This window comes from Streptomyces sp. NPDC041135, assembly GCF_055592085.1.
In genome coordinates, this window is the sequence record NZ_JBVIYZ010000024.1 from 1 (window position 1) to 56,688 (window position 56,688).

Annotated in this window: 47 protein-coding genes; 31 read left to right on the forward strand and 16 right to left on the reverse strand. The window is 75.1% G+C overall.

Features of this window, described 5'->3' with window-relative positions:
* The 4 genes from ACZ6CZ_RS31795 to ACZ6CZ_RS31810 all read left to right on the forward strand — a co-directional run.
* Positions 1-2,650 (forward strand): polyketide synthase dehydratase domain-containing protein (locus ACZ6CZ_RS31795; protein WP_469028116.1); only part of this gene is annotated, 2,650 nt, incomplete at its 5' end.
* A 30-nt stretch (positions 2,651-2,680) separates the two neighbouring features.
* A complete protein-coding gene (locus ACZ6CZ_RS31800) occupies positions 2,681-3,712 on the forward strand; it encodes a ketoacyl-ACP synthase III family protein (protein WP_469028118.1) in 1,032 nt (343 codons plus the stop codon).
* A gap of 30 nt (positions 3,713-3,742) precedes the next feature.
* Entirely contained in the window at positions 3,743-4,579 is an 837-nt protein-coding gene (locus ACZ6CZ_RS31805) for an alpha/beta fold hydrolase (protein ID WP_469028120.1), read from the forward strand.
* 460 nt (positions 4,580-5,039) lie between these two features.
* Positions 5,040-5,288, forward strand: a complete 249-nt coding sequence (locus ACZ6CZ_RS31810) for a hypothetical protein (protein WP_469028123.1) — start codon at positions 5,040-5,042, stop codon at positions 5,286-5,288.
* A 351-nt stretch (positions 5,289-5,639) separates the two neighbouring features.
* On the opposite strand, the gene ACZ6CZ_RS31815 is transcribed toward ACZ6CZ_RS31810, so the two are convergent.
* The 3 genes from ACZ6CZ_RS31815 to ACZ6CZ_RS31825 form a co-directional block, all read right to left on the reverse strand.
* A complete protein-coding gene (locus ACZ6CZ_RS31815) occupies positions 5,640-6,542 on the reverse strand; it encodes a hypothetical protein (RefSeq protein ID WP_469028125.1) in 903 nt (300 codons plus the stop codon).
* A 69-nt stretch (positions 6,543-6,611) separates the two neighbouring features.
* Entirely contained in the window at positions 6,612-6,806 is a 195-nt protein-coding gene (locus ACZ6CZ_RS31820) for a hypothetical protein (RefSeq protein WP_469028126.1), read from the reverse strand.
* 144 nt (positions 6,807-6,950) lie between these two features.
* Complete coding sequence (locus tag ACZ6CZ_RS31825; protein WP_469028129.1) at positions 6,951-9,548, reverse strand: AfsR/SARP family transcriptional regulator; 2,598 nt, start codon at positions 9,546-9,548, stop codon at positions 6,951-6,953.
* A gap of 427 nt (positions 9,549-9,975) precedes the next feature.
* On the opposite strand from ACZ6CZ_RS31825, the gene ACZ6CZ_RS31830 reads away from it, so the two are divergent.
* From ACZ6CZ_RS31830 to ACZ6CZ_RS31865, 8 genes are read left to right on the forward strand one after another with little or no spacing between them, the layout of a single operon-like run.
* The gene (locus ACZ6CZ_RS31830) at positions 9,976-12,345 is read left to right on the forward strand and encodes a fatty acyl-AMP ligase (RefSeq protein ID WP_469028131.1); all 2,370 of its coding nucleotides are present in this window, start codon (positions 9,976-9,978) and stop codon (positions 12,343-12,345) included.
* The gene (locus ACZ6CZ_RS31835) at positions 12,339-14,114 is read left to right on the forward strand and encodes an acyl-CoA dehydrogenase (RefSeq protein ID WP_469028133.1); all 1,776 of its coding nucleotides are present in this window, start codon (positions 12,339-12,341) and stop codon (positions 14,112-14,114) included. The genes ACZ6CZ_RS31830 and ACZ6CZ_RS31835 overlap by 7 nt, the downstream gene beginning before the upstream one ends.
* Before the next feature lie 35 nt (positions 14,115-14,149).
* Positions 14,150-14,434: an acyl carrier protein gene (locus tag ACZ6CZ_RS31840; RefSeq protein ID WP_469028136.1), complete on the forward strand. Its 285-nt coding sequence runs from the start codon at positions 14,150-14,152 to the stop codon at positions 14,432-14,434.
* Positions 14,431-17,361, forward strand: a complete 2,931-nt coding sequence (locus ACZ6CZ_RS31845; protein WP_469028138.1) for a type I polyketide synthase — start codon at positions 14,431-14,433, stop codon at positions 17,359-17,361. The genes ACZ6CZ_RS31840 and ACZ6CZ_RS31845 overlap by 4 nt, the downstream gene beginning before the upstream one ends.
* Complete coding sequence (locus ACZ6CZ_RS31850) at positions 17,358-18,416, forward strand: 3-oxoacyl-[acyl-carrier-protein] synthase III C-terminal domain-containing protein (protein ID WP_469028140.1); 1,059 nt, start codon at positions 17,358-17,360, stop codon at positions 18,414-18,416. Before ACZ6CZ_RS31845 ends, ACZ6CZ_RS31850 begins: the two co-directional genes overlap by 4 nt.
* Positions 18,413-20,404: an HAD-IIIC family phosphatase gene (locus ACZ6CZ_RS31855; protein WP_469028143.1), complete on the forward strand. Its 1,992-nt coding sequence runs from the start codon at positions 18,413-18,415 to the stop codon at positions 20,402-20,404. The genes ACZ6CZ_RS31850 and ACZ6CZ_RS31855 overlap by 4 nt, the downstream gene beginning before the upstream one ends.
* Complete coding sequence (locus tag ACZ6CZ_RS31860; RefSeq protein WP_469028145.1) at positions 20,394-20,663, forward strand: phosphopantetheine-binding protein; 270 nt, start codon at positions 20,394-20,396, stop codon at positions 20,661-20,663. Before ACZ6CZ_RS31855 ends, ACZ6CZ_RS31860 begins: the two co-directional genes overlap by 11 nt.
* Complete coding sequence (locus ACZ6CZ_RS31865; protein ID WP_469028148.1) at positions 20,660-21,520, forward strand: 4'-phosphopantetheinyl transferase family protein; 861 nt, start codon at positions 20,660-20,662, stop codon at positions 21,518-21,520. Before ACZ6CZ_RS31860 ends, ACZ6CZ_RS31865 begins: the two co-directional genes overlap by 4 nt.
* Before the next feature lie 51 nt (positions 21,521-21,571).
* On the opposite strand, the gene ACZ6CZ_RS31870 is transcribed toward ACZ6CZ_RS31865, so the two are convergent.
* Entirely contained in the window at positions 21,572-22,564 is a 993-nt protein-coding gene (locus tag ACZ6CZ_RS31870) for an AfsA-related hotdog domain-containing protein (RefSeq protein WP_469028150.1), read from the reverse strand.
* Positions 22,565-22,728: 164 nt separating this feature from the next.
* Positions 22,729-23,757: a hypothetical protein gene (locus tag ACZ6CZ_RS31875; RefSeq protein ID WP_469028152.1), complete on the reverse strand. Its 1,029-nt coding sequence runs from the start codon at positions 23,755-23,757 to the stop codon at positions 22,729-22,731.
* Positions 23,758-23,890: 133 nt separating this feature from the next.
* Between ACZ6CZ_RS31875 and ACZ6CZ_RS31880 the strand changes: the two genes are divergently transcribed.
* Entirely contained in the window at positions 23,891-24,061 is a 171-nt protein-coding gene (locus ACZ6CZ_RS31880; protein ID WP_469028153.1) for a hypothetical protein, read from the forward strand.
* A 159-nt stretch (positions 24,062-24,220) separates the two neighbouring features.
* On the opposite strand, the gene ACZ6CZ_RS31885 is transcribed toward ACZ6CZ_RS31880, so the two are convergent.
* Entirely contained in the window at positions 24,221-26,470 is a 2,250-nt protein-coding gene (locus ACZ6CZ_RS31885; protein WP_469028156.1) for a helix-turn-helix transcriptional regulator, read from the reverse strand.
* A 536-nt stretch (positions 26,471-27,006) separates the two neighbouring features.
* On the opposite strand from ACZ6CZ_RS31885, the gene ACZ6CZ_RS31890 reads away from it, so the two are divergent.
* The 8 genes from ACZ6CZ_RS31890 to gdhA all read left to right on the forward strand — a co-directional run bounded on the left by ACZ6CZ_RS31890 (position 27,007) and on the right by gdhA (position 35,747).
* Positions 27,007-28,395, forward strand: coding sequence for an MFS transporter (locus ACZ6CZ_RS31890; protein WP_469028158.1), 1,389 nt, complete (start codon positions 27,007-27,009; stop codon positions 28,393-28,395).
* Between the two features lie 66 nt (positions 28,396-28,461).
* A complete protein-coding gene (locus ACZ6CZ_RS31895; protein ID WP_469028161.1) occupies positions 28,462-30,159 on the forward strand; it encodes an acyl-CoA carboxylase subunit beta in 1,698 nt (565 codons plus the stop codon).
* Positions 30,156-30,380 (forward strand): acyl-CoA carboxylase subunit epsilon, encoded by a 225-nt coding sequence (locus ACZ6CZ_RS31900; RefSeq protein WP_469028163.1) that lies wholly within the window; start codon positions 30,156-30,158, stop codon positions 30,378-30,380. Before ACZ6CZ_RS31895 ends, ACZ6CZ_RS31900 begins: the two co-directional genes overlap by 4 nt.
* The gene (locus ACZ6CZ_RS31905; protein ID WP_469028165.1) at positions 30,377-30,586 is read left to right on the forward strand and encodes a biotin carboxylase N-terminal domain-containing protein; all 210 of its coding nucleotides are present in this window, start codon (positions 30,377-30,379) and stop codon (positions 30,584-30,586) included. Before ACZ6CZ_RS31900 ends, ACZ6CZ_RS31905 begins: the two co-directional genes overlap by 4 nt.
* 15 nt (positions 30,587-30,601) lie before the next feature.
* Positions 30,602-32,470, forward strand: a complete 1,869-nt coding sequence (locus tag ACZ6CZ_RS31910; RefSeq protein ID WP_469028168.1) for a 2-oxoacid:acceptor oxidoreductase subunit alpha — start codon at positions 30,602-30,604, stop codon at positions 32,468-32,470.
* Positions 32,460-33,512 (forward strand): 2-oxoacid:ferredoxin oxidoreductase subunit beta, encoded by a 1,053-nt coding sequence (locus ACZ6CZ_RS31915; RefSeq protein ID WP_469028170.1) that lies wholly within the window; start codon positions 32,460-32,462, stop codon positions 33,510-33,512. The genes ACZ6CZ_RS31910 and ACZ6CZ_RS31915 overlap by 11 nt, the downstream gene beginning before the upstream one ends.
* A gap of 2 nt (positions 33,513-33,514) precedes the next feature.
* A complete protein-coding gene (locus ACZ6CZ_RS31920) occupies positions 33,515-34,210 on the forward strand; it encodes a 4'-phosphopantetheinyl transferase family protein (RefSeq protein ID WP_469028172.1) in 696 nt (231 codons plus the stop codon).
* A gap of 181 nt (positions 34,211-34,391) precedes the next feature.
* Entirely contained in the window at positions 34,392-35,747 is a 1,356-nt protein-coding gene (gene gdhA / locus ACZ6CZ_RS31925) for an NADP-specific glutamate dehydrogenase (protein WP_469028175.1), read from the forward strand.
* A 119-nt stretch (positions 35,748-35,866) separates the two neighbouring features.
* Here the strand turns inward: gdhA and ACZ6CZ_RS31930 are convergent, their stop codons facing one another.
* Positions 35,867-37,324 (reverse strand): DHA2 family efflux MFS transporter permease subunit, encoded by a 1,458-nt coding sequence (locus ACZ6CZ_RS31930; protein WP_469028177.1) that lies wholly within the window; start codon positions 37,322-37,324, stop codon positions 35,867-35,869.
* Positions 37,325-37,449: 125 nt separating this feature from the next.
* Between ACZ6CZ_RS31930 and ACZ6CZ_RS31935 the strand changes: the two genes are divergently transcribed.
* Together ACZ6CZ_RS31935 and ACZ6CZ_RS31940 are read left to right on the forward strand one after the other, a co-directional pair.
* A complete protein-coding gene (locus ACZ6CZ_RS31935) occupies positions 37,450-37,911 on the forward strand; it encodes a MarR family transcriptional regulator (protein ID WP_469028179.1) in 462 nt (153 codons plus the stop codon).
* A 122-nt stretch (positions 37,912-38,033) separates the two neighbouring features.
* Positions 38,034-38,957 carry an NADP-dependent oxidoreductase gene (locus ACZ6CZ_RS31940; RefSeq protein WP_469028182.1) on the forward strand — a complete coding sequence of 308 codons (924 nt, stop codon included), beginning with the start codon at positions 38,034-38,036 and terminating at the stop codon, positions 38,955-38,957.
* An 86-nt stretch (positions 38,958-39,043) separates the two neighbouring features.
* Here the strand turns inward: ACZ6CZ_RS31940 and ACZ6CZ_RS31945 are convergent, their stop codons facing one another.
* Positions 39,044-39,982: a helix-turn-helix domain-containing protein gene (locus ACZ6CZ_RS31945; RefSeq protein ID WP_469028183.1), complete on the reverse strand. Its 939-nt coding sequence runs from the start codon at positions 39,980-39,982 to the stop codon at positions 39,044-39,046.
* Between the two features lie 225 nt (positions 39,983-40,207).
* On the opposite strand from ACZ6CZ_RS31945, the gene ACZ6CZ_RS31950 reads away from it, so the two are divergent.
* From ACZ6CZ_RS31950 to ACZ6CZ_RS31975, 6 genes are all read left to right on the forward strand, one after another.
* The gene (locus ACZ6CZ_RS31950) at positions 40,208-41,239 is read left to right on the forward strand and encodes an aldo/keto reductase (RefSeq protein WP_469028186.1); all 1,032 of its coding nucleotides are present in this window, start codon (positions 40,208-40,210) and stop codon (positions 41,237-41,239) included.
* 55 nt (positions 41,240-41,294) lie between these two features.
* Positions 41,295-41,828, forward strand: a complete 534-nt coding sequence (locus ACZ6CZ_RS31955) for a hypothetical protein (RefSeq protein WP_469028189.1) — start codon at positions 41,295-41,297, stop codon at positions 41,826-41,828.
* 8 nt (positions 41,829-41,836) lie between these two features.
* A complete protein-coding gene (locus tag ACZ6CZ_RS31960) occupies positions 41,837-42,346 on the forward strand; it encodes a MarR family winged helix-turn-helix transcriptional regulator (RefSeq protein WP_469028191.1) in 510 nt (169 codons plus the stop codon).
* A gap of 169 nt (positions 42,347-42,515) precedes the next feature.
* Entirely contained in the window at positions 42,516-43,715 is a 1,200-nt protein-coding gene (locus tag ACZ6CZ_RS31965) for an NAD(P)-dependent malic enzyme (RefSeq protein ID WP_469028194.1), read from the forward strand.
* 120 nt (positions 43,716-43,835) lie between these two features.
* Positions 43,836-44,885 carry an aldo/keto reductase gene (locus ACZ6CZ_RS31970; RefSeq protein ID WP_469028196.1) on the forward strand — a complete coding sequence of 350 codons (1,050 nt, stop codon included), beginning with the start codon at positions 43,836-43,838 and terminating at the stop codon, positions 44,883-44,885.
* Positions 44,886-44,988: 103 nt separating this feature from the next.
* Positions 44,989-45,294: a putative quinol monooxygenase gene (locus ACZ6CZ_RS31975; RefSeq protein ID WP_469028199.1), complete on the forward strand. Its 306-nt coding sequence runs from the start codon at positions 44,989-44,991 to the stop codon at positions 45,292-45,294.
* A 104-nt stretch (positions 45,295-45,398) separates the two neighbouring features.
* Here ACZ6CZ_RS31975 and ACZ6CZ_RS31980 read toward each other — a convergent pair whose 3' ends face one another.
* Entirely contained in the window at positions 45,399-46,667 is a 1,269-nt protein-coding gene (locus ACZ6CZ_RS31980) for an Nramp family divalent metal transporter (RefSeq protein ID WP_469028201.1), read from the reverse strand.
* A gap of 135 nt (positions 46,668-46,802) precedes the next feature.
* Here ACZ6CZ_RS31980 and ACZ6CZ_RS31985 point away from each other — a divergent pair, with 135 nt between their 5' ends.
* The gene (locus ACZ6CZ_RS31985) at positions 46,803-47,771 is read left to right on the forward strand and encodes a cyclase family protein (protein WP_469028204.1); all 969 of its coding nucleotides are present in this window, start codon (positions 46,803-46,805) and stop codon (positions 47,769-47,771) included.
* A gap of 87 nt (positions 47,772-47,858) precedes the next feature.
* On the opposite strand, the gene ACZ6CZ_RS31990 is transcribed toward ACZ6CZ_RS31985, so the two are convergent.
* The 6 genes from ACZ6CZ_RS31990 to ACZ6CZ_RS32015 all read right to left on the reverse strand — a co-directional run bounded on the left by ACZ6CZ_RS31990 (position 47,859) and on the right by ACZ6CZ_RS32015 (position 53,922).
* The gene (locus ACZ6CZ_RS31990) at positions 47,859-48,077 is read right to left on the reverse strand and encodes a hypothetical protein (protein WP_469028206.1); all 219 of its coding nucleotides are present in this window, start codon (positions 48,075-48,077) and stop codon (positions 47,859-47,861) included.
* Positions 48,074-49,108: a 3-oxoacyl-ACP synthase III family protein gene (locus ACZ6CZ_RS31995; RefSeq protein WP_469028209.1), complete on the reverse strand. Its 1,035-nt coding sequence runs from the start codon at positions 49,106-49,108 to the stop codon at positions 48,074-48,076. Before ACZ6CZ_RS31995 ends, ACZ6CZ_RS31990 begins: the two co-directional genes overlap by 4 nt.
* A 154-nt stretch (positions 49,109-49,262) precedes the next feature.
* Positions 49,263-49,940, reverse strand: a complete 678-nt coding sequence (locus ACZ6CZ_RS32000; protein WP_469028211.1) for an HAD family hydrolase — start codon at positions 49,938-49,940, stop codon at positions 49,263-49,265.
* On the reverse strand, positions 49,937-50,998 hold the full coding sequence (locus ACZ6CZ_RS32005; protein ID WP_469028212.1) for a ScbA/BarX family gamma-butyrolactone biosynthesis protein: 1,062 nt from the start codon (positions 50,996-50,998) through the stop codon (positions 49,937-49,939). The genes ACZ6CZ_RS32000 and ACZ6CZ_RS32005 overlap by 4 nt, the downstream gene beginning before the upstream one ends.
* 131 nt (positions 50,999-51,129) lie before the next feature.
* Positions 51,130-52,197: an aldo/keto reductase gene (locus tag ACZ6CZ_RS32010; RefSeq protein ID WP_469028215.1), complete on the reverse strand. Its 1,068-nt coding sequence runs from the start codon at positions 52,195-52,197 to the stop codon at positions 51,130-51,132.
* A gap of 174 nt (positions 52,198-52,371) precedes the next feature.
* Complete coding sequence (locus tag ACZ6CZ_RS32015) at positions 52,372-53,922, reverse strand: MFS transporter (RefSeq protein WP_469028217.1); 1,551 nt, start codon at positions 53,920-53,922, stop codon at positions 52,372-52,374.
* Positions 53,923-54,055: 133 nt separating this feature from the next.
* Between ACZ6CZ_RS32015 and ACZ6CZ_RS32020 the strand changes: the two genes are divergently transcribed.
* On the forward strand, positions 54,056-55,678 hold the full coding sequence (locus ACZ6CZ_RS32020; RefSeq protein WP_469028219.1) for an FAD-dependent monooxygenase: 1,623 nt from the start codon (positions 54,056-54,058) through the stop codon (positions 55,676-55,678).
* A gap of 103 nt (positions 55,679-55,781) precedes the next feature.
* Here the strand turns inward: ACZ6CZ_RS32020 and ACZ6CZ_RS32025 are convergent, their stop codons facing one another.
* The gene (locus ACZ6CZ_RS32025; RefSeq protein WP_469028221.1) at positions 55,782-56,609 is read right to left on the reverse strand and encodes an MDR/zinc-dependent alcohol dehydrogenase-like family protein; all 828 of its coding nucleotides are present in this window, start codon (positions 56,607-56,609) and stop codon (positions 55,782-55,784) included.
* Positions 56,610-56,688: the final 79 nt, after the last annotated feature.

Sequence of the window (56,688 nt, forward strand, 5' to 3'; positions counted from 1 at the left end):
TCAGGCCTGGGCGCAGGGGGTACCGGTCGACTGGTCCGCCGTCGCCCCGCCCACCGCACACCGCGCCGACCTGCCCACCTACCCCTTCCAGCACCAGCACTACTGGCTGGCCCCGCACGAGCCCGCCACCGGCGGCACCGGAACCGGCACCGGCGGCGCCGGCCCGGACCACCCGCTGCTCGGTACGGCACTGGAACTGCCCGGCACCGACGCCGTCCTTCTCACCGGACGGCTCGCCCTGCGCACCCAGCCGTGGCTCGCCCAGCACACCCTCGCCGAACGGGCCGTCCTGCCCGCCACGGCGTTCGTGGAACTGGCACTGCGCGCGGCCGACGAGGCCGGCTGCGAACGGATCGGCGAACTGACCGTGCTGGAACCGCTGGTGCTGCCCGAGCGCGGCGGCGTCCAGCTGCGCGTCGAGGTCGGCGAACCCGGCACCGAAGGCCGCCGCACCCTCGCGGTGCACTCCCGGCCCGACGGCGAGGCCAAGGGCTCCGCCTGGACCCGCCACGCCACCGGCACCCTGGAGGAGACGGCCCCCGACGACACCGCCGCACCCGACCTGACGGTGTGGCCGCCGACCGCCGCGCAGGCCGTCGACGTGACCGGCCTGTACGACGGGCTGGAGGAGCACGGACACGCCTACGGGCCCGCGTTCCGCGGACTGCGCGCGCTGTGGCGGCGCGGCGCGGAGGTGTTCGCCGAGGTCGCCCTGGACGAGGCGCAGCGCGCCGACGCCGCCGCCTTCGGCATCCACCCCGCCCTCCTCGACGCGGCCCTGCACGCGGTGCGCGCCGCCGCCCCCGGCGACGGCCTCCAGGTGCCCGCCGACTGGCGGGGCGTCACCCTGCGGGCGAGCGGCGCGCAGACCCTGCGGGTCGCCGTCACCCCGGCCCCCGACGGCACCGTCGCCCTGACCCTCGCCGACGCCACCGGAACCCCGGCGGCCACCGTCGACGCGGTCGCCCTGCGCCCGGCCGCCGCCGCGCACATCCGGCACGCCTCGGCCGCCCAGCGCGACGCGCTGTTCCACGTCACCTGGGTGGACGCCCCCGCCGTACGACCGGCCGAGGACGCGCCCCGAACCTGGGCCGTCATCGGCGCGGACCCCCTCCGGGCCCGCTCCGGGCTGATGGCGGCGGGCACCTACGCCGAGGCCTACGCGGACCTCGACGAACTCGCCGCCAGGATCGAGTCGGACGGCACCGCCCGGCCCGACGTGGTCCTGGTCTGCGCCGACGGCGACCGGCAGGCCGCCCGGGTGCTGCCGGCGCTGCGCACCTGGCTGGCCGACAGCAGGTTCGCCGACGCCCGCATGGCCGTCCTCACCCGCGGCGCCACCCCGGCCCACGGCACGCCCGTCCCGGACGCCGCCGAGGTGTGGGGACTGGTGCGCGCCCTGCAGGACGAGGCACCCGGCCGGTTCGTGCTGGCCGACACCGACGGCAGCAAGGCCTCCTGGCGCTCCCTGGTGGCCCAGCTGTCCGGCACCGAGTCCCAGCTGGCCCTGCGCCGCAGCACGGTCCGCGTGCCCCGGCTGGCCCGCGTCCGCCCCGCGGCACCCGCCCCGGCCGCCGACCCGGCCGGCACCGCCCTGCTCGGCGGGGCCGGCGGCCCCCTGGGCCGGCTCGTCGCCCGGCACCTGGTCACCGCGCACGGCGTACGGGACGTGCTGCTCCTGGAGGACCCGGCCCGGCCGGGCGGTGTCCGGGAACTGGCCGCCGACCTGACCGGGCTCGGCGCCCGGGTCGCCGTCGCCGCGCAGGACCCCGCCGACGCGTCCGCGCTGGCCGCCCTGCTCGACGAACTGCCCGCCGCCCGCCCGCTGCGGACCGTGCTGCACGTCAGCGAGCCCGGGCAGCCCGCGGTGGCCGCCGACCTCGCCCCGGACGCGCTCAGCGCGTCGGCGGCGGCCGACGCGGCCGCGGTGGAGGCCCTGCACACGGCCACCGCGGGCCGCGAGGTCAGCGCCTTCCTGCTGCTGGCCCCGGCGCACGGCCTGCTCGGCGGCACCGGGCACGCGGCGGCCGCCGTGGCCGCCGCCCACCAGCAGGCCCTGGCCCACGTCCGCCGGGCCGCCGGGGACACGGCCGTGGCGGTGGCGTACGGGCCCTGGAGCCCGGCCGGCCGGCCGGCCGCCGAGGCCGCGACCGCCCCGGCGTTCGTGCCCGTTCCCGCGTCCGACCTGCTCGACCTGCTCGACGCCGCCTGGGCGCTCGGCGAGCCCACCGCCCTGGTGGCCAGGCCCGCGTTCGAGGAACTCGGCCGCCGGGCCGGCGGCCGGCCGGCCCCGGCACTGCTGCGGACCCTGCTCGGCAGGCCCGCCCGGCGCCGCGCCCGGGACACCGCGGGCGACGAGGGCCCCTCGTTCCGCCAGCAGCTGGCCGCGCTCGACGACGACGCCCGCGAGCGGACCCTGCTCGACCTGGTCCGCTCGCACGCCGCCGCCGTACTCGGCCACGCCACGCCCGAGGCGATCGACCCCGAGCAGAAGTTCCGCGAACTCGGCTTCGACTCGCTGCTCGCGCTCGCCCTGCGCAACGCCCTCAACGCGGTCACCGGCCTGCGGCTGCCGCCCGGCGTGGTCTTCGACCAGCCGACCCCGGCCGAACTCGCCCGCCACCTCCAGCAGCGACTGCTCGCCCCCTGACCGCCACGGACACCTTCGAGGAGACCGGCAATGAGAACTGAAGGCGTCTTCATCGACTCCGTCGGCGTGTTCCTGCCCGACCGGATCAGCGCCGAACAGGGCGTCGCCGACGGCCTGTACGACGAGGAGGTGTACAAGGCGAGCGGGCTGACCGGCACGCACGTCGCCCCGGACATCCCCGCACTCGACATGGCGGTCACCGCCGCCCGCACCGCCCTGGAACGGGCCGGCCTCGACGCCGCCGACATCGAGTCCCACATCCACAGCGGCGTCTACCACCAGGGCCCCGACGGCTCCTACCCGCCCGCCTACGTGCTGCGTGAACTCGGCACCGGCAGCGTGCCCTCCCTGCACATCCGGCAGGGCTGCAACGGCATGCTCGCCGCCCTGGAGATCGCCGTCGGGCAGATCACCGGCGCCGCCGAGGTGGAGACCGCGCTGCTGACCTGCGCCCAGAACTTCTCCACCCCGCTGATCGACCGCTGGCGCGGGTTCGGCGACTCCTACATCCTCGCCGACGGCGCCGCCGCGGCCGTCGTCAGCGCCGCCGGCGGCTTCGCCGAGCTGCGCGCCATCAACTCCGGCACCCTGCCGGAGCTGGAGAAGTGGCACCGCGGCGACGAGTCGCTGCTGCCGCCCCGGGACGGCACCCGTGCCGAGGTCGCCGTCGCCGAACGCGCCGCCCTGTTCAACGAACGGGAGATGCCGCTGGCCGAGACCGTGGAGCGCATCGGCGAGTTCGACCTGTCCGTCGTCCACCGCTCCCTGGTCGACGCCGGGATCAACGCCGCCGACCTGGCCCGGGTCATCCCCATCAACCAGGACGGCCGCATGGTCGAGTTCTCGGTGCTCGCCCCGCTCGGCCTGCCGATGTCCCGCTCGAGCTGGGAGTACGGCCGCTCCGTCGGCCACGTCGGCGCCGCCGACCTGATCATCTCCCTCGACCACCTGATCCGCACCGGCGAACTCGCCCCCGGCGACCACGTCCTGCTGCTCTCCCAGGGCCCCGGCTGGATCAGCTCCTCCGCGGTGCTGACCATCACCGCCGTACCCGCCTGGTAACACCCGCCGCCCACCGCTCCAGGAGCACCCATGACCGAGGTCCGATCCGCCGTCCTGTCCGCCCCGGGCTGCGACATCCACTACGACGTCCGGGGCAGCGGGCCGCTGCTGCTGGTCATCCAGGGCGGCGGCGGGGACGCCTCCCGCACCGACGACCTCGTCGGCCTGCTCACCGACGACTACACGGTCGTCACCTACGACCGCAGGGGCCTGTCCCGCAGCCGGCTGCCGCAACCCGTCGACGCCGTCACCCCCGAGACCAACGCCGAGGACGCCCACCTGCTGCTGGCCGCCCTCACCGACGAACCCGCCCTGGTGCTCGGCTCCAGCATCGGCGCCAACATCGCCCTGCACCTGGCCGTGCGCCACCCCGGACAGGTGCGCTGCGCCATCGCCCACGAGCCCCTCGTCCTCGGCCTGCTCAAGCCGGGGGAGCGGGCCGAGGCCGCCCAGGCGCTGGTGAAGATCGAGGCCCTGTACGCCGCCGAGGGCTGGCCGGCGGCCGTGCGCGAGATGGCCGCCTTCAACCGCATCGACCTGAGCGTCGCCGACGTCGAACCCGGCGTCGTCCTGGAGCCGACCAGCGCCGACCAGACCGACAACATCGAGTTCTTCATCGGCAAGGAGGTCCCGCAGTTCCGCCGCAACCAGTTCGACGACGAGATGCTCGACCGGCTCAAGTCCGGCCCGGCGCGGGTCGTCCCGGCGGCCGGCGCCACCTCCGGCCGCAACTGGTCCTGGCGCTGCGCCGAGTCCCTCGCCGCCCGGCTCGGCACCCCCCTGGAGGCCTTCCCCGGCGGGCACATCGGCCTGAAGACGCATCCGAGGGCCTTCGCGGCGAAGGTGCGCGAGGTGCTGGCCGGCTGACACCGGCCGGCCAGGGACCGGGGCCGTACGGACCGGCAGCAGCTCCGCCAGCCCCTCCAGCAGCTCCCAGCCCGGCCGGGCCAGCAGACCGCGCCGCCCGGCCAGGCTGTGCAGCAGCTCCCGGGCGCAGGCGCCGGCCGAGCGCAGCGCCTCCTCCAGCAGGGCCGCCTGCGCCCCCGAGGTGCGTTCCAGGGCGGCCGCGCGCAACGCGGGCAGCCGGGCGTAGACGAACAGCTCGCGCAGACAGCGGTCCGCGCTCCACCACTCGTTCTGCCAGGAGACGTACACGCTCGCGGTACGGCTGCGCTCGGAGCGGAAGGCGTCCGCGACCCGCCCGGCCTCGTTCAGCCACAGCAGCAGCGCCTCGTGGAACAGCGACTCCTGGAGGCTGTAGACGGACGGCTCGGTGAACATGAAACCGGGCGGCAGCCGGTGCAGCCCCAGGCCGGTCAGGAACACGGTGAAGGGCAGGGCGCCGTACGAGCACGACGACATCGTCTCGCCCAGCGGCGCCAGGTCCGGCCGGGGCTTGAGCAGCACCACCGCGCCGACGAAGTCCCGCACCGCGTGCGCCGCCTCGGGGGACAGCCCGGGCAGCGTGTCGACGGCCTCCGTCAGCCGGGCCGTGGTCCGCGGCCCCGGCAGCACCGTGCGGTACCCGGACAGCCCCAGCTCCCGCAGCACCCGCGGGCTCAGCGCGGTCGCGTAGCGCAGCCGCAGCGCCCCGGTGCCGAACTCCACCAGCGACGCGCCGGCGAGCCCCAGCGCCTCGCCGCCGGGCGGCGGGGCCGGCCAGCGGCCGTGGTTGAGCCGCCCGGCGAGGTACGGCGGCGGGGTGCCCGCCCAGTCGCCGCCGGGCGCCGCGCCGCCGCCCCCGGCGAGCAGGGCGGCGTAGCGGGCGCGCACCGTCTCGAGGCCGGCGGGCCCGGCGGGCCGCCCGTCACCGCGCCGCGCGGCGGGCGGCACCGTCGGCAGGGTGGGCAGGGTGGGGGTGTTCATGGTGTCGTCGTCCTTCCTGGCGTGGACCCGGCGCGGGCCCGGCGGGTGCTGCGGGGCGCCCTCACGGGCCGGCGCGGCCGGTGACGGGCAGCCGGGCCAGCGAGGCCCTGGCGTACACCACCTGGTAGCCGGGGAGGGTGAACAGGGACTCCCGGAACGTGCTGGTCGCGTCCAGGGCGACCGGGGCCGGCGGGGCCGGGGCGCCGTACAGCTCGGCGCGCTCGGCCAGGAAGTAGTGCAGGTTCAGCGCGTCCTGCCGGCGCTGGCACACCCACCACCGGTGGCGCTCCTCGGGGCTGCCGTGGCGGCGCAGGTAGGCGGCGACGACCCGCTCCTCCAGCTGCTGCGCCAGCCGCTCGGAGGCCAGCTGGCCGAGCACGTCGCGCACCGGGCGGGCCCGCTCGTACAGACAGTGGCCCAGTTCGTGGGCGAGGCCCGCCAGCGCCTCCACGGTGGGCGCGTCCAGGCCGTGCACCACCAGCCGGCCGTCGTCGTCGACGCTGCGGAACGGCACCGGCACGTCGAGCCGCGACTCGGCGAGCACCCGCCGCACCTCCTGGGCGCGGCGGCGCAGCGGTTCCAGCCGGGGGAGCAGTTCGGCGGCGGGCGCGTGCGTGGGGTGGCGCAGCACGGTCGTCTCGGCGAGGAACGGCAGCCGCAGCTCCATCAGCGGCAGGAAGTCCGGGACGCGCAGCGGGATCAGCTCCCGGTAGCGGCCGTCGGCCAGCACCGCCGCCACCTGCCGTGCGGTCGCGTCGGACAGCCGTCGCAGCCACACCGCCTCCCGCAGCCGGGCCAGCGCCGCCCGCCGCCCGGCCAGCAGCGCGCCCAGCAGCGGGCCCCGCCCCAGCACCGACTCCTTCTGCACCTGCCGGCGGTGGTCCCGGTAGGCGGCGACCGCGGGCGCGTAACCGCGCAGCAGCGCCGTCCGGGCGCTCACCGCACCCGTCGTCGCACCCGTCATCCCGGCACCTTCCACGTCTCTGGTCCGGGGCGGGGCCGCCGGGCGGCGGCCCCGCCCCGTTCCGGCGGATCAGCCGCCGAGCGCTCCGTCCTCGTCGAGTTCGGCGACCAGCTCCTCGAGGTCGGCGGTCACCGCGCTCTGCAGCCGCGGCGTGCTCCGCCCGGCGTCCTCCTCCGCGGCGGCTGCCGCGGCGGAGACGTCGGCGGGGATGCCGGCAGGGGGGTCGGCGGGGGTGTCGGCGGGAATGCCGGCGGGGCCGGACATGGAACCTCCTCACGCAGCAGGGACCGTACGCGGCCCCGGACCGCACAGCGGTGGGCCGTCCGGAAGCCACCCCGCATCAACCCGCCCCGCGCTAAAGCGCGCGCTGCGTCCGGCCACCGGCACCCGCCCGGCACCCGTCGCGCCTCACACCGCGCAGGCCGCCAGCCGCCACACCCCCGGCCGCACCTCCGACCACCCCCGCGGCTGGTCGCCGGTGCCGTGCGTGCGCCGCACCCAGCGGTCGGCGTAGGACTCCAGCCGGGAGTCGCGCAGGGCCGTGGCCAGGGCGAGGCACTCGGTGAAGTGCGTACGGGCGCCGTCGGGGCCGTCGGTCTCCAGGCTGAGCAGGCCCAGCACCCGGTGGGCCTCGTACCGGCCCCGCAGGTCGTCGCCGGCCGCGTCCAGCGCGGTCGGGAGCAGCGCGGCCGCCCCCTCCAGGCCGCCGGCGTCGAGCTGGAGGTCGGCCAGCCCCACCAGCGCCCGGCCCCGTTCGGCGGCGGCCGGCGCCGCGTCGGCGGTCAGCAGCGCCCGCTCGTAGAACTCCGCGGCCGTCACCAGCTGCCGCCGCTGCCAGGCCAGGTCGCCCAGCGACCGCAGCAGCCGCGCCTCGGCGGCCAGGTCCTCCCGCCGCCGCGCCGCGTCCAGCGCCAGCGTGTGGCAGGTCTCCCACGCCTCCCAGGCGGCCCGCGCCTCCAGCAGCCCGGTCAGCGCGTCCGCCAGCGCCACCGCGGCGGCCCACAGCCCCGCCGCGTGACAGCGGCGTACGACCGCCACCAGCCCGTCCTGCCGCTCCGCGAACCACTCCAGCGGATGCAGCCCGTCCACCTCGGCGGCCCCCTCGGCCGCGGCGGTCCGCCCGGCGCACTCGGCGGCCAGCCGGGCGGTGGCCGTGCGCGCCTCCTCGGCCGGTGTCTCGGCGGCCAGGCACTCCAGCGCCAGCAGCCGCCACAGCTCGTGCAGCCGGTAGGACCCGCGGTCCGGTCCGTCCGCCACCCCGCGCAGCAGCCGCGCCTCGACCAGAGCGCGCAGCAGCTCCTCGGCCTTGAGGACGTCCTCGCCGAGCACCGCGGCCGCGGTCCGGGCCCCGAACGGCCCCGCCGGCACCAGGCCCAGCAGCCGGAAGCCGCGCCGCAGCGCCGGGGCGGCCTCCTCGTAGGAGGAGCGCAGCCGGTCCTCGAAGCCGGGCGCGGCCGCGCTCAGCTCGGCCAGCCGCCGGGGCTGCTCGCGCAGCCGCGCCGCCAGCATCTCCGGGCCCCAGTGCGGGCGGGAGGCCAGCCGGGCGGCCGCCGCCCGCAGGGCCAGCGGCAGCCCCCCGCACAGCGCGGCCACCTCCCGCACCGACGCCTCCCCGCCGCGCGGCGGGACCAGCCGGCCGGCCGCCGCGGTGAACAGCCGCCGCGCCTCGTCCTGCGGCAGCACGTCCAGCTCCAGCGCCCGGCCGGTCAGCTCCGGCGGCAGCCGGCGCCCGGTCAGCAGCGCGGTGCTGCCCGCGGTGTCCGGCAGCAGCGCCCGCGCCTGGGCCGGCGACACCGCCCCGTCCAGCACCAGCAGGATCCGCCGGTCCTCGGTCAGCCGGTGCAGGACGCGGCGCAGCTCGGCCTCCTGCGGCGGCAGCGGCCCGGCCACCCCGAACCGGCGCAGCAGCGCGGTCAGCGCGCCCGCCGGGTCCGCCGCGCCCAGCCCGTCCAGCTCCAGGAAGACCCGCCCGTCCGGGAACAGCCCGCCCAGCTCGTGCGCGGCGGCCACGGCCAGCGCCGTCTTGCCGGTGCCGGCCGCCCCGGTGACGGCCACACAGCCGCCGGCCGGGACGTCGCGCAGCAGCGCCCCGAGCCGGTCCAGTTCCTCGGCGCGGCCCACGAACACCGGGTCCCGTGCGGGCAGCCGGTCCAGCGCCTGCCCGGGCAGCCGCACCTGCCCCGGGGCCGCACCGGCCGGGGCCGTCACCGCCGGCGCCCCGGCCGGCCGGGCCGACGGCCGCAGCAGCTCCGGGTCACCGGCCAGGATCCGCTGGTGCAGCTGCTGCAGCTGCCGGCCCGGCTCGATGGCCAGCTCGTCCACCAGCGCCCGCCGCAGCTGGGTGAAGACCCGCAGCGCGTCCGCCTGCCGGCCGGTGCGGTACAGCGCCACCATCAGCAGCGCGTGGAACTCCTCGCGCATCGGCAGCTCGGTGACGACCGCCTGGAGTTCCCCGACCAGGTTCTGGTGCCCGCCCAGTTGCAGCTCGGCGCGGATGCGCTGTTCGAGCGCGGCGGTCCGCACCTCGGCGAGGCGTACGGCGGTGCGGTCCAGCAGCGCGCCGTGCGGGGTGTCGGAGGCCAGCGGCGCCCGCCACAGCGCCAGCGCCCGGCTCTGGAGGTCGGCCGCCGCGACGTGGTCGCCGCGCTGCAGCGCCTCCCGGCCGCTGCTGTGCAGCTCCTCGAAGACCGCCAGGTCCAGCTGCGCCGGGTCCAGGTACAGCGCGTATCCCGGCGGCCGGGTGACCAGCGCGTCCCGGCCGTACTCGGGGTCGGCGGCGTGCAGCAGCTTGCGCAGCTGCGAGATGTACACCTGGAGCGTGGTCGTGGCGGTGCGCGGGGGGTTCTCCCCCCACAGCTCGTCGATCAGGCTGTCCACCGAGACGACCTCGTTCGCCCGCACCAGCAGGGTGGCGAGCACCGCGCGGATCTTCGCCGCCCGGGGCGTGACCGGTACGGCCGACCCGGGCGAGGTGACTTCCAGCGGACCCAGAATCCGAAAACGCATGTTCCCCCATTTCTTCGGCTGCTTCCGCAGGCCGCACCGGCTCGCGTCCCGGCGCGCCGCGCCGGCGGACGCCCGCCGTGCCCGCCGTGCCGGCCGTACTGCCGGTACCGGCCCGTGCTGCCCGTGCCGTGCTGCCCGGCGCCGCCGCACCGCGGCGGCGTCCGGCCCCGTGCCGGCGCTGCCGTACGCCGGATTCCGGCCCCCGTCCCGTCCGGTCCCCGGGCGGCCGCGGCGGCCGCCCCGGCGAGGGCGTGTGCACGGCGTCGCGGGGCGGGCGGGGATCTCCGGGGGTCTCCGGCGACGGGGACCGGCGGCTCCGGGTCCTCACTGTAGGCACCGGCGGCCCCCCAGATTCGGACAGGCGTACCCCTAATTCCCCGGAACCGGTGGCCGGATCGCAAGCGGCGCTTTAGGCCGTGAGCCGAGCATGAGCGGGCCTTGGCGGCAGGAGGGGCGTCCTGCGCCCCGTATCGAAAGCGCCACGAGGGAGCCCACGTTGACCGCCGTTTTCCCCACCTTCACCGAGCTGCTCCGGGAGCGTGCCGACCGACTCGGCGACGCGGACGCCCAGATCTTCCTCACCGACCCCGGCGGACCCCGCCACCTGTCCTACGCCGAACTGGACCGGCGGGCCCGCGCGCTGGCGGTACGGCTGCGCGAACACGGCGCCCAGGGACAGCCCGTGCTGCTGCTCTATCCGCAGGGCCCGGAGTTCCTCGTCGGCTTCACCGGCTGCCTGTACGCCGGTGCGATCGCCGTGCCCGCACCGCTGCCCGGCGACCGGGGCGAGCGGCTCCAGCGGGTGTCCGGCATCCTCAAGGACACCGGGGCCCGGCTGGTGCTCACCGACGCCGAGCACGCGGCCGACACCTCGCTGTGGCTGGCGGTCACCGGCCGTGGAGAAACGGTTTGCCTGGCGACCGACCTCGACCAGGCCGACCCCGGCTCCTGGCGTGCCCCGCGCACCGGCCCGGACGACCTGGCCTTCCTGCAGTACACCTCCGGCTCCACCAGCAGGCCGCGCGGCGTGATGGTCAGCCACCGCAACCTGCTGGCCAACCAGGAGGCGCTGCACCGGCTGCTCGGCACCACCACCGCCGACCGCTTCACCAGCTGGCTGCCCCACTACCACGACATGGGCCTGATCGCGCATGTGCTGCACCCGCTGTGGCTGGGCGCGTTCTGCGTCCAGCTGCCGTCCGTCTCCTTCATCAAGCGGCCCGTCAGCTGGCTGCGCTCGATCGGCGAGTACGGCCTGACGGTCGGCGGCGGCCCCAACTTCTGCTACGACCTGTGCACCCGCCGGGTCACCGACGCCCAGCTCGCCGAACTCGACCTCTCCAGCTGGCGGCTGGCCCTGTGCGGCGCCGAACCGGTCCGCGCGGCCACCCTGGACGCCTTCGCCCGCCGGTTCGCCCCGGCCGGTCTGCGCGCCGGGAGCCTCTACCCCGGCTACGGCCTCGCCGAGGCCACCCTGGTCGTCTCCGGCGGCCGTCCGGGCGAACCGGCCCGCCGGCTCACGGTGGACGCCGCCGCCCTCGAGCACGACGAGCTGCGGGCCCCGGCCCCGGGCGCCCCCGCCCGCACGCTGATCGCCAACGGCCGCCCGCACGACCTCGACCTGCGCGTCGTCGACCCGGTCAGCGCACAGGAGGTGCCCCCGGGCCACGTCGGCGAGATCTGGCTGCGCGGCCCCAGCGTGGCTCAGGGCTACTGGCGCCAGCCCCTGGACACCGCCCACACCTTCCACGCCACCCCGGCGGGCCTGTCGCCCGGGACCGAGCCGCCGGCCCGGGCAGCGGCGGACGGCGCGGCAGCGGCCGGGGACGCCTGCCCGGTGGCCCGGGACACCGCCGGAGCGGCGCCCGCGGCAGCCGCGGACGCCGGCGCCGCACCCACGGGGTCCACCGACGCCGCGCCCACCGCGCACGGAGCGTTCCACGCGGCGCCCGGTGCCGGGGGAGAGGGGCGGCCCGCCGTGCCCGGCGCCGCCTTCCACGCCGCGATGCGTGCCGCGTTCGGCTCCGGCGGCGCCGGTGGCTGCCCGGTGATGGGCGGCATGAACAGCGCCCTCTTCACCCCCGCCGGCGCCACGTCCCCGCACGCCCCGCACGCCCCGCACGCTCCGCACGCTCCGCAGACCCCGCAGGCTCCCGCGGCACCGGCACCGGCACCGGCACCGGCACCGGCACCGGCACCGGCACCGGGGGACGCGACGGCCGCCGGGACCTGCCCCGCCCCCGGCGCCCCGGACACCCCCGGCACTCCCGGCACCTTCCTGCGTACCGGTGACCTCGGCGCCCTGCACGAGGGGGAGCTGTACATCACCGGGCGGCTGAAGGAGGTCATCATCCTCAACGGGCGCAACCTCTACCCCCAGGACCTGGAGTGGGCGATCCGGGACATCAGTCCCGCGCTCGGCGCCGGGCACGGGGCGGTGTTCACCGTGGACGCCGACCGGGAGCAGCTCGTCGTCGTGCACGAGGTCAGGGCGCCGCGCGCCGACACCGAGCGGCTGCGGGCGCTGGCCCGCCGGGTGCAGGCCCTGGTCGGCCAGAACTTCGACGTGCCGGCCGCCAACATCGCCCTGGTCCGCCCCGGCACCCTGCGCCGTACCACCAGCGGAAAGATCCAGCGCACGCTGATGCGCAAGCTCTTCCTGACCGGCCGGCTCTCGCCGCTCTACGAGGTCCTCGACCCCGCCGTGCGCGCCCTGATCCACACCACCGCCGACCTCGAGGCCGACGGGGACGCCACCCGCCCCGCCGCCGACCGGTCGCGGAGCACTTCGTGGTGAATGACGGCCCGCCCAACGGCGCCGTGCTGTCCCGCCCGCCCGGACCCGGCTGGCCGGAGAGCGACGCCCCGGCCCGGGTCGCCCGCCTGGAGGCGCTGCTCGGCGACCCGGCCGACCCGGACAACCCGGTCGGCCACCGCGCCCTGCTGCGCGCCGACCGCCGTGCCGTGCTGTCGGCCGACGGCGAGGCGCTGCTGGACGACTTCCGGATGAACCACGAGTTCGTCCCGGTGGACCTCGGCGGCCGCTTCGACTCGGCCGAGACCCTGCTGCGGGTGATGCGCCCGGTCTTCCGCCGTGACGTCTCCCTCGGCACCGGTTACGGCATGACCACCTTCATGGCCGCCTCCGACGTGTGGATGCACGGCGGCCCCGGCCAGCGCCGGTGGCTCGCCGGGCTGCTGCTCGGCGGCTCCAAGGCGGCCATCGCCCAGCACGAGACCGCGCACACCAACGACTTCGTGCGCAGCCAGGTCCGCGCCGAGGTGCTGCCCGGCGCCCTGTCGGTCACCGGCGGCAAACCGGTCGTCAACAACCTGCACCGCGCCGACGCCCTCGTGCTGTTCTGCCGTACCGCGGACGAGGGACTCACCGGCTGCCACTCCGCGCTGCTGCTCGACCCGCACACCCTGCCCGCCGACCGCTACCGCGTCACCCGCCGCCCGGCCGCCCTGGGCCTGCGCGGCTGCTACTTCGCCGGCGTCGAACTCGACGGGTGCGTCGTCCCGGACGACACCCTGCTCGGCCCGCTGGGCGGCGGCGTGGTCACCGCGCTGCGCTCCTTCCAGGTCAGCCGCACCCTGATGGCGTCCCTGGTCTCCGCGGCCGTCGACACCGCGCTGCGCACCGCCGTCCTGGTGGACCGCTCGCAGGGCCCCGGCCGCGCCGGCCTCGCCCCCGCCGACCCGCAGCACACCTCCGCCACGCTCGCCGGCGCCTTCGTCAACCTGCTGCTGTACGACTGCCTCGCGGTCGTCGCCACCCGGGCGCTGCACCTGCTGCCCGCCGAGACCAGCGTGTACTCCTCGGCGGTCAAACTGCTGCTGCCCCGGGTGCTCAGCGACACCATGTACGACCTGGCGACCGTGCTCGGCTCGCGGATCTACGCCCGTGAGGGCACCGTGGGCGTCTTCCAGAAGCACATCAGGGACGTGCCGGTGGTCAGCCTCGGCCACGCCGGCACCGTCGCCTGCCAGGCGACGATCATCCCGCAGCTGCGGCCGCTGGCCGAGGCGTCCTGGTTCACCGGCGCCGAGGCCCCCGCCGCGCTGTTCCGCCCCGGCACCCCGCTGCCCCCGTTCGCCTACGACCGCCTCGCCCTGGCCTGCGGCCGGGACAGCGTCAGCGCCACCCTCCTGGAGGTCGGCGCGGCGCTGCCCGGCGGCGGCCCCGTCGAACGCGCCCTGCGCGCCCTGGCCGGCCAGCTGACGGCGGAACTGCACGAGCTGCGCGGGCGGGTGCTCGCGCTGCCCCCGCCCGACCCCGCCCGCCCGGTCGGCCCGGCCTGGTTCGCGCTGACCGACCGGTACGTGCTGGTGCTCGCCGCCGCCTGCGTGCTCGGCGTGTGGTGGCACAACCGCTCCGGCCCCGACCCGTTCCTCGCCGACCCCGCCTGGGCGACCGCCGCCCTGCACCGCATCGCCCAGCGGCTCGGCACCCCCGCCACCGGCCTGCCCGCCGAGTGCACCGCGCGGCTCCACCAGGAGGTCCTCGCCCGCTACGGCGACCGGCGCAGCTTCGACCTGTACAACACACCGCTTCCGGGCTGAGCGGCCCCGAGCATCAGGACAAGGAGCCTTCAGGGATGACCCTCTCCCCGCCGCGGTACACCGAGGCCCCGCTGCACCAGTGGCTGACCACGCACCTGGCGGTCTACCTGGACCGCCTGCCGGAGAACATCGAGGCGACCGTGCCGCTGGCCGAGTACGGCATGGACTCGGTGTGCGCGCTGAGCCTGTGCGGCGACATCGAGGACGAGTTCGGCATCGCCGTCGAACCGTCCCTGGCCTGGGACCACCCCACGGTGGCCGGCCTGGCAGCCCATCTGGCGGCCCGCGGCGCGGACCCGGCGAACGGGCGGCAGCGGTGAACTCCGTGGCCGTGGTCGGCCTGGACTGCGTCTTCCCCGCCGCGCACGGCGTCGAGGCGTACTGGGACCTGCTGATGCGGCAGGGCGACGCGATCGGCCCCCTGCCCGCCGACCGCGGCGGACCCGGCTTCGACGCCGACGTGCGCGGCGGCTTCGTCGAGGACGCGGCCGTCTTCGACAACGACTTCTTCACCGTCTCCCCGCGCGAAGCGGCCGCCATGGACCCGCAGCAGCGGCTCCTGCTGCAGTGCGCCTGGCGGGCCCTGGAGGACTCCGGCCGCTCCCCGGCCTCCCTCGCCGACAGCGACACCGGCGTCTTCGTCGGCGTCATGGGCAGCGAGTGGGCCCAGCTGCACATGGGCGACTACGCCCGGGTCACCCCGCAGCTCGGCGCCGGCAGCAGCGCCGGCATGACCGCCAACCGCATCTCCTACCACCTGGACCTGAAAGGGCCGAGCCTCGCGGTGGACACCGCCTGCTCGTCCTCCCTGGTCGCCGTCCACCTCGCCGTCAACTCCCTGCTCTCCGGGGAGTGCTCCACCGCGCTGGCGGCCGGCGTCAACCTGGTCCTCACCCCCGCGCTCGGCCTGGTCTACCGGCAGATGGGGCTGATGGCCCCGGACGGCCGCTGCAAGCCGTTCAGCATGGACGCCGACGGCATCGGCCGCAGCGACGGCGCCGGCGTGGTCGTCCTGCGCCGGCTGGAAGACGCGCTCGCCGACCACCAGCGCGTCTACGCCGTCGTCCGCGGCACCGCCGTCAACCAGGACGGCCGCAGCAACGGCGTGACCGCGCCCAGCCGCTGGGCCCAGCGGGACGTCGTCGCCGCCGCCTACCGGCGGGCCGGGGTGCGCGCCGAGCAGATCCGGTTCCTGGAGGCGCACGGCACCGGCACCACGCTCGGCGACATCATCGAGTGCGCGGCCCTCGGCGAGGTGCACGCGGTGCCCCGTGAGCAGCCGTGCGCCATCGGCTCGGTGAAGGGCAACATCGGCCACACCGAGGGCGCCGCCGGCATCGCCGGCCTGATCAAGACCGCGCTGGCGCTGTACCACCGGATCGTGCCCGCCAGCCGGTTCGCGCTGCGCGAGAATCCCCGGCTGCGGCTCGCCGAACGGGGCCTGAGCCTGCTGAAGACACCCGTGCGGCTGCCCCCCGGGGAGGTGCTCGCCGCGGTGAGCAGCTTCGGCATGGGCGGCACCAACGCCCACGCCGTGCTGGCCTCCGCGCCCCGCCCGGCGCGCCCCGCCGAGCGCGGCCCGGCCGGCACCGGGGTGTTCACCGTCTCCGGCGACACCCCCGAGGCGCTGCGCCGCAACCTGGCCGCGCAGGCCGAGACGCTGGCCCGGCGGCCGCGCGGCGACGCCGCGGCCGTCTGCTGGACCAGCAACAAGGTCAAGACCGGCCTGCCCTACCTGGCCGCGTTCACCGCCCGCGACACCGCCGAACTCGCCACCACCCTGCGGCACGCCGCCGACGACGAACAGCTGCGCGCCTCCGTCGCCGACCGCGCCTGGCGGCCCCCGGTGATCGCCTTCCTGTACTCCGGGCAGGGCTGCCAGGAACCCGGCATGACCGCCGCCCTGTACCGGGAGTCGGCCCTGTACCGGCGGCACCTGGACGACGCCGACGACGCGCTGCGCCCGCACACCGGCGACTCGGTGCGCGAGCTGCTCCTCGCCGACGACCCGGCGGTTCACCTGACCCGCCGGGCGCAGCCCGCCCTGTTCGCGGTCGCCTACGCCCTCACCCGGACCCTGGCAGACCTCGGCGTCGTACCCGACGCGGTGCTCGGCCACGGCACCGGGGAGTACCCGGCCGCCGTCGCCGCCGGCGCGCTCGGCCTGACCGACGCCGCCCGCCTGGTCGCCGCGCACGCGGCCGCCGCGGACGCGCTGGCGGACGGGGGGATGCTCGCCGTGCGCGGTGCCCCCGAGGAGATCGGCGACGTGCTCGAGGACCACCCGGGGCTGTTCGTGGCCGCGCTGGACGGCCCGCGCGACACCGTCCTGTCCGGGCCGGCCGACCAGCTGGAGGCGGCCGCCGGGACGCTGGCCGGCCGTGGGCTGCGCGTCGGCCGGCCGCGGGTGGCCCGCCCCGCGCACGGCCCGGCCGCGGCCGCCGTCGCCGACCGGATCGCCGCCGGACCCGGGCCGGCGCGGCCCGCCGCGCCCCGGCCGGCCATGGCCTCGTCCCGCTGGGGCCGGATGCTCGGTGACGGCGACGTCCTGGACGCCGCGTACTGGGCGGGAGCGGCCGTCGAACCGGTCCGGTTCGCCGACGCGCTCGCCGCGCTGACCGCCGAGGCCGCGCCCACCTGCCTGGTGGAGATCGGCCCCGCCCGGCACCTGCTGGACCTGGCCGAACGGTCAGGACTGCCACCGGGCGTACGGTTGCTGCACCCGGCGCCGGGCCGGGCGGCCACCGCCACCGACCTCGCCGAGACCCTCGGCGGCCTGTACCTGGGCGGCGTGGAGCCCCGCTGGGACGCCCTGTACGCACCGGCGCACCGGCGCACCGAACGCCTCGCCCCGTACGTGTTCTCCGACGCCCGCCGCTTCTGGCACGCCGCCCCGGCGCCCGCGCCGTCACCCCTCCCGCAGTTCCCGGCCCAGGCCACGCAGCCGCCGTCCATGACCGCCGCCGTCCCGGCCGCCGCCCCGGCCGGCGACGCGGTCCTGGCCGCCGTCGTCGACGCCGTCGTCGAGGTCGGCGAGTACCCGCGCGACCAGGTCGTCGCCGACGCCCGCTTCTACGAGGACCTCGGCTTCGACTCGGTGATGATCATGCAACTGAAGGACCGCATCGAGCAGCGGCTGCCGCAGGCCGCGGGCATCACGGTGCAGCAGCTGCTGCCCGCGCTGCGGTCGGTGGGCACCCTCGCCGCGCTCGTGCGGGAGATGACCACGGTGGGAGCCCCGGCATGACCGGACACACCCCGCTCATGCACCTGGCGGGCACCGGCACCGCGCTGCCCGGCGACCCCGTCGGCAATGCGGAACTGAGCGGCGCCTTCGGGATCAGCGAGGACTGGATCGACCTGTTCGTCGGCACCCGCACCCGGCACTTCGGCTGGGACCCGGCCACCGGGAAGGTCACCCACAGCCTGACCGACCTGTGCGCGGAATCCTCGGTACGCGCCCTGGCCGCAGCCGGCGTGGACGCCCGCGAGCTGGACTTCCTGGTGCTGTCGACGGCGACGCCCGACTCGCTGCTGCCCACCACCGCCAACGAGACCGCCGACCGCCTCGGCCTCAACCACCTGCCCACCTACCAGATCCAGGCCGGCTGCTCCGGCGCCGTCCAGGCGCTCGACGTGGCCCGCGCCCTGCTCGCCGGCGGCCACCGCACCGGCCTGGTCGTCGCCGGCGACGTCACCGACCGGTTCCTGCGGGCCGGGCAGGACGCGTCCGCGCTGGCCACCCAGGAACTCGTCAACTACGTGCTGTTCGGCGACGGGGCGGCGGCCGCCGTGGTCACCGCCGACCCGCACCCCGGCGCGGTGGCGGTGCGCGCCCTGCTGCACCGCTTCACCGGGCAGGGCCGCCCGCCGGGGCAGGTCGTCGGCTGGCACGGCGCCGCACCGCCGGACCCCGGCCGCCGCATGCTCCACGAGGACTACCGCACCATCGAGGAGAAGGTGCCCGCACTGGCCGGCGAGACCGTGTGGGACCTGCTGCACACCACCGGCTGGGACCTGCGGGACATCGACTACGTGCTGCCGCCGCAGCTGTCCGGCCACATGACCGACCGCATCGTCGCCGGCCTCGGCCTGCCCGCCACGACCCGCGAGATCTCCTGCGTCCGCGACACCGGCAACACCGGCAACGCCCTCCCGCTGTTCCAGCTGGACCGCCTGCTGTCCCGGCTGGCGCCCGGCGAACGGGCCCTGTCCGTGGTGGTGGAGTCCAGCAAGTGGATCAAGACCGGCCTGGCCCTCGAACGCCCGGCACCCTCCGGCGAAGCGGGGCACGGCCGATGACCGACACCGTGGCGGAGAACCCTTTCCGCACCCCGCCGGCGCCCACCGCGGGCACCCCGCCGCCGGCCGGCGCCCTCGCCGAGATCCGCGCCCTGCACGGCGCCGGGCGGCTCGCCGAGGAATACCCGCGGGTGGCACCGCTGCTGGCCCGGCTCGTCGACGCCGCCGACCGGGACGAGGCCAGGACCGCCGAGGACCTGGCGCGGTGCGGCAGCCTGCTGTCCCGGCTGCGGCCCGAGGACGTCCTCGCCCACCACCCCGGCACCCCCACCGTCGCCGTGGCCGTCACCGGGCACTCCGGCACCGCCCAGCTGCCCGACCCGCTGGTCGCCGAACTGGCCCGGCACGGGCTGCTCGCCCGCCTGGTCACCGGCGACCACGGCGCCTACCTGCGCGACCTCACCGACCCCGGCAGCGAGCTGCGCGGCCACGCGGCCGAGCTGACCCTCTGCGTCCTCGGCGCGGACGCCGTCGCCGACCTGCTCCCGCTGCCGTGGACGGCCGCCGACGCCGAACAGGCCTGCGCCCGGCTCCTGGAACGCCTCCGGGCGGTCGCCGCCGCGCACGACGCCCACGGCACCGGCGCCCTCGTCCTCACCACCGTCCCGCTGCCGCGCACCCTCACCCACCAGCTGACCGACCAGCGGCAGCGGGCCCTGCTCGGCGCCCTGTGGCGGGAGTTCAACGCCCGCCTGCTGCGGATGACCGCCACCCACCCCGCGCTGGCCGTCGTCGACCTCGACCCGCTCATCGCCGAGGGCGGCCCGGCCACCGACCCGCGCCTGGCCCTCTACACCCGCGGCGCCTTCACCCCGGCCCTGCTCGCCGCGCTCGCCCGCGAGGCCGTGCACGTGCTGCGCGCCCGCCGCGGCCTGGGCCGCAAGTGCCTGGTCCTCGACCTGGACCACACCCTGTGGCACGGCGTGCTCGGCGAGGACGGGCCCGACGGCATCGACTGCGGGCCCACCCTGCGCGGGGAGCCCTACGCCGCCGTGCAGCGCGTCGCCAAGCAGCTCGCCTCGCAGGGCGTCCTGCTCGCCGTCAGCAGCAAGAACGACCCCGGCCCGGTGCGCGAGGTGCTGCGCGAGCACCCCGACATGACCCTGCGGGCCGACGACTTCGTCACCGTCCACGCCGGCTGGGACCCCAAGGACACCGCGCTGCGCGCCATCGCCGCCGGACTGGGCATCGCCACCGACGCCCTGGTGTTCGCCGACGACAACCCCGCCGAACGGGCGCTGATCCGCCACCGCCTGCCCGGCACCGCCGTGATCCCGCTGGGCACCGAACCCGCCCGGCACGTCGCCCGGCTGCTGGCCGACGGCTGGTTCGACACCCCGTACCTCACCGACGACGACCGGGGCCGCACCGGCCAGTACCGGGCCAACGCCGAGCGGGCCCGGCTGCGCGAGTCGACCGGCTCCTACGAGGACTACCTCAGGGAACTGGAGGTCGTCGTCCGCATCTCCCCGCCCCGCCCCGGCGAACTGCACCGCATGTCCCAGCTCTCCCTGCGCACCAACCAGTTCAACCTCACCGGGGAACGCGTCCCGCCCGAACGGATCGGCGCACTGCACACCGACCCGGCCCACCGGCTGCTCGCGGTGCGGGTCAGCGACCGCTACGGCGACAGCGGCCTGGTGGGCGCGGTCTTCGCCCACCACCTCGACGACGGCCTGCACATCGACAACCTGCTGCTCAGCTGCCGCGCCCTGGCCCGCGGCATCGAGCACGGCTGCATGACCGCGCTGCTGCGCCACGCCCGCGCCCGCGGGCTGCCCGCGGTACGCGCCCGTTTCCGCGCCACCCGCAGCAACGGCCGCTCCAGCGGCTTCTACCCCTCGCTCGGCTTCGTGCCCGAGCCCGCGGCCGACCGGGCCGGGGCCGGGGAGGAGCTGCTGTTCCGGCACGACCTCGCCGACATCCCCGCCCTGCCCGGGCACCTCACCGTCGAGGCCGACTTCGAAGGAGCCACCGATGAGCCGTGAGCGCACGGCAGGCCTCGCGGGCTTCCTCGACGCCGTACGCGAGGAACTCGGCCTCGACCTGACCGAGGACCAGGCCGCCGTCGACTTCGACGCGCTGCCCGAGTGGGATTCGGTGCACCTGCTGCGGCTGCTGATGCTCCTGGAGCGCGAGACGGGCCGCAGCCTGCCCGTCGGCAGCCTGCTGCGCACCCGCAGCCTGCGCGAGATCCACGCCCTGGTCACCACCGCCGGACCCGACGACGGGACGGACACACGATGAACGCGGCGGGCGGCGACCTGATCGTCGTGACGGCGGAGGGCACCGACTGGTCGGCGGTCCGCGACGACCTGCGCGAGCACGGCACCGCGGTGGTCCACGGACGCCTCGACGACTGGCGGCCCGCCGCCGCGGACGGCCCCGCGCTGCGCGCGGTCCTGGGCCGGGACTGGACCCGCTACCGGGACATCGAGCACCCCGACATCCGGGGCCGGTACGCGGCCTCCCGGCGGCTGCTCAAACACGCGGCGGCGGCCGCGCTGCGCGCCGAGGCGGCCGACCTGGAGCTGGCCTACGGGCCGACCGGACGGCCGTACCTGCGCGGCTGCGACCAGATCGACATCAGCCTCAGCCACACCGACGACCTGCTGCTCGTCGGCCTGACCACGCGCGGGCTGATCGGTGTGGACGCCGAGCGCGCCGACCGCAGCATCTACGCCCGCGGCCTGGACCGGCACGTGTGCACCCCGCACGAGCGGCTGCTGCTGTCCGAACTGCCCGAGCCCGAGCGCAATCCCAGCCTGGTGCGCCTGTGGACCCTGAAGGAGGCCTACAGCAAGGCGATCGGCCAGGGCATCCAGTTCCGCTTCACCGAGTTCGGCTTCGGCCCCGGCAGCCGCCCCACCCAGGTCAACCGTCCCGACGGCACCGCCGGCACCGGCGACGAGTGGGCGCTGCGCACGGTCGCCCTGGACAGCGGCGGCACCGCCTTCGTGGTCAGCGTCGCCGTCTACGACGCCGGCCTCGGCCGCACCCTCGACACCGAGATCACCACCATGCTCGACGCCGAGGCGGCCGCCGCCATCCAGCAGGCACTGGACGCCGAACGGCAGGAGTGGTCCACCATCCTCGGCCGCTGAGAGCCGCCGCACCGGCCCCGCCCGCCGCACCTGGCGGCCGGCCCGCCCGGGTCACACGTCCTCGACCACCGACACGGTCGCCTCCGTCACCGCCCGGCCCGACTGCGTCAGCGTCAGCATCAGCGGGACCAGCCGGCGGCCCAGCGCGTCCTGGCCGGCCGCCTGGGCCACGGCCACGCAGCGCAGCGGCAGGTCGGGCTCGGCGTAGCCGCGGAAGTGGGTGTGCACGGCGGCCGGGGCGCTGTGCCGGGGATCCAGGCCGTGCAGCCGGTGCGCGCCCAGCAGCGCGGTCTGCCGCAGGACCTCCAGCAGCAGCGCCGGGGCGGGGGAGCCGTCGTCCTGGACCAGCCCGGCCGGCCAGGCGTGCGGCGGCCGTACGGTCGCCGACAGCCGGTTGCCGTCGGCGGTGAGGGGCTCCTGCAACAGGACGTTGGCGGCCGCCGACCGCCCCACCTCCAGCGGCTGCGGACCGCACGCGGCCCGCGGCGCGTCCCCGGCCCCGCCCGCCTCCGGGTCCCTGGCCGCCGCGGCCAGCGCGACGGCCCGGCTGTCCGCACGGTGGCTGTGGTGCAGCAGCGGCGCGAGGAACAGCAGGCTCGCCGACCCGGTGCCCGCCGGAACACCGTCGATCTCCAGCCCGGTGTCGAACTCCAGCGCCCGGGGGACGCCCGAGATCACCTTGTCCGGACGCACCCGCATGGTCACCGCCAGGGAGCCGGTCCCGGAGTGCCGGCGCCAGGCGCTCACGTCGCCGAGGTCCAGGCCGAACCGGTAGAAGACCCCGGTCCGGTCGGCCGGGATGCCGAAATGCCCCTGCCCGATGCCCTCGCTGACCTGCCGGACCATCGCCAGCGCCGCCTGCGGGTCGTGGAACAGCCCGGGGCCGTCGTTGAACAGCGGGTGGTCGTCGGGGAGGTCACCGGTGAGCACGAACTCCTGCGTCAGGTCCGCGGGGCCGTCCGCCGCCCGCGGGTCGAAGGTGTGCGGCCGGTGCACGAGGTGACGGCCGGCCCGGGTGCGTTCCGCCGGTGCGGAGTTCCTCATCGGCTCATCCTCCCCGGCCGTGGCCCGGCCGCCCTGCGACAGTTCGCCTCAGCGTGCCGGGCCCGCGCCGGGCCGGACCAGCCGCGGACGCTGGCACGTTGTGGCCTGACAGGCAGTGCCGCCGCGGCGGCCCCGGGCGCGGCGCCGCTGGACCGGGGCCACCGTCACGGCGACTCCTGCGCGTCCAGCATGCCGAGCTGCGCGACGTTCACCCCGGCCTGGAACCGGCTGGTCGCGTCCACGCTCAGCATGATCTGGGAGATGTAGCGGCGGCAGGTGCGCACCGACATGCCCAGCCGGCGGGCCACCAGTTCGTCCTTGTAGCCCTGGGCCATCAGCTTGATGATCGACCGCTTCAGGTCGTCGGTCACCTCGGCCCCGTCCTCCGCGCCCGGCACGAACTGGGTGGCCCCCTCCCACAGGTGCTCGTACACCCGGCACAGGAACGCCACCAGCGTCGGTTCGCGCACCACCACCGCCCCGGGCACCCGGCCGTCCACGTGCTGCTCCGGCAGGAACGCCACCTCACGGTCGTAGATGACGATCCGGTCGATCAGCTCGTTGGTGGTGCGCACCTCCGCGCCGTGCTCGGTCACCGCCTGCACATAGGCGGTGGTGGCCAGGTCGCTGCGCGCGGTGTGCTGGTACAGGTGCCGGATGCGCACCCCGCGGTCCAGCCGCTCCAGCACCTTGGGGCGGGCGTTGGCCAGCAGGGTGGAGGGGCGGGCCCCGCCGGGCTGGGCGGTGAGCATCTCCTGCCGGCAGCGCTCGCCCTGTTCGTCCAGCATGGCCTGCAAGGCATCGATGTCACTGATCACGTCGAAGGCCTCGGCCTGGTTGCGCTGCTGCCGGCTCTCGAAGTAGGTCGAGCGCAGGGTGCCCAACTGGTCGCGGACCTCGGTGACCGTGCGCTGCATGTCGCGGATGCGCGACTCGGTCGGCCCCACCAGGTCGGCCACCGCCGCGTCCGGGCTGACCGGCACCAGCACCTCCGGCTCGCCCGGCAGGGGCCGCAGCAGGCTCAGCGTCTGCAGTCGCTCCTGGATGGCGGCGGCCTTTTCCAGGGACACCCCGAGGGTGGTCGCCATCTCCTCGCGGACAAAGCGGCCCAGCAGCACTGCATTGCGGTACGCTCTCGCCTCGGCTTCGTCCAGCATGGCGAAACTGCTGGCAATGAGGGCGCTTTCAGACATTGCAGGCTCACTCCCCCGTGACGAGAACTTCTTGTCAGGCAACTTTACGACACCAGGAATGTCTTGGGCCGAAAACCGGTGTGCGCAAGTGTTGTCGCCGCACCACACGTCATCTGTCGACATGGGGGTAGACATGAGCAAGGTGCTGCGATTCACGGCAGTGGGACTTCTGGCTGCGGCCGGATTACTCACCGTGGCGGGTTCCAACATTCCGGACTTCGGTCCTCCGCATGCCTCGCCGGCCGCGGCGGTGTCGTCCGAGCACGGCACGACGACCTCCCTGCAGGACGACCAGTGGGGCTGAGGCCTGCCGTTCGGATCATGCCGGCGCCGAAGCGGCGCAACTAGCCACGCTCCTCGGGACACCCGGACGCGCCGGAAGCGGACTGGACCTACCCGGTCCGCTTCTTCGTCCGCCGGCGCCCCGCCCGCAGGCCCCCTCCACACCGAGCGGGGCCTTTCTCTATTCGCCCTCCCGGCTGTGCGGCCCGGCCAGAATGAAAGCCACCTGGGCCCGGGAGCGCGCACCCAGCTTTTTGAATATCCGGCCGAGATGGGTCTCCACCGTTTTCACGCTGATATTCAGCCGGGCGCCGATCTGCTGGTTGGTGAGACCCGGGCCGAGCAACAGCGCTATTTCTCGCTCACGCCCGCTCAAAGCGAAATCACGGACGCTCCCGGTATCATCACCCGCGCCCTGTTCGCCGCGTTCCGCTATTTCCCGCGCCGATACGGTGAGATCGTGTGCGCCGAGCCGGTCGAATTCCGCGGCGGCAAAGCGGGCGTGGGCCGCGGCCGCGGCCGGGTCACCGGAATCCAGGCAGACCCGCGCCAGCCCGAGCGCGAGCCGGCCCGGCAGATGCCCCTGCCCGTGGTGCAGGGCGAGGTCGAACCCGTACCCGAACAGCCGGCGCGCGGCGGCCGCCTCCCCGCCCGCCGCCGCGGCCTCCCCCAGCCAGCCCCACGCCTCCACGTACGGCGCCGCCCTCTCCCGCCCGAGCCCCAGCAGCAGCACCTCGGCCTCCCGCCGGGCCTCTCGCGCCGCTCCGGCCTCCCCGCACCCGGCCCGAGCGGCGGCGACCAGCGCCAGCACGTACCCCCGGCCCGCGCCCGGTCCCCCTCGCTCCAGCCGCCGGGCGACCGCCAGCGCGGCGCCACGCGCGGGACGGCCCGACTCCAGCAGCAGCGCGGTCAGTTCCTCGTCCACGGCCGGGACGGCGAGGCGGTCGTGGCGCGGTACCTCCCGCAGCACCTGCCAGGCCACCCGCCGCAGCCCCAGCAGCCGCAGGGCGCGGGCCCGCCACACGGCGGCCCCGGCCCACAGCAGCGGCCGGGCGGAAGCGGAGGCGTCCGTCGGCCACAGGCGGGCGTACTCGCCGACCGCCTGCGCCGGGCGCCCGCTGAGCACCAGCCCCTGGCACAGCAGCAGCCAGGCGGTTTCCGGGGCGCCGGGCCGCTCCACCACCCGCCGGGCAGCCCGCGCCGCCCGGCCGGGCTGCACGAACACCGTGGCCCGGGCGTACGACTCCAGCGCGTGCGCCTCCCCGGCGGTGGGCACGCCGGACCGCGTCAGCGCGGCCGGCGCCGCGGCCTGCGCCGCGCTGTCCGCCGGGTCCGGGGACGGCGCGCCCGCCAGCAGCCCCCGTACCGCGGGCCGGGCGAAGCGGAACCAGCCCGCCCGGGAGCCGGGCCGCACGATGCCCTCGCCGTACAGCTCGTCCACCGCCCCCAGGACGTCCCCGGCGGCCGGCGGCACCGTCCGCGCCAGCAGGCCGACGCTGAACGGATCCCCGGCCGCGGCGGCCGCCGCCAGGCACCGCCGCGCGAGGGGGGACAGCGCCCGCTGGTCCAGCGCGCCCGCCTCCAGGGGCGAGGGCCCGCGCCGCAGCTCGGCCTCGCTGTACAGCTCCGCCGGCTCCGCGGCCACCAGCGCCCGCACCAGCCCCGGTACGCCCGCGCCGTCCCTGAGCACCAGTTCGCGTCGCCACGGCGGCAGCCCGGGAGGCAGCAGGCCCTCCGCCTCGGCCCGCGTCAGCGGCGACAGCCCGACATGGCGTACGCCGTCGTCGCCGTGGGCGAGCGCGGCCAGCCGCCGGGCCCCCGGCCCCCCACCGCGGTGCACCAGCACGGTCAGCACCGGCGCGCCCGGCGGCCGCCGCAGCAACTGCTCGACGAACTCCACCACCTCCGGCCCCGCGCGGTGGGCGTCGTCCAGCACGAGCAGCAGGCCCCGCCGCCCGGCCAGCAGCTCCGTCAGGGCCCGCAGGGCCCGCGCCACGGCGTACCCGTCGAGGTCCGCCCGCGCGCCGCCGCCGACGCCCGCGGCGCCGCCCGGCGGCCCCGCGCCGCCGCCGCGCAACGCCGGGAACACGTGCGCCAGCAGGCGCACCCGCGCGTCCCCGAGCCCCCGCGACAGCTCGGCCGCGGCCGGCGCGAGCAGGTCGTCGAGCGCGTCGACCAGGACGTGGAAGGGCGGCGCGGCGTCGCCGCCGTCGGCCGCGCGCCCCCAGGCGACGGTCCACTCCCCGCGCTCCGCGGCCCGGGCCAGCCGCCGGGCGAGCCGGGTCTTGCCGACCCACGGTTCCCCGGAGATCCGCACCACCCCGGACCGGGTCCGAGCCTCCGCCAACTCCCTTACCAGCAAGGCGAGTTCGTGGTCGCGCGCGGCCGCACGGGCACTCCGGTCCGGCTGTCCGGTCTGCCCCTGCGGCACGGGTCCTCCTCGGTCGCACCTCGGTCGCTGCGGCTGCGGCGCAGCCTCGCCCATCCGCCCGCCCGCTCCAAGCACCCCCCGCTGGCCGCTGGCTGCATGGCAGGAAGTGCAGGTCGGAGGAGGTGCCGGCCGACGGGAGCGGGGCCCGGCCGGGGCGCGTCCGGCGGGGAATTCGGGACCCGCGGCGAACCCCCGGGAGGTCGCAAAGCCTGGGTAAGTCATGGGTAAAGCAGGCGCAATCCACCGGACGGCGGACCTGCATTCCCCTTCCCGCTCGATGATCGCTCAAGTCCGCCTCGAGTGTTCCTCAAGTGTTCCTCGAGTCGGCCTCGAGTCCCGCTCGAGTGTGACTCGAGTCTCGCTTAGGCAGGACCCAACTCCCGCACCGGGTAAGCCGGACCGAGATCGGCCGAACGGTTCCCGACAAGCGGCCGGGACCCGCTGCCAGGGAAATCCCCGACTGGCGTTCGGCCGCGCGGTCGCCATGCTCGGGAGTCGTTCTTCGGCCGTATCGCCATCTGTAGGGAGAAACAGACGTGTCCGGTGCCCCCCGCTTGCGGATTCGGGTCGGTTATGCCTGCGGCTCCGCGGTGACCGGCGTGTTCACGACCCTGCCGGGGCTGCTCCTGCTGCCGTACCTCACCGACACCCTCGGGGCGCCCGCCGCGGCCGCCGGCGCGGCCGTACTGCTGCCCAAGGCGTGGGACGTCGTGGTCACCCCGTGGGCGGGCCGCCTCGGCGACCGCGTCCGCCGCCCCGGCAGCCGCCGCGCCCACCTCACCGCCGGCGGCACGGCGACGGCCCTGGCCTTCGCCCTGACCTTCGCCGGCGTCGCGCACGGCACCGCCGGCACCCTGTGGGCCGCCCTGTGCTTCACCCTGGCCGCCACGGCGTTCGCCTTCTTCCACGCCTCCTACGCCGCCCTGCCCGCCGACCTGGCCACCGACCCCGCGTCCCGCACCGCCCTGGTCGCGGCCCGCGTCGCGGGCATCGCCGTCGCCGCCCTCACCGCCGGAGCGGCGGCCCCGGCCCTGGTCACCGCCACCGGCGGCGGACTGCCCGGCTACCGCTGGGCGGGCCTCCTCGGCGCCGCGGTCATCACGGCCGCCACCCTCGCGGTGCGCCGGACCCTCACCGCCCGGGCAGCCGCCCCCGCCCACCCGGCCGGACGTCACCGGCCCCCGCAGCCACCCCCGACCGGCACCGCCCCGCGCGACCCGGTCCGCCCGGTCCCCCGCCCCTGGACGACGCTGCGCGCCACCCCCGGCTTCACCGCCCTGGCCGCCTGCGCCGCCCTCCAGGTCACCGCCACCGGGTGCCTGCTCGCCGGCGGCCCCTACTTCGCCGAACACGCCCTGCACCACGGCGGCATGACCCCGGCCCTGGTCGCCGCCTTCGTACTGCCCAACCTGCTCACCGCCCCCTGGTGGACCCGCCGCCGCACCCGGGCGGGCGCCCGCACCGCCTTCCGGGAGGCCACCCTCGCCTTCGCCGCGGGCTGCCTCCTGCTCGCCGCGACCCCCGCCCTCCCCGCCGCCGCGCCCCTCGCCCTGCTCGTCGCCGGCACCGGCCACGCGGGCCAGCTGCTGCTGCTGTACGCCCTGCTGGCCGACCGGTGCGCCGACGCCGACCGCACCGGGCGCCCCGCCACCACCCTGTCCGGCCTGTTCGGCGCGGCCGAGTCGGTCGGCCTGGCCGTGGGCCCCTTCCTGTACGCCCTCGCCCTGCAGTGCACCGGCTACGTCTCCTCCGGCACCGGCCACGCCGCCCACCAGAGCACCGCGGCCCACGCCGGCGTGGTGGCCGGCATGACCCTGCTGCCGGCCCTGGCCGCACTCGCCGGCCTCGCCCTGCTGCACCGCAGCCCGGAGCCCGCCCCGGCACCGGCCGGCCTGCCGCGGGCCCACACGCAAGTCCCCCTTTAGGCGATGCGCTGACCCTCTCGAGGCCGCGTCCCCGAGCCGGGATCCACCGCGTCGAAAGAGGTCTGTATGAGCGTCACCGAGGAACGGCCCACGGACAGTCCGGTGATCACGGCGACGACGGCGGTCACCCCGCCCGCCCCGGACCACGCCCCGGCGGCCCCGCTCCCCGCCGCGGCGCCACCCCCACCGGCCGCCCAGGACGACGTGCGCCACGCCTCGCTGCGCGAACGCGCTGCCGAGCTGGGCGCCCTGCGCCGCCAGGTCACCCGCGGCCCCAGCGAGAAGGCCACCCAGGTCCAGCACGACAAGGGCAAGCTGACCGCCCGGGAACGGCTCGACCTGCTCTTCGACCCGGGCACCTTCACGGAGGTCGAGGGCCTGCGCCGGCACCGCGCCAGCGGCTTCGGCCTGGAGTACAAGAAGCCCTACACCGACGGCGTCATCACCGGCTGGGGCCTGGTCCACGGCCGTACCGTCTTCGCCTACGCCCACGACTTCCGCATCTTCGGCGGCGCCCTCGGCGAGGCCCACGCGCAGAAGATCCACAAGCTGATGGACCGCGCGGAGGCGGCCGGCGCGCCGCTCGTCGGCCTGTGCGACGGCGCCGGCGCCCGCATCCAGGAGGGGGTCACCGCCCTCGCCGGGTACGGCGGCATCTTCAGCCGCAACGTCCGCAACTCCGGCGTCATCCCGCAGATCTCGGTGATCCTCGGGCCCTGCGCGGGCGGCGCCGCCTACTCCCCGGCGCTCACCGACTTCGTGTTCATGGTCCGCGGCACCTCACAGATGTTCATCACCGGCCCCGACGTCGTCCAGGCGGTCACCGGCGAACACGTCAGCCACGAACACCTCGGCGGCGCCGACAGCCACGCCGCCCTGTCCGGCGTGGCCGGCTTCGCCCACGACGACGAGGCCGAGTGCCTCGAGGACGTCCGCTACCTGCTGTCCCTGCTGCCGTCCAACAACCGCGAACTCGCCCCGGCCGGCGACCTCGACGACCCCGCCGACCGCACCTGCGAACGCCTGCTGGACCTGGTGCCCTCCCGGCCCAACGCCGCCTACGACATCCGGCAGGTCATCGCCGAGATCGCCGACCACGGCGAGTACTTCGAGACGCACTCCCAGTGGGCCACCAACGTGGTCTGCGCCCTGGCCCGGCTCGGCGGCCAGGTGGTCGGCATCGTCGCCAACCAGCCCGCCACCCTGGCCGGCGTCCTCGACATCCACGCCTCCGAGAAGGCGGCCCGCTTCGTACAGTTCTGCGACGCCTTCAGCATCCCGCTGGTCACCCTGGTGGACGTGCCCGGCTTCCTGCCCGGCGTGGAACAGGAGCACGGCGGCGTCATCCGGCACGGCGCCAAGCTGCTGTACGCCTACTGCAACGCCACCGTCCCGCGCGTCTCGCTGATCCTGCGCAAGGCCTACGGCGGCGCCTACATCGTCATGGACTCCAGCTCCATCGGCGCCGACGTCACCCTCGCCTGGCCCTCGAACGAGATCGCCGTGATGGGCGCCGAGGGCGCGGCCAACGTCATCTTCCGCAAGGACATCGCCGTCGCCGAGGACCCGGAGGCGATGCGCGCGCAGAAGATCAAGGAGTACCGGACGGAACTGATGCACCCCTACTACGCGGCCGAACGCGGCCTCGTCGACGACGTGATCGACCCCGTGCACACCCGGGCCCGCCTGATCGACGCGCTGTCCATGCTGCGGGCCAAGCGCACCGCCCTGCCCAGCCGCAAGCACGGGAACCTCCCGCTGTGACCGCCACGCTCCCCGACCCCGCCGAGGAACTCGCCCTGGCCGGCCTGCGGGTGACCCGCGGCATGCCCACCGCCGAGGAGGTGGCCGTCCTCGCCGTCCTCCTCACCGCCCGGCTGCGGGCCCGCGCCCGGCAGCCGGACGAGGACGCGCCCGGGGTGGCCCGGACCGTCTGGCGGCACCCGGGCACCGGCTTCCACCCGCCGGGCGCGTGGGCGTCATGACAGCGGCGCGCACGACCTCCGCGTCACCCACGACGGTGTCGCGCGGGCGCCGGGTCACCCGGGTCCTCGTCGCCAACCGTGGTGAGGTCGCTGTCCGCGTGGCCCGGGCCTGCCGGGACGCCGGGATCGCGAGCGTCCGGGGTCTCACCGCCGACGTCGGTTCCTCCCTCACCGCCGGCGCGTTCATCCGCGAGATCAAGGACTGACAGGAGCCGACAGGTATGCCTCTGGAAACCAAGGACGTTCGTCGTCTGGACCGGGTGATCATCCGGTTCGCGGGGGACTCGGGTGACGGTATGCAGCTCACGGGGGACCGGTTCACCTCGGAGACCGCGGCCTTCGGCAACGATCTGTCGACGCTGCCGAACTTTCCGGCGGAGATCCGTGCTCCCGCGGGGACGCTGCCGGGGGTGTCGTCGTTCCAGCTGCATTTCGCCGATCATGACATTCTCACGCCGGGTGACGCGCCGAATGTGCTGGTGGCGATGAATCCGGCGGCGTTGCGGGCGAACATCGGGGATCTGCCGCGGGGTGCGGAGATCATCGTGAACACGGATGAGTTCACGCGGCGGGCGATGCAGAAGGTGGGGTACGCGGCGAGTCCGCTGGAGGACGGTTCGCTGGAGGGTTACAGCGTGCATCCGGTGCCGTTGACGACGTTGACGGTGGAGGCGCTGCGGGAGTTCGGCCTCAGTCGCAAGGAGGCCGAGCGGAGCAAGAACATGTTCGCGCTGGGTCTGCTGTCGTGGATGTATCACCGGCCGACGGAGGGTACGGAGCGGTTCCTGCGGGCGAAGTTCGCCAGGCGTGCGGACATCGCGGCGGCGAATGTGGCGGCGTTCCGGGCGGGGTGGAACTTTGGGGAGACGACGGAGGATTTCGCGGTCTCCTACGAGATCGCGCCGGCGACGAAGGCGTTCCCGGTGGGGACGTACCGCAACATCTCGGGGAATCTGGCGTTGGCGTACGGGTTGGTGGCGGCGTCGCGGCAGGCGGATCTGCCGTTGTATCTGGGGTCGTATCCGATCACGCCGGCCTCGGACATCCTGCACGAGCTGAGCCGGCACAAGAATTTCGGGGTGCGTACCTTCCAGGCGGAGGACGAGATCGCGGGGATCGGTGCGGCGCTGGGTGCGGCGTTCGGTGGTTCGCTGGCGGTGACGACGACGTCGGGTCCGGGGGTGGCGCTGAAGTCGGAGACGATCGGGCTGGCGGTGTCGCTGGAGCTGCCGTTGCTGGTGGTGGACATCCAGCGGGGTGGTCCGTCGACGGGGCTGCCGACCAAGACGGAGCAGGCGGATCTGCTGCAGGCGATGTTCGGCCGCAACGGTGAGGCACCCGTCCCGGTGGTCGCCCCCAGGACCCCGGCGGACTGTTTCGACGCGGCCCTGGAAGCCGCCCGCATCGCGCTGACCTACCGCACCCCGGTCTTCCTCCTCTCCGACGGCTACCTCGCCAACGGCTCCGAACCCTGGCGCATCCCGGAGGCGGACTCACTCCCGGATCTGCGGGTGCAGTTCGCGTCCGGCCCGAACCACACGCGGGCGGACGGCACCGAGGTGTTCCATCCGTACAAGCGTGATCCGCGGACGCTGGCGCGGCCGTGGGCGGTGCCGGGCACGCCGGGGCTGGAGCACCGGATCGGCGGGATCGAGAAGCAGGACGGCACGGGCAACATCTCCTACGACCCCGCCAACCACGACTTCATGGTCCGCACCCGGCAGGCGAAGATCGACGGCATCGAGGTCGCCGACGTGGAGGTCGACGACCCGGACGAGGCGAACACGCTGGTCCTGGGCTGGGGCTCGACCTACGGCCCGATCACCGCGGCGGTGCGGCGGCTGCGCACGGCCGGGGTCCCCGTCGCCCAGGCCCACCTGCGCCACCTCAACCCCTTCCCCCGCAACCTCGGGGAGGTGCTGTCCCACTACGACAAGGTGGTGATCCCCGAGATGAACCTCGGCCAGCTCGCCACCCTCATCCGCGCGAAGTACCTCGTCGACGCCCACTCCTACACCCAGGTCAACGGCATGCCGTTCAAGGCCGAGCAGCTCACCACCGTGCTGAGGGAGATCACCCATGCCTCTTGAAGCCCTCTCGCTCGTGCCGAAGGCCGAGGCGAAGCAGTCGATGAAGGACTTCAAGTCCGATCAGGAGGTGCGCTGGTGCCCCGGCTGCGGTGACTACGCGATCCTGGCCGCCGTGCAGGGCTTCATGCCCGAGCTGGGCCTGGCGAAGGAGAACATCGTCTTCGTCTCCGGCATCGGCTGCTCCTCCCGCTTCCCCTACTACATGAACACCTACGGGATGCACTCCATCCACGGCCGCGCCCCCGCCATCGCCACCGGCCTGGCCACCTCCCGCCGCGACCTGTCCGTGTGGGTCGTCACCGGCGACGGCGACGCCCTGTCCATCGGCGGCAACCACCTCATCCACGCCCTGCGCCGCAACGTCAACCTCAAGATCCTGCTGTTCAACAACCGCATCTACGGCCTCACCAAGGGCCAGTACAGCCCCACCTCCGAACTCGGCAAGATCACCAAATCCACGCCGATGGGCTCCCTGGACGCCCCCTTCAACCCCGTCTCCCTCGCCCTGGGCGCCGAGGCCTCGTTCGTGGCCCGCACCATCGACTCCGACCGCAAACACCTCACCGAGGTCCTGCGCGCCGCAGCCGCCCACCCCGGCACCGCCCTGGTCGAGATCTACCAGAACTGCAACATCTTCAACGACGGCGCCTTCGACGCCCTCAAGGACACCCAGCGCGCCGAAGAGGCCCTCATCCGCCTCGAACACGGACAGCCCGTCCGCTTCGGCCCCGACCGCACCCGCGGCGTCGTCCGCGACCCCCGCACCGGCGACCTGGAGGTCGTCACCGTCACCCCCGGCAACGAGGCCGACATCCTCGTCCACGACGCCCACCAGCCCTCACCCACCACCGCCTTCGCCCTCTCCCGCCTCGCCGACCCCGACACCCTGCACCACACCCCCATCGGCGTCCTGCGCTCCGTGCGCCGCCCCGTCTACGACACCCTCATGTCCGACCAGCTCGACACCGCAGTCGAACAGCACGGCAAGGGCGACCTCGCCGCGCTCCTCGCCGGCAAGGACACCTGGACCGTCGTCGGCTGACGATGCGCTGCACGCGTTACGACGCCGCCGCCCTGCCCGCCCCGGGCAGCCGCGTGCCCGCCGAACCGCGGCTGTGGCTGATCGACCCGGCGGCCGTGGCGGACACGGCGCAGGTGCTGGACACGGCCGAACGCGCCCGCCTCGCCGGCTTCGCCCGGGAGCGTGAGCGCGCCCGCTTCCGCGCCGCCCACGTCGCGCTGCGCGTGCTGCTCGGCGCCTACCTGGGCGTGCCGCCCCGGGAGGTGCCGCTGACCAGGGCGCCCTGCCCCGCCTGCGGCGGTCCGCACGGCCGCCCGGCTGTCGCCGCGGACCCGGCGCGGCGCCCGGCACCGCACTTCTCCCTGTCGTACGCCGGTGACCTGGCGCTGGCCGCGGTCGCGGCGGCGCCGGTCGGGGTGGACGTCGAGGAGGTGCCGTCGTCCTGGACGGCGGCGGAGGTCGGGCAGCTGCTGCACCCGCGGGAGCGGGCCGAGCTGCTGGCGCTGCCCGGACCCGCGCGCCCCCGGGCGTTCGCCCGCTGCTGGGCCCGCAAGGAGGCCTGTCTGAAGGGCACCGGCCTGGGACTGGCCCACGGCGGCGCCGAACCGTACGTCGGCTGCGGCGCACGGGCCTGCGCCCCGCCCGGCTGGGAGGTGCACGACGTGGCGGCCGGCCCGGGCCGGGCGGCGGCCGTCGCGGTGCGGCGCCCGCCGGGCTGAACGCGCGCCGCGGCGCCCACGTAGATCTCCAGGAGACGCGGGGAAGCGGACCGGACCGGTCGGCGCGCGGACGAGCCCGGCAGTGGGGGAGTCCCGGGTCGGGCGGTGCTTTGCCGGGACCCTAGTCGGCAGGACTGTACTGGCCGTCACGCATGGGCCGCCGGCCCGGAAGGGGGTTGCCGTGACGTCATCGTCCGCACGCGAGACGCTCGCCGCCCTGTACGACGAGGTGGTCCGCAGGAATCCGGCCGAGCCGGAGTTCCATCAGGCCGCCCGGGAGGTCCTGGAGACGCTCGCCCCCGCCCTGGCGGCCCGCCCCGAGCTGGGGGAGGCCGCGCTGGTCGAGCGGCTCTGCGAGCCGGAGCGGCAGCTGCTGTTCCGGGTGCCGTGGCAGGACGACAGCGGCCGGGTGCGGGTCAACCGCGGCTTCCGGGTGGAGTTCAACAGCGCGCTCGGCCCCTACAAGGGCGGCCTGCGCTTCCACCCCAGCGTCAACCTGGGCATCGTGAAGTTCCTCGGCTTCGAGCAGATCTTCAAGAACGCCCTGACGGGCCTGGGCATCGGCGGCGGCAAGGGCGGCAGCGACTTCGACCCGCGGGGCCGGTCGGACGGCGAGGTGATGCGGTTCTGCCAGTCGTTCATGACCGAGCTGTACCGGCACATCGGCGACCGTACGGACGTACCGGCCGGGGACATCGGCGTCGGCGGCCGGGAGATCGGCTACCTGTTCGGCCAGTACCGGCGCATCACCAACCGCTGGGACGCGGGCGTCCTGACCGGCAAGGGCCTGGGCTGGGGCGGCTCGGCGGGGCGGGTCGAGGCGACCGGGTACGGCAATGTGCTGTTCGTCGCGGAGATGCTGCGCCGGCGCGGTGAGGACCTGCCGGGCCAGCAGGTGCTGGTGTCCGGCTCCGGCAACGTGGCCGTCCACACCGTGGAGAAGCTGCACGAGCTGGGGGCGCGGGCGGTGACCGTGTCGGACTCCGACGGCTGTGTCGTCGACGACAAGGGCATCGACGTCGAACTGCTCAAGCAGGTCAAGGAGGTCGAGCGGGGCCGGGTGCGGGACTACGCCGAGCGCCGGGGCGGTTCGGCGGTGTTCGTGCCGGGCGGTTCGGTGTGGCAGGTCCCCGCGGACGTGGCGCTGCCGTCGGCGACGCAGAACGAGCTGGACGCCGCGGACGCGCTGGCCCTGGTGCGGGGCGGGGTGAAGGCGGTGTCGGAAGGCGCCAACATGCCCGTCACCCCGGCGGCCATACAGGTCTTCCGCGACGCCGGGGTGGCGTTCGGCCCCGGCAAGGCGGCCAACGCGGGCGGGGTCGCGGTCAGCGCGCTGGAGATGCGGCAGAACAGCGGCCGCGAGTCCTGGTCCGGCGAGCGGGTGCAGAGCGAACTCGCGGCGGTGATGCGGGACATCCACGACCAGTGCTGGCGCACCGCCGAGCAGTACGGCGCCCCCGGCGACTACGTCACGGGCGCTAACATCGCGGGCTTCGAGCGGGTGGCCGACGCGATGCTGGCCCAGGGAGTCGTGTAGGAGAACCGCCGGCCGGGCCCGGTGAACGAGCGGCCCCGGTGACGGCACCCCGTGCAGGCCGGTGCCGGAGCCCCTTCCCCCGGGGGCGCCGGCACCGGCCTTCTCCTCGTCCGCCGCGGTCAGCGGGCGCCGGCCCGCCGCACGGCGCCGGCCGGGGCCCCGGCGGGAGATCCGGCCGGCTGCCCGGCGCCGCGGCGGCGCAGCACCAGCACCGCCACCGCGCCCGCGGTCAGCACGGCCAGCGGCAGCACGGCGGTGCTGTGCAGGACGGCGACGAACGCGGCGCCGTAGGCCTTGCCTCCGGCCAGCTCCGCGGCCAGCCGGCTCTGCACCAGCGCGCCCACCGCGGCGGCGCCGACGACGGAACCGATCTGGCGGACGGTGTTGTTGATGCCGGAGGCCGCACCGGCCAGCTGCGGCGGCACGTTGCGCATGGCCTCGGTGGACATCGGGGCGATGATGCAGCCGACGCCCAGGCCGGTGGCGAGCGTGGCGGGGACGAAGGCGTACCAGACGGTGGCCGGTCCGGCGGTCAGGGTGATGGCGACGATGCCGGCGGCGTAGCAGAGCAGCCCGGTGAGCAGGACGTACTTGCCGCCGATGCGGTCGGCCAGGCGTCCGGCGAACGGCCCGACACTCATCGACACCAGCGAGGAGGGCGCGAGCACGAGACCGGCCTTGACGGCGCTGAGGTGCAGCACGGACTGCAGGTACAGGTTGAACGGCAGCACCAGCCCGAGCATCGCCACCGACACCAGGCCCACCAGGGCGGTCATCGCGCTGAAGTTGCGGTCCCGCAGCAGCGCGAACGGCACGAGGGGCTCGCGGTCCTGCCGGCGCCGCTGGTGGAGGACGAACCCGGCGCCCAGCGCGACGGCGGCGGCGAGCAGCGCCTGGATGCCCGTGCCCCAGTGGTAGTTCTCGCCCTCCTGGAGGCCGAAGGCGAGGCAGAACAGCGCGGCGGCGGACAGCAGCACGCCGACGAGGTCGAAGCGGTGGGCCCGGCCTGGCCGGATGTCGGGCACCACCAGGAAGGTCAGCACCAGCGCGGCCACGCCGATGGGCACGTTGACCAGGAAGATCCAGCGCCAGTTCGCGGCGGAGACCAGGAAGCCGCCCAGGGTGGGACCGGCGAGGGTGGCGAGACCGGCGACCATGCCCCAGATGCCGAGGGCGGTGCCGCGCCGGTCGGACGGGAAGACGGCGACGATGAGCGTCATGGTCTGCGGGGTGAGCAGGGCGGCGCCCAGGCCCTGCACCACCCGGGCGGCGATCAGCGCGGTGGCGGTGGGGGCGAGCCCGCAGGCGACGCTCGCCAGGGTGAACACCGTCAGGCCGGCGGCGAACAGGGTGCGCGGTCCGTGCAGGTCGCCGAGGCGGCTGGCGGTGATGATCAGCACCGAGAGGGCCAGCGCGTAGCCGCTGACGGTCCACAGGGTCTGGTCGAGGGAGGCGCCGAGGCCGCTCATCATGTCCGGGATCGCGATGTTGACGATCGTCAGGTCCAGCAGGGTCATGAAGAACCCGAGCGAGAGGGTCACCAGGACTGCCCACGGGTTCGCTCGCCACTTGCGCACGACGCTGCTCCTTCACTCCGCCCCGGCAGTGCCCGGGTGCCTGCCACGACAATAACCCATCTTTTTTGATGCATCAAGTCTGATGCATCTCCCGCGATGCATCAGTGGTGATGTAATGTGAGGGCATGAACGGAGTCGAGCTGTTCCTGCTGGGCCGGAGCCTGATGAAGATCGGCGAGGCCGCGATGCCCGAGCCCGAGGACGGCGCCTCCCGCTACGGCGGCAGCGTCCGGTCCGTCCTCATCGTCGCCAGCGACCTCGCCGGCCACCCCGACAGCGCCGTCGGCGAGATCGCCGCCCGCACCGGCCTGCCGCAGAGCGCGGTCTCCACCGCCGTGGCCCGGCTGAAGGAGGCAGGCGCCGTCGTCACCGCCCCCGACCCGGCCGACCGCCGCCGCCTGCTGGTCCGTCAGGCCCCCCACCTCTCCGGCCGGGTCGCGGAGGTCCGCGCCACCAGCATCGACGACGCGCTCGCCGCGGCCCTGGGCGAGGAGGCCGACCCCGAGCAGGTGAAGGAGGTCAAGGCCGCCCTGGAGGTCCTGGCCCGCCATCTCACCCCGCGCGCCTCGGCCCGCGCCCGGGACTGACGCGAGGCCCGGGCGGCCCCCCGCACCCGCAACCTCCGTCCAAACCGCACGCAAGCCTCCGGGGCCACCATCCGCCGTACACCCGTACGCCCGCCCAGAACGGAAACGGAGGCTCCCCCGTCATGCGAGCCATCGGCATTCCCCGCTTCGGCGCCCCCGACGTCCTCACGGTCGTGGACCGTCCCGTGCCGGAGCCCGGCCCGGGTGAGATCCGCGTCAAGGTCACCGCGGCCGCGGTGAACCCGGTCGACGTGGCCCTGCGCGCCGGCCTGTTCGAAGCGGCACTGGCGAACGTCCCCGCCCCCTACGTCCCCGGCGTGGACGTCTCCGGCACGGTCGACGCCGCCGGCCCCGGCTCCCGCTTCGAGCCCGGCCGGCCGGTCATCGCCTTCGTCAACCCGCTGCGCCCGCAGGGCGGGGCCCAGGCCGAGTACGTCGTCGTCCCCGACGCCGACGCCGCCCACCTGCCCGCCGGCCTGGACCCGGTCGACGCCGCCGGCCTGCCGATGAACGCCCTCACCGCCCACCAGGCCCTCACCGGCCTGGACCTCCCGGCGGGCGCCACCATCGCCGTCACCGGTGCCACCGGCGCCCTCGGCGGCTACGTCGTCCAGCTCGCCGCACACCGCGGCCTGCGGGTCATCGCCGGCGCCGGCGACGCCGACCACGACCTGCTGCGCGACCTGGGTGCGATGCCGGTCGGGCGCACGGCCGACGACTACCTCGAAGCGGCCCCGGAAGGCGTGGACGCCCTGGTCGACGCCGCCGTGGTCGGCGCCGCGCTGCTGCCGGTGCTCAAGCCGGACTCCGACTACGTCGAATGCCGCCCGGCCGGCCTCGGCCTGCCTCCCGGCGTCGTCCACCACCAGCTCAACGTCTTCGCCCACCCGGACAAGGGCGGCATCCTCGGCGATCTGGCGGGCCTGGCGGCCAAGGGCATCCTCACCCTCCGTACCGCGTCCCGGCTGGGCCCCGAACAGGCCGCCGAGGCCCACCGCCGCCTCACCGCGGGCGGCCTGCGCGGCCGCCAGCTGATCCTCTTCTGACAGTCTCCCGGCCGCGCACGGGTCCGGGCCCCCGGCGCCCTGGGGCCTGTCGTTCGGATCATGTCGGCGTCGCGGGGCGACAGGCCCTAGTCGACGCCCCGCACGATGTGCGACTCGGCGGCGTCGGGGTCGTGGTCCCGCGCCTCCCACTCCGTCTCCGCCTCCGCCGGTGCCTCCGCGGCGCCGGTCATGTCGTCGGCCATCTCGTCACCTGTCCGCGTCGTGAGGGGCGGCGCCGCGTCCGCCGGTGTGTAGGTGAGCAGCATCTGGTCGAGGTCGTCCGCCACGACCAGCGTCTCCAGGCAGAGCCTGAGCGCCGTCCCGGTCCCGGGGCGGCGCAGGGTCCGCGTGCCGTACGGCCGCCGGCGCACCGCCTGGCTCGACCACAGCCGCCGGAACAGGCCGCTGGCGCGCCCGAGTTCGTCGACCAGCGCGGCCAGGTCCGGGTCGCCCGGATGCCGGGCCGCGTAGGCGCGCAGGGCGCCCACCACCTCCTCGGCGGCCGCGTCGTCGAAACGCGGCGCCCGGCCGGTGTCCTCGGTGCCGCTCGGGGTGAAGACCAGCCTGGCGAAGTTGCGGCCGCCGGGCGGCAGCGCGGCGAAGTCGGTGAGGACCGAGGCCGCCCGCGCGTTCCAGGCCAGCACGTCCAGCCGGCGCCCCAGGACCAGCGCGGGCACCCGGTCGAGCGACTCCAGCAGCCGCAGCAGCCCGGGCCGTACGTACTGCGGCCGGTCACGGCCGGGTGCCGTGCGCGGCGGGCGGCCGACGTGGTGCAGGTACGACCGCTCGTCCGGGTCCAGCCGCAGCGCGTCGGCCACGGCGTCCAGGACGGTCTCGGACACGTTGGGGGTGCGTCCCTGCTCCAGCCGTACGTAGTAGTCGACGCTGATGCCCGCGAGCAGCGCCAGCTCCTCGCGGCGCAGCCCCGGTACGCGCCGCCGGTGCGAGCCCGCGGCCAGACCGAGGTCGGCCGGGCTGAGCGCGGCGCGCCGGCTGCGCAGGAAGTCTCCCAGGTCGGACGCCATTTATCAGGTGCCTAACTATCATCAGGGATCGAATAGCTGTCAGTATCCTACCCCTCCGGGCCGGGTGCATGCGGGCGGGTGCGCCGGACGGCCGGACCTGGGACTGGACCTGGGACTGCCGGTACCAGGACCACGGGACATCGCCCGAAGGGGGCCTGGATACCCGCCCGCCGCCGCGCCCAGGATGGACGCTGCAAGCCACCGCACCGACCGAAGGGAGCCTTCGTGCGCCACACCACGCTCGGCCGCACCGGAATCACGGTCAGCCGTCTGGCCCTGGGCACGATGATGCTCGGGGCCTGGGGCAACCCGGACCACGAGGACGCCGTACGGCTGATCCACACCGCGCTCGACGCGGGCGTCAACTTCATCGACACCGCGGACATGTACTCGGCCGGCGAGTCCGAGCGGATCGTCGGCAAGGCCATCGAGGGCCGCCGCGACGACGTCGTCCTGGCGACCAAGGTGCACTTCCCGATGGGCGAGGACGCCAACCGGCGCGGCAACTCCCGCCGCTGGATCCGCCGGGCCGTCGAGGACAGCCTGCGCCGCCTCGGCACCGACCGCATCGACCTCTACCAGATCCACCGCCCCGACCCGGCCACGGACCTCGACGAGACCCTCTCCGTCCTGTCCGACCTGGTGCGCGAGGGCAAGGTCATGGCCATCGGCAGCTCGGACTTCCCGGCCGAGCAGATCGTCGAGGCCCGCTGGATCGCCGACCGGCGCGCGCACGTGCCCTTCCACACCGAGCAGCCGCCGTACTCCATCTTCATGCGCGGGGTGGAGCGCGGGGTGCTGCCCACCGCCGAGCGCCACGGCATCGGCGTCCTCACCTGGAGCCCGCTGGCCAGCGGCTGGCTGACCGGCCGGTACCGCAGGCAGCAGCCGCTGGAACTGAACGACTTCCGGCAGAACCTCATCTCGCACAAGTTCGACCAGTCCCTGCCGGGCAACGTCCGCAAGTACGAGGTCGTCGAGGAACTGCTGAAGCTGGCCGACGCCGCCGGGCTGTCCCTGACGCACCTGGCGCTGGCGTTCGTCCTCAGCCACCCCGCGGTGGACAGCGCGATCATCGGGCCCCGCACCCAGGAGCAGCTGACGGACCTGCTGGCCGCCGCCGACGTCACGCTGGACGACGCGGTGCTGGACCGCATCGACGAACTGGTCCCGCCGGGCACCGACCTCAACCCCTCGGACGCCGACTACACGCCCCCGCACCTGGCGGACGCGAGCCTGCGCCGGCGCCGCGGCTGAGCCGGCCGGCCGCCGCCACGAGCCCGGGTCCCGCTCCGACCGAAAGGAGGCAGGCATGCCCGAAGAGGAAGCCGAGCCGTCCGCCGCGCTCGCCGGAATCGTCCTGTGCGGCGGCTGCGGCCGGCCGCTGGAGCACCGCCCGTCGCCCTGCGCCCCCGCCGCGCCCGCGGCGGCCACCACGGTGACGGTCACGACGACGGCCGGCGTCTACGCCTGCCCCTCCGGCTGCCGTTCGCCGGTCCCCGCCGAGGTGCTCGAGCGGCGCGTCGGGCGGGCGGTCCTGGAGCGGATGTGGACGCCGGACCGGCTCGCGCGGATGGCCGCGGCCCAGGAGATGCTCGACGACCTGCGGTACGACATGCGCCACCGCGTGCCCGTGTCGCTCAAGCACGCCCTGCGCCAGTGGGAGTACGAGTTCGACCCCGGGACGCGCCGTGACCTGGTGCGGGAGGCGGTGCTGGTCATCGTGCTGTTCCCGGCGGCCCGGCCGGACTCGGGCGAGGAACTCTTCTTCGCCTGGCACCGGGCCGCGCCCGCGCCCGGTGCCGCGCCCGGCGCCGGAGACGGCCCCGCCGTCCGGAGGGCATGATGCCGGCCGTGCTCGCGAAGAATCAGCAGAGGTCATACAGCAATAAGAGATATGCGGGTAACCTGCAGGACATGGTGTCGTCGGTAGAAGAGCGCATGGGCCATCGCATCAAGCGTGTCGAGCAGGAGCTGACCGCTGCCAAGCACGCCGCGTTGCGCCCGTTCAAGATCAATGTCCCGCAGTACAACGTGCTGCTCGCGCTCATGCTCGAGCCGGGGCTGTCCGGGGCCGCACTGGCCCGGCGCGGCATGGTCACCCCGCAGACCATGTCCTCGGTGCTGTCGACGCTGGAGGGGCGCGGCCTGGTCGAACGCCGGCCGCACCCGATCCACAGCCACATCCTCGAGGCCCGCCTCACCCGCACCGGCGGCGCGCTCATCCGGCGCGCCGACGAGGCGGTGGCCCGGGTGGAGGAGGCGCTGGCCGAATGCTTCGGCGAGGGCGAGGCGGCGACCTTCCTGGCGCAGCTCGACCGCTGCTCCAAGGCGCTGTCCGGCTGGAAACCGGCGGAGGGCTGAGCCCGCCCCCCGGGGTCGAGTCAGCCCAAGCCCGCTGACGGTTCCGGGGCCGAGTGGGCCCGGGTCGCACTGACGGGCAGGTTCGCCGACTTGCATGTATAAGATCTCTTATATAATAATGGTATCGAATAGCCATCAGAGATGATCCGCTCTCGAACCCGGAGTTCCCATGTCTGCGAGCACCCCAGGCTCCCCGGAGCACGGCCCGGACGACCTGCACCAGGACCCGGCCTTCGTGCTCCACCGCGGCGGGAAGCTGGCCGTGCGGTCCACCGTCGCGGTGGACGACGCCGAGCAGCTCTCCCTCGCCTACACCCCCGGTGTCGCCCGGGTCTGCACGGCCATCGCCGAGCGGCCCGAACTGGCCGACCTGTACACCTGGCGCTCGCACACGGTCGCCGTGGTCTCCGACGGCACCGCCGTGCTCGGCCTCGGCGACATCGGCCCGGCCGCCGCCCTGCCGGTGATGGAGGGCAAGGCGCTGCTGTTCAAGGAGTTCGCCGGCGTCGACGCCGTACCGCTCTGCCTGGCCACCACCGACGTCGACGAGCTGGTGGACACCGTCGTCCGGCTGGCCCCCAGCTTCGGCGGCATCAACCTCGAGGACATCAGCGCCCCCCGCTGCTTCGAGATCGAGGACCGGCTGGGGGCCGCGCTGGACATTCCGGTGTTCCACGACGACCAGCACGGCACCGCCGTCGTCGTCCTGGCCGCCCTGCGCAACGCGGCCCGGCTGACGGGGCGTTCGCTCGGCGACCTGCGGGCGGTGGTGGCCGGAGCGGGCGCCTCCGGTCTCGCGGTCAGCCGGATCCTGCTGGAGGCCGGCATCGGGGACCTGGCCGTCGCCGACAGCAAGGGCATGCTGTACGCCGGCCGCGAGGGCCTCAACCCCTACAAGGCGGCGCTCGCCCGGCGGAGCAACCGCGCCGGGCACACCGGCTCGGTGGAGGAGGCGCTGCACGGCGCGGACGTCTTCATCGGCCTGTCCGGGGCCACCCTCGACGAGCGGGCCCTGGCCGGGATGGCCCAGGACGCCATCGTCTTCGCCCTCTCCAACCCCACCCCCGAGGTCGACCCGGCGGTCGCCGCGCGGCACGCGCGCGTGGTGGCCACCGGGCGCAGCGACCACCCGAACCAGATCAACAACGTGCTGGCGTTCCCGGGCATCTTCCGCGGCGCGCTGGACGTGCGGGCCTCCACCGTCACCGAGGGCATGAAGCTGGCCGCCGCCGACGCCATAGCCGCCGTCGTCGGCGACGACCTGCGGCCCGGCCTCGTCGTGCCCAGCCCCTTCGACCCCCGCGTCGCCCCGGCCGTGGCGGCGGCCGTCGCCGAGGCGGCCCGCCGCGACGGCGTCGCCCGCGCCTGACCCGCGCCGCGCCAAGCGGCGAGCGGCCCGATGAGCCATCCGACCGAGCGCACCCGAGAAGCGCGCGGAACAGATGAACCACAAGAACCAGAAGAACCAGAAGAAGAGGACTGCGACTCCATGACTCTGCCCACCACCCAGCTCGGCACGAGCGGGCTGTCCATCACGCGCACCGGGTTCGGTGCCTGGGCCATCGGCGGCGGCGGCTGGTTCTACGCCTGGGGCGCCCAGGACGACGCCGCCTCCGTGGCCGCCATCCGGCACGCGATCGAGGCCGGCATCAACTGGATCGACACGGCCGCCGTCTACGGCCTGGGCCACTCCGAGGAGGTCATCGCCAAGGCCGTCGCCGACTTCCCCGAGGCCGACCGCCCGTACGTGTTCACCAAGTGCGGCCTGGTCTGGGACGAGAACGACCCGAGCGCGGCCCCGCGCAACTCCATGCGGCCCGAGAGCGTCCGCCGCGAGGTCGAGGGCTCCCTGCGCCGCCTGAACACCGAGAGCATCGACCTGTACCAGGTGCACTGGCCCGACACCGGCGGCGGTGCCCTCGACTACAACGACCCGCAGAGCGCCGGCGCCGGTGCCGGCGCCACGCCGCTGGAGGAGTACTGGCAGGTCATGGCCGACCTGAAGGCCGAGGGCAAGGTCCGCGCCATCGGTCTGTCCAACCACTCGCCCGAGCAGCTCGCCGCCGCCGAGCGGATCGCCCACGTGGACGTCGTCCAGCCGCCGTTCTCCGCCGTCAACCGCGGGGCCGCCGACCTGGTCGCGCGGGCGCGGGCGGCGGGCACGGGTGTCATCGTGTACTCGCCCCAGCAGTCCGGCCTGCTGACCGGCGCGTTCTCCAAGGAGCGCGCGGCCGCCCTGCCGGACGACGACTGGCGCAAGACCCACCCCGACTTCACCACCGGCCTGGACGCCAACCTCGCCCTCGCCGCCGCCCTGGCCCCGGTGGCCGAGCGGCACGGCGTCTCCACCGGTGCCGTCGCCGTCGCCTGGGCGCTCGCCTGGCCCGGCGTGGACGGCGCGATCGTCGGCGCCCGGTCGCCGCAGCAGGTGGACGGCTGGCTCCCGGCCGCCGGCCTGGAGCTGACCGGCGCGGACCTCGCCGAGATCCGCGCGGCCATCGAGGCCACCGGCGCGGGCGAGGGCCCGGTCACCGCCTGAGCGGGGCCCGCGCCCCGCACAGCCACCCGCACACCCCAGGGGGACCGGTCCGGTGACCGGTCCCCCTGTCCGCTCCAGCCACCGACCAGAAGTGAGGTTCCCCGTGTACACCGTCGCCGTCGCCTTCACCGTCCCCGCCGACCGGCGTGCCGAGTTCGTCGCCGCCGCGCTGGAGGACGGGCGGCGCTCGCTCGCCGACGAGCCCGGCACCCGCGCCTTCGACCTGATCGCCGACGCCTCGGACCCCGGCCGGTTCTACCTGTACGAGGCCTACGACGACGAGGCCGCGTTCGACCGGCACTGCGCGGGCGAGCACTTCGCCCGGTTCTTCGAGGCCGTCGGCAGCTGGGCGGAGGGCCCCGCCTGGCTGCTGCGCGGCACCCGGGTCACCGATCCCGCCGTGGTCTGAGCCGGCCTCAGGAGCCGGGAGGAGAGACGACAGCCGGAAGGGGGCGGCGGGCCCGGGCCCGCCGCCCCCTTCCGGCTGTCGTTCCCCGGCTGTCCGGGGTCGCCTCAGCCCGCCAGCTGGGCCAGCAGGACGCCGTTGACGACCAGGGCGGCCGCCGCCACCGCCGACGCCGCCACCGTGGTGGCGCGGTGGTTGGCGGCCGCGCCCATCAGGGAGCGGCGGCGGGTGAGCACGATGAGCGGGACCAGCGCGAACGGGATGCCCAGCGACAGGCCCACCTGGGAGAGCACCAGCAGTTGCGTGGTGCCGGCCCCCGCGGCCGGCAGGAGCACCGCCGGGGCCAGCGCCGCCGTCCGGCGCACCCACGGCGGCACGCGCCGGTGCAGGAGGTCCTTCATGGCGATGTCCCCGGCGTGCGTGCCGACCGCCGTGGAGGCCAGCCCGGACGCCAGCAGGGCGAGGGCCAGGGCCAGGGCGGGGAGGCCGCCGAGCAGCCGTCCCACCGCGCCGTGGATCTGCTCCAGTTCCTGGGAACCGCCGCGCGGCAGGGCCGCCGCCGTGATCAGCAGGGAGGCGTTGACGGCCCCGGCGACCAGCATCGCGAGGACCACCGCCCGCCGGTGCGCCGCCAGCAGCCCCGGCACACGGCCCGGGGTGACCCGCGGCGCGGTGCCGGCCCCGCCGCCCGGTCGCGCGCTGTCCCGGCTCAGCGCCGAGTGGACGTACACCGCGTGCGGCATGACGGTCGCGCCGAAGACGCCGGAGGCGAGCAGCAGGGCGTGGTGGTCCAGCGGTGCCGGGCGCAGCCCCGAGGCGATGCCGGTGGCGGAGGGCCCGGCGGCCAGCATGCAGCCGATGAAACCGCAGGCGACCAGCGCCAGCGCGGCGGTGATCGCGACGGCGAACGCGTTGCCGCCCCGGGCCGCCCGCAGCCGTACCAGGAGGGCGGCGGCCGCGGCGGTGGTGACGGCGCCGAGCCACAGGGGCAGGCCGAACAACAGCCGCAGCGCGACCGCTCCGCCGACCACCTCGGCGACGTCGGTGGCGGCCGCGACCAGTTCGGCCTGGACCCAGTAGGCGAGGCGGGCGGGCCGGCCCAGCGCGGCGCCGACGGACTCGGTGAGGGAGCGCCCGGTGCAGGCGCCGAGCTTGGCCGACAGGTACTGGATGACCCCGGCGGCCGCCCCGGCGGCGACGACCACCCACAGCAGGGCGTAGCCGTAGCCGGCACCGGCGCTGAAGTTGATCGCGACGTTTCCCGGATCGACGTAGGCGACGGCGGTGACCAGGGCCGGGCCGAGGCCCACCGCCGCGCCGCGCGCCGCGCGCACGGTCGCTCGGGCGGGGTTCGGCGGGGCAAGGACGTCGGACACGGCAACCCTCCCACGTTCATCAACGGATCAACCAAAGACTTACATGTATCAGATCTCTTATGCTTCTATGAGATCGTACAGCCGGGCCCGGTCCCGGCACAGCCGATCCCGCAAACCCGCCAAGAGGAGAACAACGTGTGCGGAACCTGGGTGATGAAGGCCGTGTACGGCGACACGTACACGGAAGCGCACGACCACATCCACGCCCACCAGGCCGGCAACCCCGAGGCCGCCGTCCTGTCCGCCGGTGAGGTGCGCCGCGCCGCCGCGGCCGCCGCCCCCAGCCGGCGCAGCATGCTCGGCCTGGCCGGCGCGCTGGGCGCCACGGTGACCGGCATGGGCCTGCTCGGCGCCACGCCGGCCGCCGCCGCGCAGCCCGCGGCCACCGCGAGGAAGCTGTTCGGCACCGGCCGCCGCATCGTCGACATGAGCCACGCCTGGGGCGAGGACTTCCCCGTCTTCCGCCCCTTCGTCGAGCCGCCGAAGTTCACGCAGGTCGCCTCGGTCGAGAAGGAGGGCTACAACACCCTCATGCTCACCATCGACGAGCACAGCGGCACGCACATGGACGGCCCCAAGCACTTCGACAACGGCCAGCTCGCCACCGACGAGATCCCGGCCGAGAGCCTGATCGCCCCGCTCGTGGTCGTCCGCATCGCCGACCGCGCCCAGAAGGACCTCGACGCCCTGCTCACCTACGACGACCTGCGCAAGTGGGAGAGCCGCCACGGCCGCATCCCGGACGGCGCCGTGGTCGCCATGGACTGCGGCTGGTCCTCCCGCATCAACGACCCCGAGCGCATCTTCAACCGGGACGCCGACGGCAAGCCGCACTTCCCCGGCATCGGCTGGGACGCCGCCGAGTTCCTCTCCACCAGCCGCAACATCGTCGGCGTGGCCACCGACAGCCCCAGCCTGGACTCGGGCGCCAACAACTACCTCGACCCGCGCGCCCACAAGTTCCTGCTGACCAGCGGCCACTACGGCATCGAGTGGGCGGCCAACGTCGACCAGCTCCCGGAGTCCGGCGCGATCACCGTCATCGGCCTGATGAAGCACAAGGGCGGCTTCGCGGGCCCCGTCCGGATGTTCGGCATCTACTGAACCGCGGCCCCCGGGCCGCCCGGAACAGCGCCGAAGCCGGTGTCCCCCTGGAAGGGCAGGGGGACACCGGCTTCGCCGCGTCGTGCGTCAGGCGCGCGGGACTCGGTCGTGCGGCGCGGTCGACCCGCCCGGGGCGCCGCCCAGCAGCCAGGCAGTGAGGGAACGTTCCGTCGCCTGGCGCAGGCCGGCCCGCCGGCGGGCCGCCACATGGCGGCGGATCAGCGCCTCCAGCTCCGGGTCCGGCGCTCCCGCACCGGCCGTACCGCCTTCCGCGCCGCCTCCCGTAACGCCTCCGGTCCCGCTCACCGCGCGCTCACCAGTTCCTGCTCGCCGTCCCGGGCGAACGCCGTCGGCGCCCACTGGGTGAGCACCGCGCCCACCGTCATCCCACCGCCGAACCCGGCCATGAGCACGGTCTCGCCGTCGGCGAACTCGCCCCGGCGGTGTGCGATGTCGAGGGTGACGGGCACCGACGCCGAGCCGGTGTTGCCGTACCGCTCCAGGGCCAGGTGCATGGTCGCCGAGGGCAGCCCGAGCGCGGGCCACACCTCACCGAGCATCACCCCGTTGGCCTGGTGCGGCACGAAGTGCCGTACGTGCTCCCGGCGCACGCCCGCCCGGTCGAGCAGCTCGTGCAGCGCCTCGGGCAGGTTCTCCTGCACGAACGAGCGCACCCCGCGCCCGTCCATCCGGAAGTAGTGCGCGCCCTCCTCCAGCGTGCGCCGGTCGGCGGGCAGGCGGCTGCCGCCCGCCGGCACGCTGATCAGCCGGTACTGGTCGCCGCGGGTGAGCAGGCTGGTCTCCCGGATGCCGCAGGTGTCCGGCACCCCGCCCAGCAGCACCGCACCGGCGCCGTCACCGAACAGGATGGCCGTCTTGGGGTCGGAGTAGTCCAGGATGCGGGAGTAGATGTCCGCGCCGATGACCAGCGCGTACTGCCCCTCGCCCGCCGCCCGCAGCAGCCGCTCGGCGACCGTGGTGGCGTACACGAAACCGCTGCACACGGCGTTGATGTCGAAGGCCGCCGCGTTCACCGCGCCCAGCAGGTGCTGGACGATGCTGGCCGTCGCCGGCTGCGGGTGGTCGGGCGTCGACGTGGCGAGCACGATGTACGCCACGTCCTGCGCCCGCACCCCGGCCTGCTCCAGCGCGGCCCGGGCGGCCCGGGCGGCCAGATCCGACGTGGCGTCACGGTCGTCGGCGCGGCGCCGCTCCCGTATCCCGGTCTTGCGCACGATCCACTCGTCGGTCACCCCCGCCCCGCGCGCGATCTCCTCGTTGGTGACGACCGTGCTGGGCAGGTAGGACCCGGTGGCCAGAATTCCGATACGCGTCATGAGTGAACCTCCCCCTCCAGGCCGGGCCGCCGGACGCGGCCCGGGAACGATTCCGGACGCCGCCCGGGCAGTCCCACGGCTCTCACGACACGCAGGCCGATCCGCCGTACCGCGACCGCCGCGGCCCGCCGGGCGGGCGGCCGTACTCCCCGGGTCACCGCGGCGCCCCGGTCAGCAGCCGGCCCCAGCCCGCGCGCAGCGCGTGCGCGGTCAGCTCCTCGTCGTCGCCCACCACGACCGGACGGCCGACCGCCTCCAGCATCGCGAGGTCGCTGACGTGGTCGCCGTACGCGGCGCAGCCCGCGAGGTCGAAGCCGCGGACGGCCGCGGCGATCCGCACCGCCCGGCCCTTCGTCGCACCGATCATGGGCACCAGCACCTCGCCGGTCAGTTCGCCGCGCCGCACCACCGGACGGGTGGCGAGCACCTGGTCGGCGCGGACGTCCTCGGCGATCGGGTCGAGGCAGGCGAAGAACGACCCGGAGACCAGGATCAGGGCCTGGCCGGACTTCTGGTGCACACCGAGGGCCTCCTCGACCTCGGGCACGTACAGCCCGTCCGCGGGCTCCCGCCACTCGGCGGCGAACCAGCGCCGCCCGGCCTCCGCGAGCCGCTGCGCCCGCTCGCCCCGGTACAGCCGGTAGTAGCGGCGGTTGATCTCGGCGCGCGGCGCCCCCCGCAGGGCCGCGGTCCGCAGCTCACCCGTCAGCCGGTCGTAGGTGGCCGGGGGCTCGCCGCGCGTGCGCAGGTAGAACTCCAGGAACCGGAACATGCTCTTGACCCGGATCAGCGTCTCGTCCACGTCGCTGAAGACGGCGGTGGCCCCGGTCATGACGTCATCCGGGTCAGGACGAAGGAGAACACGCACAGCGGCTCACCCTTCTGCGAGGCCTCGACCCGCACCGGCAGCTGCGGCGCCGGCGTCGGCAGGCCCTCCGCGGGGAGCGTGCCGCCGAGGGTGTAGAGCGTCACGGCGCCCGCGGTGTCCCGGGGGCTGTCGACCCAGGCGGTCAGCACCGTGTCGTCCTCCAGCTCCCCGAAGCGCGAGAACCGGACGTGCATCTCGGTGACGATGGTCTTGAACGTGGACAGCCCCTGCACGTCCAGCGCGGCGAGCAGCGCCAGCTGCCGTGCGCCCTCGGCGATGACCATGCCGGGCAGGTGGTCCTGCGGGTGGTCGAACAGGCTGGCGTGCCGGGCGGGGATGCGCAGCAGCGCCTGCGCGGTGTTGTCGGTGACCGCCGCGTCGACCAGGACCACGTTCTCCGGGTTGGCGCGGCCGACCAGGTGCGGGGCGACGGGCGTGCCCGGCGTGGACACCGGGTAGGTCGCCGACGACGGCAGCGCGAAGCCGTCGCGGTTGTTGAGCCGCAGCGTCAGGTAGCCCATCGGCGTCTTGAAGCGCAGCCCGATGGAGGCGTGCCCGATCACCGTGCCGTCGGCGATCAGGTCCAGCTCGTAGTCGAGGCCGGTGACCCGGCCCTCGCGTTCCTTGCGGTCGGTGATGCGGACCCGGAAGGCGAGCGAGAACGGCGAGCTGCCCACGACGACGGTCTGCGGGTGGTCCAGGCGCAGACCGAGGTGGGTGAGGATGAACTTGTTGTCGGACGGCACACCGAAGAAGCGGTGCGCACCGGCCAGGGTGGCCTGCCGGCACGCCTCCAGGATCAGCAGCGGGTCGTAGCAGCCGGGGCGCAGCAGGTGGTCCCCGTAGTAGGCGTGCGACCTGGGCAGCTGGGCGCCCGCGGCGTAGGTGTCCTCGTCGATGCGCCGCAGGTCGGTCAGGAACACTTCGCCCAGGGCGTCCCGGTGGACGAGCAGACGGTCCACGGTGCGCGTGTAGTCCAGCGGCGGTATCCCCGCGGGAGCGGCATCGGGTGCGGTGGTCATGAATGGCCTGGCTTTCTGTCGCGGTTGTGGTGGTTCCTGCTCGGGGTCGTGGTGGGTGAGGGGGCAGACACGCGGAGGGACGACGTGGGAACGTCGTCCCTCCGGTGCCGCGGGGGGCCTGCGGGGTCCGCTCAGGCGGGGTAGACGTCGCCCGGCAGCTTGCGGTCGGCGCCGACCGTGCCGATGTGCCAGTACGGGTACGGCGCCGGGGTCTCGCTGACCTTGTCCAGGCGGGCCAGCTCGTCCTCGGAGAGCGTCCACTCCATCGCCTTGAGGTTGTCGTCCAGCTGGTGCGGCTTGGTCGCGCCGATCACCGCGGAGGTGATGCCGGGCTTGGCCAGCACCCAGTTCAGGGCGACCTGGGCGACGCTCGCGCCGCGCTCCTCGGCGATCCGCGCCATCTCGTCGACGATGTCGTACGCCTGGTCCTCGTCGGTCAGCGGAGCGGACTCGGCGGGGGTGCGCTGGGCGAGGCGGCTGCCCTCGGGGCGCTCCTCGCCGCGGCGGTACTTGCCGGTGAGGAAGCCGCCGGCCAGCGGCGACCAGGCGGTGATGCCGACCTTCTGGTCCACGGCGAGCGGGATGATCTCGCGCTCCAGGTCGCGGGCGCCGATGTTGTAGTAGCCCTGGTAGCAGACGAAGCGGCTGAGGTTGCGGCGGTCGGAGACGGACAGCGCCTTCATCAGCTGCCAGCCCGCGAAGTTGGAGACGCCGATGTAGCGGATCTTGCCGGCCCGGACCAGGTCGTCCAGCACGCGCAGGGTCTCGTCCAGCGAGGTGCGCGGGTCGAAGCCGTGGATGTGGTAGAGGTCGATGTAGTCGGTGTTCAGCCGGCGCAGGCTGTCCTCGACCGCCGCGTACAGGTGGTGGCGGGTGGCACCGATGTCGTTCGGGTCGTCCGTGATCCGCCAGCGGCCCTTGGTGCCGATGATGACGCGGTCGCGGACCTTCTGCAGGGTGCGGCCGAAGAACTCCTCGCCCATGCCGTTCTTGTAGACGTCGGCGGTGTCGAAGAAGTTGATGCCGGCGTCCAGCGCCTGGTCCATCATCCGCAGCACGTTCTGGTCGTCGACGGTGCCGAACTCCGACCAGTTGCGGTCCTCGGCCCCGAGGAACCGGGCGCCGCCGCCGAAGGTCATGGCGCCGAAGCACAGCTCGGAGACGGACAGTCCGGTGTCGCCCAGGTAGCGGTAACGCATCTTCTCCTGCTTTCGGTTGAGTAGCTGCTCGGGTTCTGAGGGGGTGAGGTGGGGGGCTGAGGCTGTGGGGGGAGGGGCGTGGGGGGAGAGGGGAAACGTGGGTGGGAGAGGGGGGAGGGGAGCACCCGGGACGGGGGGTGACCGGGCACTCCCCGGTTCGGTGGGGCGGGCGGGTCAGCTCGCCGCGTCCGCGAGTTCCTTGTCCTTGACGACGAGGAAGGTGGTGACCGCCCCGGCCGCCGCGAGCACGGCCAGCGCGACGAACGCCACGTGCAGGCTGGAGGTGAGGCTGTGGGCGACGGCGTCGAGCGCGTCCAGCCGCCGGGCCGGCGCGACGGTGGCCAGCGCGTCGTCCAGCCGGCCCTGGGTCGCCTCACCGGCGAGGCGCGGCGCCTGGGCGGCGAACCGGGGCGCGCTGTCGATCAGGTCCCCGCGGGTGTAGGAGGACAGGAATCCGCCGGCCGCGGCGACGGCCACGGTCTCGCCGGCGATCCGCATGGTGTTGAAGATGCCGGAGGCCATCCCCGCGCGTTCCACGGGTACGACGCTGACGGCCGCGTTGTCCATCGCGCCGAACGCCGAGCCGACACCGAGCCCGAAGACCAGCAGCGGCGCGACCACGACGGCCCAGGACTGCCCCGGCTGAAGGACGACCATCCACAGCGAGCCGACGGCGATCAGCACCGAACTCACCGTCAGCAGCATCCGCGGCGTGACCCGGTCCGCGACCAGCCGCCCGATCAGCAGCGGCAGGACGAAGATCGGCAGCATCAGCGGCATCAGCAGCAGCCCGGACTCGGTGCTGGAGTAGCCGCCGACGCCCTTGAAGTACGGCGGCAGGAAGTTCAGCAGCACCACGAAGCCGAAGGTGATGGTGAACGGCTGGCAGACCACCACCACGAAGGTGGGGTTGCGGAACAGCGACAGGTCGAACATGGGCCGCGGCACGCGCTGCTCGATCGCCACGAAGGCGGCCATGAACACGGCGAAGCCGGCGAGTGAGCCGAGGGTCGCCGGGTGTGCCCAGCCCCGCTCACCGCCCTCGACGAAGCCGAGCGCGAGCAGGAAGAGGCTGCCGCTGAAGGTGGCGAGCCCCGGCCAGTCGACCCGGGTGGCGTCGGGGTCCCGCGATTCCCTGATCCGCGGCATCAGGACCAGCGCGACGGCGCCGACCAGCACGTTCAGCCAGAACACCCCGCGCCAGCCGGCCAGGCTGACGCACGCACCGCCGAGCACCGGCCCGAGTGCGAGACCGGCGCCGAAGGAGGTGCCGAGGACGCCGAAGGCCTGGGTGCGCCGGCGGCCGGTGAAGGAGGCGGCCAGGATCGCGGCGCCGCTGGTGAGCACGCCGGCCGCGCCGATGCCCTGCAGGGCGCGCGCGATGTCCAGCACCAGGATGTCGGTGGACACCGCCGCCACGGCCGACATCGCCATGAAGACGACGGTGCCGATCGCCAGGATGCGGCGGCGGCCGAACTGGTCGGCGAGGGTGCCGGCGGCGAGCATGCAGGCCGCGAACGTCACGCCGTAGGCGTTCTGCACCCACTGGCCGCCGGCCACGGTGGAGTCGAGGTCGGTGGTGAGGTCGGGCATGGCCACCGCGGGGGCGGTGATGGCCAGGGGGAGCAGCACGCTGGCGAGGGCGACCGCGATCATCACGCTGAGCGAGCCCGCGTCCTCCCGGCGCTCCGGCGCTGTCGTCCGGGTCTCGGTCTGGGTGGTCATGACCCCTCTTTCTTCCGTCGTCGCGACCGTTCTCAGGTCTGTTCTGGTCCGCGGCGCTAATATAAGATCTCGAAGTACAGTAAGACATCTGATGGTTGTCGTCAATGAGCGCCCACTGAGATGGAGGAGCCCCATGCCGAGCACCGAGCGACCCGCGCGGGACCGAGCCCCGGCGGACCCGGCCGACGGACGGGACCCGTACGACGTACTGATCGTCGGAGCCGGGCCGACCGGCATGATGGCGGCCTGCGAACTGCTGCGGCGCGGCGTGCGGGTGCGCATCGTCGACCGCGCCCCCGAGCCCTCGCCCTTCCCCAAGGCGCTGCTGGTGTGGCCCCGCAGCATCGACCTCTTCGACGACCTCGGGGTGCTGTCCGAGCTGCGCGCCAGCGGTGTGCAGATCAACGCGTTCAGCTACTTCTCCGAGCGGCACCGGCTGGCCACCTTCGACTTCCCGCAGGCGCTCAGCCCGCTGTGCCTGCCGCAGAACGAGACCGAGCGCATCCTGCGCACCCGGCTGCGGGAGCTGGGCGGCAAGGTGGAGCGGGGCGTGCGGCTGCTCACCTTCGACGGGCTGGACTTCTCCGGGCGCATCGACGCGGTCGACGGGGTGACGGCCGTCCTGGAGCACGCCGACGGGCGCGTCGAACGCACCCGGGCGGCCTTCGTCATCGGCACCGACGGGGCCGGCAGCGCGGTCCGCGGCCAGCTCGGCAGCGGCTTCTCCGGCAGCACCTACGAGAGCGCGTTCGCCCTGGTGGACGCCCGGATCAAGGGCTATCTGCCGCCCGACCAGGCGCTGTACTACCAGTCGGCCGCGGGCGCGCTGGTCGTGGTGGCCCTGCCCGGCGGCGTCTTCCGGTTCTTCTCCAGCATGGCCCCGGGGGAGAAGGTCGGCGTCGAGAAGATGCAGCGAATCGTCGACGAGCGCGGCCCGCGCGGCGTCACCCTCACCGACCCGGTGTGGGAGTCGGAGTTCCGCATCCACGCCCGGCACGCCACCGACTTCCAGCTCGGCCGGGTCTTCATCGCCGGCGACGCCGCGCACGTGCACAGCCCCGCGGGCGGCCAGGGTCTCAACACGGGCATGCAGGACGCCCACAACCTGGCCTGGAAAATCGCCGCCGTCCTGCACGGCAGGGCTCCTTCCAGCCTGTTGCTCACCTACGGTCCCGAACGGGCCGCCGTGGCCCGCCGGGTGGTGCGCGACACCGACATCCAGACCCGGGGCTGGATGGTGCGCCGCCCGCTCGCGGTCCGCACCCGCGACGCCGCCTTCCGCACGGCCGGGCACACCGGCCTGTTCCGGCTGTACGCCCCGGTCATGGCCGGCCGCCGGCTGGCCTACCCGGCCACCCGCGACAGCCAGCTGCCGGGCGGCCGCTCCGCCTGCCGGCTGCGCTCCCGGCTGCCCGGCGGGCTGGGCGTCGGCGCCGTCTTCCCCCGCGAACTGGCCGTGCCGGCCGGCTTCGCCGGGCCCCGCGACGAACCGCCGGGCTGGACCCTCGCCGTGGTCTGCCGGGGCGAGGCGCCCGCCTGGCGCGAGCAGGTGCGCGGCCTGACGGCGGGGTGGCCCGGGGTACGGCACGTGAGCCTGTCCGCCGGCTCCGCCCGCACCGAGACCGGCTGCCGGCAGCAGGGCTACTACCTGGTCCGGCCCGACGGCCACATCGCCGCCCACGGCCACGAGGGCGACCTGGACCGGCTGCGGGCCGAGCTGACCGAGTGGCTGGGCCCGGTGGCCACCGCCGCGTGAGGCGCGGGACGAGGAAGGAGGGGGTGCGACCCGCGGGTCGCACCCCCTCCTTCCGTGATCCGTCCGCTCCGGCGATCCGTCCCCTCCGGGTGCGCGTCCCGTGTCAGGCCGCGGTCGGCGCCGCCCCCGCGACGGCGCCCAGCGAGAGTTCGCCCGTGGTCAGCAGGTCGAGCAGCTGGGCCAGTTCGCGGTCCGCGGGCGTGGCGGTACGGAAGACGAAGTGCCGCAGGCCGGCCTGCTCCGGCCCGCCGAAGAACCGGAAGAAGCCGATGTCGGCGGCGTGCGGCGCGAAGCTCTCGTAGAGGAACACCGACCCGCCGTCGCTCACCAGTCCCCGCCCGGCCGCGATCACGTCCCCGGCGGCGGCCTCGTACAGCACGTCGAAGCGGTCGTCGACGCCGTCGAGCCCGCACACCACGCGGGCCGCGCCGAGCCCCTCCACCAGCCCGGTGCGCGCCCGGTCCCGCACCGCGGCGGTCACCCGGGCACCCAGCGCGGCGGCCAGCTCCACCAGCAGCCGTCCGATGCCCTGGTCGGCGCCGGTCACCAGCACCGTGCGGCCGGCCAGCGGGCCCGCGCCGCGCACCAGCCGCAGCGCGGTCAGCACGGCCACCCGCAGCGCCGCCGCCTGCTCGAAGCTGACGTGCTGGGGCAGGACGACGGCGTACTCGGACGGCAGCGCCATGCACGAGGACCACCGCCGGCCGGGTGCCACGCCCACGATCCGGTCCCCCGGCAGCGGGCTGAACCCCTCGGGGGCGCCCCGGAGCACCACCCCGGCCACGTCCCACCCCGGCAGCCAACCCTCCGGGGAGGGTTCGGCCCTGATCATCTCGTCGACCTCGGGTGCCACCGCGCGCACCGCGACGAGGATCTCGTCCTCGGCCTGCGCGGTGACCGCGTCCTGTCGGGAAGTGAGCTGCTCGGACATGGCGATTCCTCTCCTACCTACGGTTGTTTCCTCAAGGGACTCGGCCGGACGGGGCAACGGGCCGGGCCCGCCGTACGGG

Bases quoted from the DNA above. Each gene is read 5' to 3' on its own strand.
- ACZ6CZ_RS31970 (WP_469028196.1), top strand. From the start codon at position 43,836: ATGACTCTGCCCACCACCCAGCTCGGCACGAGCGGGCTGTCCATCACG.
- ACZ6CZ_RS31825 (WP_469028129.1), bottom strand. From the start codon at position 9,548: ATGCGTTTTCGGATTCTGGGTCCGCTGGAAGTCACCTCGCCCGGGTCG.
- ACZ6CZ_RS31955 (WP_469028189.1), top strand. From the start codon at position 41,295: ATGCCCGAAGAGGAAGCCGAGCCGTCCGCCGCGCTCGCCGGAATCGTC.
- ACZ6CZ_RS32010 (WP_469028215.1), bottom strand. From the start codon at position 52,197: ATGCGTTACCGCTACCTGGGCGACACCGGACTGTCCGTCTCCGAGCTG.
- ACZ6CZ_RS31915 (WP_469028170.1), top strand. From the start codon at position 32,460: ATGCCTCTTGAAGCCCTCTCGCTCGTGCCGAAGGCCGAGGCGAAGCAG.
- ACZ6CZ_RS32015 (WP_469028217.1), bottom strand. From the start codon at position 53,922: ATGACCACCCAGACCGAGACCCGGACGACAGCGCCGGAGCGCCGGGAG.
- ACZ6CZ_RS31910 (WP_469028168.1), top strand. From the start codon at position 30,602: ATGCCTCTGGAAACCAAGGACGTTCGTCGTCTGGACCGGGTGATCATC.
- ACZ6CZ_RS31855 (WP_469028143.1), top strand. From the start codon at position 18,413: ATGACCGACACCGTGGCGGAGAACCCTTTCCGCACCCCGCCGGCGCCC.
- ACZ6CZ_RS31870 (WP_469028150.1), bottom strand. From the start codon at position 22,564: ATGAGGAACTCCGCACCGGCGGAACGCACCCGGGCCGGCCGTCACCTC.
- ACZ6CZ_RS31920 (WP_469028172.1), top strand. From the start codon at position 33,515: ATGCGCTGCACGCGTTACGACGCCGCCGCCCTGCCCGCCCCGGGCAGC.
- ACZ6CZ_RS32020 (WP_469028219.1), top strand. From the start codon at position 54,056: ATGCCGAGCACCGAGCGACCCGCGCGGGACCGAGCCCCGGCGGACCCG.
- ACZ6CZ_RS31865 (WP_469028148.1), top strand. From the start codon at position 20,660: ATGAACGCGGCGGGCGGCGACCTGATCGTCGTGACGGCGGAGGGCACC.
- ACZ6CZ_RS31895 (WP_469028161.1), top strand. From the start codon at position 28,462: ATGAGCGTCACCGAGGAACGGCCCACGGACAGTCCGGTGATCACGGCG.
- ACZ6CZ_RS31820 (WP_469028126.1), bottom strand. From the start codon at position 6,806: ATGTCCGGCCCCGCCGGCATTCCCGCCGACACCCCCGCCGACCCCCCT.
- ACZ6CZ_RS31880 (WP_469028153.1), top strand. From the start codon at position 23,891: ATGAGCAAGGTGCTGCGATTCACGGCAGTGGGACTTCTGGCTGCGGCC.
- ACZ6CZ_RS31940 (WP_469028182.1), top strand. From the start codon at position 38,034: ATGCGAGCCATCGGCATTCCCCGCTTCGGCGCCCCCGACGTCCTCACG.
- ACZ6CZ_RS31965 (WP_469028194.1), top strand. From the start codon at position 42,516: ATGTCTGCGAGCACCCCAGGCTCCCCGGAGCACGGCCCGGACGACCTG.
- ACZ6CZ_RS31830 (WP_469028131.1), top strand. From the start codon at position 9,976: ATGAGCGGGCCTTGGCGGCAGGAGGGGCGTCCTGCGCCCCGTATCGAA.
- ACZ6CZ_RS32025 (WP_469028221.1), bottom strand. From the start codon at position 56,609: ATGTCCGAGCAGCTCACTTCCCGACAGGACGCGGTCACCGCGCAGGCC.
- ACZ6CZ_RS31815 (WP_469028125.1), bottom strand. From the start codon at position 6,542: ATGACGGGTGCGACGACGGGTGCGGTGAGCGCCCGGACGGCGCTGCTG.
- ACZ6CZ_RS31800 (WP_469028118.1), top strand. From the start codon at position 2,681: ATGAGAACTGAAGGCGTCTTCATCGACTCCGTCGGCGTGTTCCTGCCC.
- ACZ6CZ_RS31995 (WP_469028209.1), bottom strand. From the start codon at position 49,108: ATGACGCGTATCGGAATTCTGGCCACCGGGTCCTACCTGCCCAGCACG.
- ACZ6CZ_RS31935 (WP_469028179.1), top strand. From the start codon at position 37,450: ATGAACGGAGTCGAGCTGTTCCTGCTGGGCCGGAGCCTGATGAAGATC.
- ACZ6CZ_RS31805 (WP_469028120.1), top strand. From the start codon at position 3,743: ATGACCGAGGTCCGATCCGCCGTCCTGTCCGCCCCGGGCTGCGACATC.
- ACZ6CZ_RS31875 (WP_469028152.1), bottom strand. From the start codon at position 23,757: ATGTCTGAAAGCGCCCTCATTGCCAGCAGTTTCGCCATGCTGGACGAA.
- ACZ6CZ_RS31860 (WP_469028145.1), top strand. From the start codon at position 20,394: ATGAGCCGTGAGCGCACGGCAGGCCTCGCGGGCTTCCTCGACGCCGTA.
- ACZ6CZ_RS31850 (WP_469028140.1), top strand. From the start codon at position 17,358: ATGACCGGACACACCCCGCTCATGCACCTGGCGGGCACCGGCACCGCG.
- ACZ6CZ_RS32005 (WP_469028212.1), bottom strand. From the start codon at position 50,998: ATGACCACCGCACCCGATGCCGCTCCCGCGGGGATACCGCCGCTGGAC.
- ACZ6CZ_RS31840 (WP_469028136.1), top strand. From the start codon at position 14,150: ATGACCCTCTCCCCGCCGCGGTACACCGAGGCCCCGCTGCACCAGTGG.
- ACZ6CZ_RS31945 (WP_469028183.1), bottom strand. From the start codon at position 39,982: ATGGCGTCCGACCTGGGAGACTTCCTGCGCAGCCGGCGCGCCGCGCTC.
- ACZ6CZ_RS31905 (WP_469028165.1), top strand. From the start codon at position 30,377: ATGACAGCGGCGCGCACGACCTCCGCGTCACCCACGACGGTGTCGCGC.
- ACZ6CZ_RS32000 (WP_469028211.1), bottom strand. From the start codon at position 49,940: ATGACCGGGGCCACCGCCGTCTTCAGCGACGTGGACGAGACGCTGATC.